Source organism: Burkholderia ubonensis (genome assembly GCF_001718695.1).
Taxonomy (GTDB): domain Bacteria; phylum Pseudomonadota; class Gammaproteobacteria; order Burkholderiales; family Burkholderiaceae; genus Burkholderia; species Burkholderia ubonensis_B.
The window spans coordinates 571,820-629,155 of the sequence record NZ_CP013420.1 but is presented as its reverse complement, the minus strand read 5'-3'; the positions used below and the strand labels follow the sequence as shown (position 1 = coordinate 629,155).

The following is a 57,336-nucleotide window of genomic DNA, read 5'->3' as shown; positions in this document are numbered from 1 at the left end:
CTCTGGCGCGTGCTCCCCGCGCTGCTCGCGGGCGAGGCGCCGCACCTGCCGAACGATCTCGCGGCCGGCAGCTACTTCGGCGGGCGCAAGCCCGAGGACGGCCGGATCGACTGGTCGAAGCCCGCCGCGCAAGTCTATAACCTGATCCGCGCGGTCGCGCCCCCGTATCCGGGCGCGTTCACCGACCTGAACGGCGCGCGCTTCGTGGTCGCGCGCGCGCGCGTCGCGGCGCCCGGCAGCCCGGCCGCCGCGGCGGCGGCGGATTTGCCGCCCGGCCTGCACGTAAGCGATAATGTGCTATTCGGCGTCTGCGGCGACAGCCGCGCCATATCCATTCTCGAGCTGTGGCAACAGCGCGACGGCAGCGAAACCGTCGTGACGCCCGCGGAATTCGCGCAGTTCATTCATTCTTCCCGTCATTCATGAAAGCAAAAAAAGTCCTGATCCTGGGTGTGAACGGCTTCATCGGCCATCACCTGTCGAAACGCATTCTTGAAACCACCGATTGGGAAGTGTTCGGCATGGACATGCAGACCGATCGGCTCGGCGATCTCGTCAACCACGAGCGGATGCATTTCTTCGAGGGCGACATCACGATCAACAAGGAGTGGGTCGAGTATCACGTGAAGAAGTGCGACGTGATCCTGCCGCTCGTCGCGATCGCGACGCCGGCGACCTACGTGCAGCAGCCGCTGCGCGTGTTCGAGCTCGACTTCGAGGCGAACCTGCCGATCGTGCGCTCGGCCGTGAAGTACGGCAAGCACCTCGTGTTCCCGTCGACCTCCGAGGTCTACGGGATGTGCACGGACGAGCAGTTCGACCCGGACAACTCCGCCCTCACCTACGGCCCGATCAACAAGCCGCGCTGGATCTACGCGTGCTCGAAGCAGCTGATGGACCGCGTGATCTGGGGCTACGGGATGGAAGGCCTGAACTTCACGCTGTTCCGCCCGTTCAACTGGATCGGCCCGGGCCTCGACTCGATCTACACGCCGAAGGAAGGCAGCTCGCGCGTCGTCACGCAATTCCTCGGCCACATCGTGCGCGGCGAGAACATCAGCCTCGTCGACGGCGGCTCGCAGAAGCGCGCGTTCACCGACATCGACGACGGCATCAGCGCGCTGATGAAGATCATCGAGAACCCGAACGGCGTCGCGTCGGGCAAGATCTACAACATCGGGAATCCAAAGAATAACTTCTCGGTGCGCGAACTCGCGCACAAGATGCTCGAGCTCGCCGCCGAGTTCCCCGAATACGCCGATTCCGCGAAGAACGTGAATCTCGTCGAGACCACGTCGGGCGCGTACTACGGCAAGGGCTACCAGGACGTGCAGAACCGCGTGCCGAAGATCGACAACACGATGCAGGAGCTCGGCTGGGCGCCGCAATCGACGTTCGACGAAGCGCTGCGCAAGATCTTCGAGGCGTATCGCGGCCACGTCGCCGACGCACGCGCGCTCGTCGAGCAGCAAGGCTGAAGCGGGACGCACGCTTGGCTCGCATCGTCCTCAAGATCGACGTCGACACGCTGCGCGGCACGCGCGAAGGCGTGCCGAACCTCGCGCGCATTTTCGACCGCTTCAGCGCGCGCGCGACCTTCCTCTTCAGCCTCGGGCCCGACCATACCGGCTGGGCGCTGCGGCGCGTGTTCCGTCCGGGGTTCCTGAAGAAGGTGTCGCGCACGTCGGTGGTCGAGCATTACGGCGTGAAGCAGCTGATGTACGGCGTGCTGCTGCCGGGCCCCGACATCGGCCGCCGCGCGATCGCCGACATGCGCGCGATCCACGAGGCCGGCTTCGAATGCGGGATCCACACGTGGGATCACGTGTACTGGCAGGACAACGTGCGCGCGCGCGACCGCGACTGGACCGCGCGTGAGATGCAGAAAAGCCACGCGCGCTTCGTCGAGATCTTCGGCGCGCCGCCCGTCACGCACGGCGCGGCGGGCTGGCAGATGAACGACGCGGCATTCGAGCAGATCGACGCGTGGGGCATGCGCTATGCGTCCGACGGCCGCGGCCATTCGCCGTACCTGCCGGTCGTCGGCGGCAGGACGCTCGCGCACGTGCAGATGCCGACGACGCTGCCGACGCTCGACGAAGTGCTCGGCATCGACGGCGTCGATACGCACAACGTCGCCGCGCATATCCTCACGTTCACCGAAACCAATCCGCACGACCAGGTCTTCACGCTGCATGCGGAGCTGGAAGGCCAGAAGCTCGCGCCGGTGTTCGAGCAGCTGCTCGCCGGCTGGCGTGCGCAAGGCCATACGTTCGCGACGATGGGCGACTATCACGCGACGCTGGACCGCGACACGCTGCCATCGTACCCTGTCACGTGGGGCGAGATTCCGGGCCGGTCGGGCGAGCTGATCGTCCAGCCCGACTGATCCATGCGGGCAGGCGACGCCATGCGCCTGCCCGTCAACGCGGCCGCCACCGCGCCCTTCCCTGCGCGGCGACGCGATCGCGCCGTCACCCACGCGCGCCGTCGCCAAGGCGCCCTCCCATAACAACAGGAGAAACACGTGTCCGTCGAAGTTGACCGTCAAGTTCCCGATTTCACCGCACCGGCCACCGGCGGCGATCTTTCGCTGTCCGACCTGCGGGGCAAGAAGCTCGTGCTGTATTTCTATCCGAAGGACAACACGCCCGGCTGCACGACCGAGGGGCTGCAGTTCCGCGATCTCTATCCGAAGTTCAAGAAGGCCGGCGCGGAAATCGTCGGCGTGTCGCGCGACAGCCTGCGTTCGCATGACAATTTCAAGGCAAAGCTCGAGCTGCCGTTCGCATTGATTTCCGATGCCGACGAAGCGCTGTGCACGCTGTTCGATGTCATCAAGATGAAGAAAATGTATGGCAAGGAAGTGCGCGGCATCGAGCGCTCGACGTTCCTGATCGACGCCGACGGCGTGCTTCGCCAGGCATGGCGCGGCATCAAGGTGCCGGGTCACGTGGACGACGTGCTAGGTGCTGTACAAGCGCTTTGAGGCGCGCTATATTGGGCCGCAATGAATGCCAGTCCGCCCCATATTTCTCGTAGCTGCGCCGGTGCTCGTAGCGATGCTTTCCGGCACCTGACGCGCATCACGACGGTATCAGCCGAGCCGCATGTCCCGGTCGACGGGGCAGCGGCTTTTTTTATGGTCTGCGCGCCGGCACTCGGTCCGGCCCTTTCACCCCGTCAAGGAGTTGACCGACACTTAGGCGAACCGGCTAAACGAAATTCATGTGCGCCACCGCGCGCAAACCGCACGCGTGTTCGTCACGCAGCAGGATGCGATCAGCGGCGCACCCCAGCGACACGATTCCTCCCGAGGGACACCATGCCTTTGCCTACCCCCCCCAGCAAGCTCGGCAGCCTGCTGCCGCCCGACGAATACAAGGCGAAAGCGCGGCCGACCAAAGCCGCAAAGAAATCCGCCGACGGGGACGTTTCCACGGCCGCCGACTACGGCCCGGCTAGCGTGGCCCAACCGATGACGCAAGCCGCCAACACCGCCGCACAGCTGCGTGCGGTCGCGTCGGCGCCTGAAGCCGCGAGCGCGCCCGCGCGCAGCCGCAAGACCAAGCAGACGGCCGCGCTGCTGCAGCCCGTGCCGACGCCCGCGGAGCCCGCCGCGCCGCTCGCGCGCGCAGAGAAACCCGCCGCCACAAAACCGGTCGCGGCCGCCGCGAGCGAAGCCGGCGCGGCCGCCAGGTCGCGCGGCCGCAAGGCCGCCGAAGCCGAGATGCAGAAGCTGTTCGTGCTCGACACGAACGTGCTGATGCACGATCCGAGCAGCCTCTTCCGTTTCGAGGAACACGACGTCTATCTGCCGATGATGACGCTCGAGGAACTCGACAATCACAAGAAGGGGATGTCGGAAGTCGCGCGCAACGCGCGCCAGGTCAGCCGCACGCTCGATGCGCTCGTCGCCGACGCGGGCCCGATCACGAACGGCATTCCGCTGGCGCGCCTCGGCAGCCGCGAGGCGCTCGGCCGCCTGTACTTCCAGACGACGCTCACCAACATTCCGCCCGTCGAGGGCCTGCCGCAAGGCAAGGCCGACAACCAGATCCTCGGCGTCGTGCGCGCGCTGCAGCGCGACCGGCCGGACCGCCAGGTCGTGCTGGTGTCGAAAGACATCAACATGCGGATCAAGGCGCACGCGCTCGGCCTGCCCGCCGAAGACTACTTCAACGACCAGGTGCTCGAGGACAAGGATCTCCTCTACACCGGCGTGCGCGAGCTGCCGCAGGATTTCTGGACCCGCCACGCGAAGGGCATGGAAAGCTGGCAGGACACGAAGACGGGCACCACGTACTACCGCGTGACCGGCCCGCTCGTCACGTCGATGCTGGTCAACGAGTTCGTCTATCTCGAACCGCAGAACGGCGAGCCGACGTTCCATGCGCTCGTGCGCGAACTGAACGGCAAGACGGCGCTCCTGCAGACGCTGCGCGACTACAGCCACCACAAGAACAACGTGTGGGGGATCACCGCGCGCAACCGCGAGCAGAACTTCGCGCTGAACCTGCTGATGAATCCGGAGATCGACTTCGTCACGCTGCTCGGCCAGGCCGGCACCGGCAAGACGCTCGTCGCGCTCGCGGCGGGCCTCGCGCAGGTGCTCGACGACAAGCGCTACAACGAGATCATCGTGACGCGCGCGACCGTGCCGGTCGGCGAGGACATCGGCTTCCTGCCCGGCACCGAGGAAGAGAAGATGCAGCCGTGGATGGGCGCATTCGACGACAACCTCGAGGTGCTGCAGAAGACCGACGACGCAGCCGGCGAATGGGGCCGCGCGGCGACGCAGGAACTGATCCGCTCGCGCCTGAAGGTCAAGAGCATGAACTTCATGCGCGGCCGCACGTTCGTCGACAAGTACCTGATCATCGACGAGGCGCAGAACCTGACGCCGAAGCAGATGAAGACGCTCGTCACGCGCGCGGGCCCCGGCACGAAGATCGTCTGCCTCGGCAACATCGCGCAGATCGATACGCCGTACCTGACGGAAGGCAGCTCGGGCCTCACCTACGTCGTCGACCGCTTCAAGGGCTGGGGACACAGCGGCCACGTGACGCTCGCGCGCGGCGAACGCTCGCGGCTCGCCGACTACGCGTCCGACATCCTGTAACGCGGCCTGCCGGCCGATTCAGGCCGGTTCGCGAAAGCACACGGCGCTCCCGAAACGGAGCGCCGTTTTTGTTTTGGGGTCGAAATCAGTGCTTGACTGTGTCACGCAACCACGATGCATTACGCGCGAAACTTCAAGTAAATTCTCAAGAATTGTTGCCTAAGCCCCGTCGGAGCGACTACCATCGGGTCTGTCTGTTGTCATACGATTGTGTCGAGCGCGCCGCGCTCGCCCGCCTGTCATGCTTCGAATCTGGCTTCCCGTCGCCGTCGTCTCGCTGCTTGCGGCCTGTTCCAGCGTGCCGCCGCAGTCGGCTTCGCGCTCGCCGGGCATGAAGATCACGACGCCCCGCGCCTTCGCCCCGCCCGCCAATTTCCCGAAATTCGTCGACCACAGCGTCGGCCAGGAAGAAATCTCGATCCAGGCGATGAGCCTCGTCGGCGTCCCGTACCGCTGGGGCGGCAATACGCCGGACAGCGGCTTCGACTGCAGCGGGCTCGTGCGCTACGTGGTCGGTCGCGTAGCGGACGTGAACCTGCCGCGCACGACCGCCGACATGAGCGGCCGCGGCATGTCGATCGACCCCGAACAGGTCGCGCCGGGCGACCTGATCTTCTTCAACACGACCGGCCGGCCGCACTCGCACGTCGGCATCTATGTCGGCAAGCTGCGCTTCGTCAACGCGCCGTCGACCGGCGGCACCGTGCGGCTCGACTACCTGACGAACCCGTACTGGGCGAAGCGCTTCGACGGGATTCGCCGCGTCGCGCCGCCGCGCGGCACGCCGACGCCGTTCGATGCCCCGATCTACGATGCACGGCGCGATGCGCCGGCTGCGGCCACCGCGCCGGTCGTCGCGGCCGCGGCAGTACGGCGGCCTGCCTATGCTTCGTCGCCGGCCCGTGCGACGGCGCAGGCTGCTGTGCCGGCCGTATCGACGACGACGGCCGTGACGACGGCCGCCGCAGCCGCTGCGTCCCCCGCTCCGTACGAACCGGCGCCGCGCATGTCGGCGCCGGTCTCCTCCGCGGGCGGCGACACGATGGCCATGACGCCGGTTTTGCCGCCGGCCGGCCCATCCGAAGAAGTCGGCACGCAGATCCCGACGACGGCACTGACGGCCGCCGAGGCCGCCGCATTCGATGCGGAACCGCCGTCCGCGATGCCTGCCCCGAGCTCGCCGGGCAGCGCCGAGCCGGTGCAGGTGCTGCGCGCATCGACGCAATCGGCGCCGGTCAGCCCGCGCACCAGCACCGCCGACGATCCGATCGCCCGCTTCGCGAACGGCAGCTACTGAGTCATTGCGGCGCAGCGCCGCATTCCGTACACCGCAAAAGAAAATGCGCCGCAACCTTACGGTTAGCGGCGCATGGTTCTGATGCGACCCGGGCGGCGTCGCGATCAGAAGATCCGATGGCCGAGCCACCAGCCGCCCGCCGCGAACAGCGCGGACGCCGGCAGCGTCAGTACCCACGCCCACACGATGTTGCCGGCGACGCCCCAGCGCACGGCCGACAGCTTCTGCGTCGCGCCGACGCCGACGATCGCGCCGGTGATCGTATGGGTCGTCGACACCGGGATGCCGAGGAACGACGCGATGAACAGCGTCATTGCGCCGCCCGTCTCCGCGCAGAACCCGCCGACCGGCTTCAGCTTGGTGATCTTCTGGCCCATCGTGCGCACGATCCGCCAGCCGCCGAACAGCGTGCCGAGGCCCATCGACAGGTAGCACGCGCCGATCACCCATGCCGGGGGCGCGTCGGAGCCCGCCGACGCGTAGCCGGTCGCGATCAGCAGCATCCAGATGATGCCGATCGTCTTCTGCGCGTCGTTGCCGCCGTGGCCGAGGCTGTACAGCCCGGCCGACAGCAGTTGCAGGCGGCGGAACCGCCGGTCGACCTTGCTCGGCGCGGTGCGGAAGTACAGCCACGACACGCCGAGCATGAACAGCGAACCGAGGATGAAGCCGAGCAGCGGCGAGATGAAGATGAACGCGATCGTCTTCATCAGCCCGTCGATGTTCAGCGATCCCCAGCCCGACTTCGCGAGCGCCGAGCCGACGAGGCCGCCGATCAGCGCGTGCGACGAGCTCGACGGAATCCCGTAGTACCAGGTGATCACGTTCCAGGCGATCGCGCCGACGAGCGCGCCGAACACGACATAGTGGTCGACGATCCCGGGATCGATCGTGCCTTTGCCGACGGTCTGCGCGACCTTCAGGTGGAAGATGAAATACGCGATGACGTTGAACGCGGCGGCAAATGCCACCGCCTGCTGCGGCTTCAGCACCCCGGTGGACACGACGGTGGCGATCGAGTTCGCCGCGTCGTGGAAGCCGTTCATGAAGTCGAATACGAGCGCGACGAGCACCAGCGCCGCGACCATCCATAGGGCAAGTTGTATCGAATGCATCGTGTTCCGCTCAGGCGTTTTCCAGCACGATGCCTTCGATGATGTTCGCGACGTCCTCGCATTTGTCGGTGATCTCTTCGAGCAGCTCGTAGATCGCCTTCAGCTTGATGAGGTTCTTCACGTCGTTCTCTTCGCGGAACAGCTTCGACATCGCCGCGCGCAGCACGCGGTCCGCCTCCGATTCCCAGCGGTCGATCTCTTCGCACGCCTTGAGGATCTGCGCGGACTGCTTCATGTCCGACAGCAGCGCGACGGCCTGCTGCACGTGCTGCGCCGACTGCGTGACGATATGCGCGAGCTGGCTCGCCTCGGACGTCACCGCCTGCACGTCGTACAGCGACACGGCGGTCGCGACGTCCTCCATCAGGTCGAGGATGTCGTCCATCGTCGTGATCAGCTTGTGGATCTCGTCGCGGTCGAGCGGCGTGATGAACGTCTTGTGGAGCAGATCGATCGCTTCGTGCGTCAGCTTGTCAGCGGCCTTCTCGGCCAGCTGCACGTTCTGCTTGTGAATCTCGGCGTCGGCGAGATTGTCGATCAGCAGTTCGAGTTCGCGGCCACCGGAAACGATGTACTTCGCGTGCGCGTTGAAGATTTCGAAGAACTTGCCCTCGGTGGGCATGAATCGACCGAACATGGAATTCCTGAAAGATGGTCAAACGGCTGTCACAAAAATCGGCGACATTGTACCGTTTCCCGTCCGGCGCGCACATGAAGCGTGCGCGCGCACCGAGACGGGATACAACGTTTCGTGAAATAGGGGTTTACAACCGGCGTTACTCGCCGTAGAAGTTCTGTGCACCTGCAAAGTTGTCGAACTTCGTGTATTGCCCCAGGAACGTGAGTCGAACGGGCCCGATCGGGCCGTTACGCTGCTTGCCGATGATGATTTCGGCAGTGCCCTTGTCCGGGCTGTCCGGATTGTAGACTTCGTCCCGGTAGATGAACAGGATCACGTCCGCGTCCTGTTCGATTGCGCCCGATTCCCGCAGGTCCGACATCACCGGACGCTTGTTCGGACGCTGTTCGAGGCCGCGGTTGAGCTGCGACAGCGCGATCACCGGCACGTCCAGCTCCTTCGCGAGGCTCTTCAGCGAGCGGGAGATTTCCGAGATTTCGGTCGCGCGGTTCTCGCCCTGCGACGAGCCCGTCATCAGCTGCAGGTAGTCGACGATGATGAGGCCGAGCTTGCCGCACTGGCGCGCGAGCCGGCGCGCCCGCGAACGCAATTCCATCGGGTTCAGGCCGCCCGTCTCGTCGATGAAGAGCTGTGCCTCGCTCATCTTCTGCACCGCGTGGGTCAGCTTCGGCCAATCCTCGTCGGTCAGCCGCCCGGTCCGCATCCGGTGCTGGTCGAGCCGCCCGACCGAACCGAGCATACGCATCACGAGCTGCGTGCCCGGCATTTCCATCGAGAACACCGCGACCGGCAGCCCGTACTCGACCGCGACGTATTCGCCGATGTTCATCGAGAAGGCCGTTTTACCCATCGACGGGCGGCCGGCGACGATGATCAGCTCGCCGCCGTGCATCCCCGACGTCATCCGGTCGAGGTCGACGAAGCCCGTCGGCGTGCCGGTGACGTCGCTCGGATTCGCGGTGTGATACAGCGTGTCGATGCGCTCGACGACTTGCGTGAGCAGCGGCCCGATCTCGAGGAAGCCCTGGTTGCCGCGCGCGCCCTCTTCGGCGATCGAGAACACCTTCGCTTCCGCCGCGTCGAGCAGCTGGCGAACTTCCTTGCCCTGCGGATTGAATGCATCGGCGGAAATCTCGTCGGCCACCGACACGAGCCGGCGCAGCACCGCGCGGTCGCGCACGATTTCCGCATAGCGGCGGATGTTCGCGGCGCTCGGCGTATTCTGCGCAAGCGCGTTCAGGTACGCGAGCCCGCCGACGTCGTCCGCCTTGCCCGACGTGGTCAGCGCTTCGTACACGGTCACCACGTCGGCCGGACGCGTCGACGCAATCAGCCTGCCGATGTGCTCGAAGATGATCCGGTGGTCGTAGCGGTAGAAATCGCCCTGCGACAGATAGTCGGCGATCCGGTCCCACGCCGCATTGTCGAGCAACAGGCCGCCCAGCACCGACTGCTCGGCTTCGACCGAGTGCGGCGGGACTTTCAGCGATTCGATTTGAGGATCTTGCGGCGCGTTCATGGGTTGGGATTATCGCGAATTGGGCGCGGAGATGCCAGCGCGGCCGCCGGCTGCCGGACAACAAAAAAGGCAGGCCCCGGTTGCCCGGGCGCCTGCCCTTCATCCGGGCGGCGGGAGCCGCCCGGCGAGACTGCCTGTCGCTTACGCGTGGTCGCCGATCACGTTGATCGTGACGTCGACGACGACGTCCGTGTGCAGCGCGACCTGAACGCCGTGCTCGCCGATCATCTTCAGCGGGCCTTCCGGCATGCGAACCTGCGCCTTCTCGACGTCGTAGCCTGCCTTCTTCAGCAGTTCGGCAACGTCGCCGTTCGTGACCGAGCCGAACAGACGGCCGTCGACGCCCGACTTCTGCGTGATTTCGAACGACTGGCCTGCCAGCTTCTCGCCGACTGCCTGCGAAGCTGCCAGCTTTTCAGCGGCGACCTTCTCGAGCTCTGCGCGACGCACTTCGAATTCAGCGATCGCTTCCTTCGTTGCACGGCGAGCCTTGCGGTTCGGGATCAGGAAGTTGCGAGCGTAACCGTCCTTGACCTTGACGATATCGCCGAGGTTGCCCAGATTGGCGACTTTTTCCAACAGAATGATTTGCATTCGAATTCTCCTTATTGCGTCGCCTGATTACGCCTTGTGCTGATCGGTGTACGGCAGCAGCGCGAGGAAACGCGCGCGCTTGATTGCCGTGTCCAGCTGACGCTGATAGTGCGCCTTCGTGCCCGTCAGGCGAGCCGGCGTGATCTTGCCGTTTTCGCCGATGAAGTCCTTCAGCGTTTCCGTGTCCTTGTAGTCGATCTGCTCGACGCCGGCCGCGGTGAAGCGGCAGAACTTCTTGCGCTTGAAGAGCGGGTTTTGTTGCTGACGACGCTTGTCGAATTTCTTACCAGTGGGGCGGGCCATGTTCAGTCCTTTCCAAGGTCCTGCAATGCTGTGATGTGAAACACCAAGGTGCGCGCGTTGCGGCTCTTCTTCGCCAGGAAACCTGTGAACAGCGTCTCGACGCCCATTTCACAGCCTTCCAGCCTGCCGCTCGCCTCGCCGGCCGCCACCGCCTCGATCGTCATCTCGACCTGACGGCGAATGCCTGCCTCGACGACTTCCGTGCGGTGCTGCAACGTCGCGCTTGCGATCGGAACGCCGGCGGGCGTGTACCGCACCGCTGCGCGCTCGACGACGCTCGCCGTCAATTGCAACCTGTTCACGTGAGTCGCGTGCTCCTTGATGGCTTAAAGGTTACGAGCTTAAGCCTGCGCTTCGGTCGGCTGAGCTGCAGCCGCCTTCTTGGCTTCTTCGCGCTGAACTTCCTTCATCATCGGCGACGGGCCGGTCTCGGCCTTCTTCATCTTGACGATGAGGTGACGCAGCACGGCGTCGTTGAACTTGAACGCGTGTTCGAGTTCGTCGAGCGTCGTCTGGTCGCACTCGATGTTCATGCAGACGTAGTGAGCCTTCGCGAGTTTCTCGATCATGTAGGCCAGCTGGCGACGGCCCCAGTCTTCGACACGGTGGATCTGGCCGCCGTGCGACGTGATCGTGGTCTTGTAACGCTCGATCATCGCGGGCACTTGCTCGCTCTGATCGGGGTGCACGATGAAGACGATTTCGTAATGACGCATTACACACTCCTTGTGGATTGAAGCCACCCGGGCGTCTGAACCGGTGTGGCAAGTGAGAAGCTGAAGATTTTAACCCGGATACGGGCCGCATGCAACACCGACCCAGCTTTTCCCGGCAGATTCGGCCGTGTTTTCAACGACTTGAATCGCCCGAACCGTCGGCGCGGGCCTTCGCGCACTCCCGAGACGACGGCGCGGCGGCGCTCACGGCGGGCTGCTCCAGTAGCCGGCGCGCGCGTACGCGTCGCGCAGGTAGTCGATGAAATAGCGCACGCGCGCCGGCACGTAGCGCTGCTGCGGATAGACGGCGAGGATGTCATAGTCGGGCAGTGCATAGTCGTCGAGGACGGTCTCGAGCTCGCCCGTCTCGAGCTGCGCGGCGATCTCCCAGGTCGAGCGCCAGCCGAGCCCGAGCCCTTCCGACGCCCAGCGGTGCAGCAGTTCGCCGTCGTTGCAGTCGAGGTTGCCCGTCACGCGCATCGTGACGATCTTGCCGTTACGCTGAAAATACCAGCCGCGGTTCTGGCCGCCTTGCAGGTTGAACGCGAGGCAGTTGTGCTTCAGCAGGTCGTCGAGCGTCTTCGGGCGGCCGTGCCGGCGGAAATAATCCGGCGTGCCGCAGACGACGCGCCGGTTCGACGCGAGCTTCACCGCGACGAAGTTCGGATCGACCGCGCCGCCGATCCGGATCGACAGGTCGTAGCCTTCGCGCACGAGGTCGACGACCCGGTCGGTCAGGTTGAACGACAACTGCATGTCCGGCTTGTCGGCGAGAAAGCCCGGCGCGTGCGGCGCGACGTGCTTGCGGCCGAATGCGGCCGGCGCGGACACGATCAGGTGGCCGCTCACCGCGCGCCGCCCGGCGGCCAGCTCGTTCTCGGCCTGGTCCCATTCCGCGAGCAGGCCGCGGCAGCGCTCGAGGAATGCCGCGCCTTCCTCGCTGACGACGAGCCGCCGCGTCGAGCGGTACATCAGCTTCACGCCGAGACGCTTCTCCAGCGCGTCGATGCGCCGTCCGAGCACGACCGGCGACACGCCCTCCTCGAGCGCCGCGGCCGCGAGGCTGCCCGCGTCCGCGACCCGCACGAACGTCTCGATCTGCTTGAAGCGGTCCATCCCGTGTCTCCTGCATGACGGTGACGGCCGGCCAACGCCCGACCTGCCGTCATTCGATACTTTTAGTTTCGAAAAAAGCGACTCCGGCTGATCTTATCAAACCTTTGATGCATCCCTAAAGTGTCTCCAACAGACCGATTCGCAAGATCCGCAAAAACATTCAAGGAGACATTCATGGCCAAGATGAGAGCCGTCGACGCCGCCGTGCTCGTGCTCGAGAAGGAAGGCATCCAGACCGCGTTCGGCGTGCCGGGCGCCGCGATCAACCCGTTCTATTCCGCGATGCGCAAATCGGGCGGCATCAGCCACGTGCTGGCCCGCCACGTCGAGGGCGCGTCGCACATGGCCGAAGGCTATACGCGCGCCGCTCCAGGCAACATCGGCGTGTGCATCGGCACGTCGGGCCCCGCCGGCACCGACATGATCACGGGCCTCTACTCGGCGTCGGCCGACTCGATTCCGATCCTCGCGATCACCGGCCAGGCGCCGCGCGCGCGCCTCTACAAGGAAGACTTCCAGGCGGTCGACATCGAGTCGATCGCGAAGCCGGTCACCAAGTGGGCCGTCACCGTGCGCGAGCCGGCGCTCGTGCCGCGCGTGTTCCAGCAGGCGTTCCACCTGATGCGCTCGGGCCGCCCGGGCCCGGTGCTGGTCGACCTGCCGATCGACGTGCAGCTCGCCGAGATCGAATTCGACATCGACACCTACGAGCCGCTGCCCGTCTACAAGCCCGCGGCGACCCGCGCGCAGGTCGAGAAGGCGCTCGCGATGCTCAACGACGCGGACAAGCCGCTGATCGTGTCGGGCGGCGGCGTGCTCAACGCGGCGGCCGAGGACCTGCTCGTCGCGTTCGCGGAAACCGTCGGCGTGCCGGTGATCCCGACGCTGATGTCGTGGGGCGCGATACCCGACGACCATCCGCTGATGGCCGGCATGGTCGGCCTGCAGACGTCGCACCGCTACGGCAACGCGACGCTGCTCGCGTCCGACTTCGTGCTCGGCATCGGCAACCGCTGGGCGAACCGCCACACGGGCAGCATCGACGTCTACACGAAGGGCCGCACGTTCGTCCACGTCGACATCGAGCCGACCCAGATCGGCCGCGTGTTCGGCCCGGATCTGGGGATCGTGTCCGACGCGAAGGCCGCGCTCGAGCTGTTCGTTGCCGTCGCGCAGGAATGGAAGGCCGCCGGCAAGCTGAAGGACCGCGGCGCGTGGGTGGCCGAATGCCAGCAGCGCAAGCGCACGCTGCAGCGCAAGACGCACTTCGACGACGTGCCTGTCAAGCCGCAGCGCGTGTACGAGGAGATGAACAAGGTGTTCGGCCGCGACACGTGCTACGTGAGCACGATCGGCCTGTCGCAGATCGCCGCCGCGCAGTTCCTGCACGTGTTCAAGGCGCGCAACTGGATCAACTGCGGCCAGGCCGGCCCGCTCGGCTGGACGATCCCCGCCGCGCTCGGCGTGCGCGCGGCCGATCCGCAACGGCCGATCGTCGCGCTGTCGGGCGACTACGACTTCCAGTTCATGATCGAGGAGCTCGCCGCCGGCGCGCAGTTCAAGCTGCCGTACGTGCACGTCGTCGTGAACAACTCGTACCTCGGGCTGATCCGCCAGGCGCAGCGCGCGTTCGACATGGACTACTGCGTGCAGCTCGCGTTCGACAACGTCAACGCGCCGGAGTTGAACGGCTACGGCGTCGATCACGTCGCGGTGGCCGAAGGCCTCGGCTGCAAGGCGCTGCGCGTGTCCAGGCCGGAAGAGATCGAGCCGGCGCTGAAGCAGGCGCAGGCGCTCGCGGAAGAGTTCAGCGTGCCGGTGATCGTCGAAGTGATCCTCGAGCGCGTGACCAACATCTCGATGGGCGCCGAGATCGACGCGATCAACGAGTTCGAGGATCTCGCCGACAAAGCCGAACACGCGCCGACCGCGATCTCGCTGCTCGACTGACCCGCCCCATTCCTACTGACCGACCGAAGAGGCTTAGCTCATGCCGAAGTTTGCAGCCAACCTGACCATGCTGTTCAACGAAGTGCCGTTCCTCGACCGCTTCAAGGCGGCCGCCGACGCGGGCTTCGACGCCGTCGAGTTCCTGTTCCCGTATCCGTACGCGAAAGAGGAACTCGCCGAGCGGCTCGAGACGCACCGCCTGCGCCTCGTGCTGCACAACCTGCCCGCCGGCAACTGGGACCAGGGCGAGCGCGGCATCGCGTGCCTGCCCGATCGTGTCGGCGAGTTCCAGGAAGGCGTCGGCCGCGCGATCGAGTATGCGAAGGCGCTGAAGGTGCCGCAGCTGAACTGCCTGGTCGGGATTCCGTCGGCGAGCACGGCGCGCGACACGACCTTCGTCACGATCGTCGACAACCTGCGCTTCGCGGCCGATGCGCTGAAGCGCGAAGGCATCCGCCTGCTCGTCGAGCCGTGCAATTCGTTCGACATCCCGGGCTTCGCGCTGAACCGCTCGGCCGAAGGGCTCGACGTGATCCGCGCGGTCGGCTCGGACAACCTGTTCCTGCAGTACGACATCTATCACATGCAGCGCATGGAAGGCGAACTGGCCGCGACGATCGAACGCAACCTCGCGTCGATCGGCCACGTGCAGCTCGCGGACAACCCGGGCCGCAACGAGCCGGGCACGGGCGAGATCAACTACGCGTTCCTGTTCGCGCTGCTCGACCGGCTCGGCTATGCCGGCTACGTCGGCTGCGAATACAAGCCGCGCACCACCACGACCGAAGGGCTCGGCTGGCTGCAACGCGTCGCCGGCTGCGCACCGGGGTCGGCGCGCCGCGCCGCCTGAGCCTCGCCCTTTCCGTCATCGCCCCTACAAGGAGACACTCATATGGCAACCATCGGTTTCATCGGCCTCGGCATCATGGGCGCGCACATGGCGCGCAACCTGCTCAAGGGCGATCATCAGCTCGTCGTGAACGGCGCGTTTCCGGTGCCGGACGACCTGCGGGCGAGCGCGAAGGTCGTCGCGAACTCGACCGAAGTCGCGAAGCACGCGGACATCATCATCTCGATGGTTCCGGACACGCCCGACGTGCGCAACGTGCTGTTCGCCGACGACGGCGTCGCGAAGGGCCTCACCGCCGGCAAGCTCGTGATCGACATGAGCTCGATCTCGCCGCTCGACACGCAGGCATTCGCGAAGGACATCAACGCGCTCGGCTGCGACTACCTCGACGCGCCGGTGTCCGGCGGCGAAGTCGGCGCGCGCGAGGCGACGCTGACGATCATGGTCGGCGGCCCGGAGCAGGCCTTCGAACGCGCGAAGCCGCTGTTCGAGCGGATGGGCAGGAACATCACGCTCGTCGGCGACAACGGCGCGGGCCAGACCTGCAAGGTCGCGAACCAGATCATCGTCGCGCTGAACATCGAGGCCGTCGGCGAAGCGCTGCTGTTCGCCGCACGCTCGGGCGCCGATCCGGAGCGCGTGCGCCAGGCGCTGATGGGCGGCTTCGCCGCGTCGCGGATCCTCGAAGTGCACGGCGCGCGGATGACGAAGCGCACGTTCGATCCGGGCTTCCGCATCGAGCTGCACCAGAAGGACCTGAACCTCGCGCTCGACGGCGCGCGCAAGCTCGGCCTCGCGCTGCCGCATACCGCGAGCGCGCAGCAATTGTTCAGCGTCTGCGCATCGCACGGCGGCAAGGCCTGGGATCACTCGGCGCTCGTGCGCGCGCTCGAGATCATGTCGAACTTCGAGATCGCGCAGCCGCACGCGCAAGCCAAGGTCGCCTGACGCAATCGCGCCCATCCGCGGTCATCGCGGACACGCGCACACGCCACACTTGCGGTTCCGCGTGCCGGACCGCATCGATGCGCGCATCATCGCGCATCTCCGTGGGGCGCCCCGCCACGCATCGCAGCTCGCGTGCGACGGGGCGAAAAACGCCGCTCTGGGCTGAGAGCGGCGAGGTGGGGTCCGCAGCGGCACCCGGCGACGCCGGGGAAGCCTTGGTCGGTCAGACGTCGTCGTCGGGTGTCCGTCTGTCGGATTTCACGTCTTACACTTCTTTACGTTCACGCGTGCAATAAGTCATGCAATCGTCGCCGTGAACGCCTACACTTTCGCCACGCCTTTCGAGAAAACCGCCGCGCGCGCATTCGTGCCAGCGCGGTGTTTTTTTCGCCACTTCACGGCGCGTTTTCTTTTCAACCCACCTAGGGAGTGCAGCGATGGGTCTTCTTTCGTTTATCAAAGAGGCGGGTGAAAAACTGCTGGGTCACGCCGACGCGCAAGCGGCGGAAGATCCGAATGCGGCAAACCAGACCGCGGCCGATGCGATCAAGCACTACATCGACACGCAGGGCCTCGACACGTCGAACCTGAGCGTCGCGTTCGACGGCGCGTCGCGCACCGTGACGCTGTCGGGCAGCGTCGCCGATCTCGACACGAAGGCCAAGGTCAAGGTCGCGGCCGGCAACGTGCAGGGCGTCGCGGGCGTCAACGACGACGACCTCCAGCCGGACGATCCGGAAGTCCAGTACCACGACGTGAAGCCGGGCGATACGCTGTCCGCGATCGCGAAGGAAGTGTACGGCGACGCGAACAAGTACCCGGTGATCTTCGAAGCGAACAAGCCGATGCTGTCGAGCCCCGACCGCATCTATCCGGGCCAGAAGCTCGTGATCCCGCCGCAGTCCTGAGCGTCCGGCGCGACACCGACATAAAAAACGCAGGCCGTCGGCCTGCGTTTTTCATTGCACGCGACACGCGCCGCCCTATCAGCGGCCGGCCGTCACAGCGTATCGAACACGCGCTGCAATGCGTCGCGCGCGCCGATCCCGTTCGCGAGCGCGAGCATCAGCAGCACGCGCGCCTTGAACGGGTTCAGCGAGCCCGCGCTCACGAAGCCGAGCGCGTCGTCGCAGGCCGCGCCGTTCTTCATCACGTGCCCCGAGCCGGCCCGCGACGCGCGGACCACGACGACGCCCTGCTTCACCGCATCGGCGAGCGCCGCCTGCAGCGTCGCATGGATCGAGCCGTTGCCGGTGCCCGCGACGACGAGCCCGCGCACGCCGGCCGCGACGAGCGCATCGACGGCGGTGCGCGTGACCCCTGAATAGCTGGCGACAACCTCGACCGCCGGCCATGCATTACGCATCACCAGTTGCGAATCGTGCGGACGCGTCACGCGCCGCGCGAATTCGACGCGGCCGTCCTGCACCCAGCCGAGCGCGCCGAGTTCCGGCGACTGGAACGCATCGACCGCATACGTGCTCGACTTCACGACGTCGCGCGCGCCATGGATCCGGTTGTTGAATGCGACCAGCACGCCCTGCCCGCGCGCGGCCGGGTGAGCCGCGACCGTCACCGCGTTGAGCAGGTTGAGCGGGCCGTCGGACGACAGCGCGGTCGCCGGGCGCATCGCCGCGGTCAGCACGACCGGCTTGTCGCCCCGCACGGTCAGGTGCAGCGCGTAGGCGGTTTCCTCGAGCGTATCGGTGCCATGCGTGATCACGATGCCGTCGACGGCGTCGTCGGCCATCAGCGCATCGATGCGCGCGGCCAGCGTGTTCCACAGCGGCAGCGCGAGATCCTTGCTGTCGATGCTGGCGACCTGTTCGGCGTCGATGCGCGCGACAGACGCGAGCGCCGGCACTGCGTCGAGCAGGAAGTTGACGCCGAGCGCGCCGGCCTGGTAGCCGGCTGTGCTGGCGGCGTCGGGCGCGGCCCCGGCGATGGTGCCGCCGGTGGCGAGGACGGCGATGCGCGGCAACGCCGGCGCGGACGAAGGAGATGCAATGTTCGAAGTGTTCATGGCCGCGATTGTAATGGCTTGCGGCCGGCCCGCCGCCAAGTTCGGCGCGCGCACCCTCGACGCGGCCGCCGCGCGTCATGGTTTGTCCCGATGATCGGCGCACGCGTGCCGTCAACGATCGAGTCGGCCGCCGCGTTATAGGAAAGCCGTTTTGGTGTTTTCACATTGATTCGCCATAATCGGAGCGCGCGGCGCGATGCGTCCCCGCTATGTGTCCCGCTTCGCGATGGCGTCAATAAAACGCAGTTCACCCCATGGGAGTGTCAAATGAAAATCCAATCGCTCGCAGCCGCACTGCTCGTCGGCGGCATGCTCGCTTCCCCCGCATTCGCGGCGAACAGCCAGCAGGACAAGATGAAGGCCTGTAACACCCAGGCAGCCGGCAAGACGGGCGACGAACGCAAGGCATTCATGAAGGACTGCCTGTCGGCGAAGCCGGCGAAGGCGATGTCGCAGCAGGACAAGATGAAGGCCTGCAACAAGGACGCCGCCGGCAAGAAGGGCGACGAGCGCAAGGCGTTCATGAAGAGCTGCCTGAGCAATCAGCCGGCCAACTGAGTCCCGGCGCTCCCGCGCGAATGCCGCGCACCGCTTCGGCGGGCGCGGCATTTTTCATTTTCGGTGCGTTTCGTTGCGCGTGCATCGACCGGCGCGATCGCGCAGCCTGCCTCGACGCGCCGGCCCGCACACCGGCCCCGTTGTGTCCGGTGCGCCTCCCTGCGCTGCCGCGTCGCCTGGGCCGCATCGCGCCGTTCGAACGCCGCCACATGGTGCGGCAATTCGCCGCGTTTTCTTCTATGATGGCTGCAATGCGGCCCATCCAAGCATAAGAAGCGCCATCGGGCCGCCCTCGACACGGACGCGTACGCCGCGTCAAACGGAGGCTTGGATGGCATGGAGACAACATCGCTGGTTCCGCCGCTGGGTGATCGTGATCGTGTTCTGGGCCGTCCCCGTCGCGATCGTCGCCGTGCGCGAGATCCGCGAGGAAATGGCCTACAACAAGGCGGACCTGCAGCTCGCGCTGACCACCTGGCAGCTCACCGATGCGCAGCGCGCCGCCGGCGCCGCCGCGCGCTGTCACGGCGACCCTGACGAAGCGCGTGCGGCCGGCTGCCCCGCCGACGTGCTCGCCGCCAATGCCCCCCGCCAGCAGGCCGCGCGCGACGAGTACGTGGTGCGCCGCAACACGCTCGCGAGCTATCTGTGGCATGCGTTCGTCGGCTACTGGGTCGTGCCGGCCGCGTTCCTGTTCGCATGCGGCGTCGTCATCGCGCTGATCCGTCGCGCGCTGCGACGGCCGCCGATCAAGCCGCCGGTGCCGCACTGACGCGCATCGCCGCACCGCGCCCGCCCTCCCCTTGGCCTGCAAGCCGCCGGCGCATGCGCCGCGCCGCCGCGCGCGTGCGCGCAGTTCGTCGGCGGATAGCGACACAACTTGACGATTTGACGCTTTTTCACTTCCCAATGAAAAGCCTCCCGTAATCCGCTGTGATATAACTGCCGACGTGATCCGCCCCTTGAACGGCGCGACTCACCCTGTACATCACCCGATGGAGAAGAACGATGCAAAAACGGAATCTCGCACTGAAAGCCGCCGCCGCGCTCATCGTCGGCAGCCTCGCGCTCGCCGGTTGCACCACGACCCCCGACAAGCCCGACACCGCCGCGACCAATGCGTCGAAGCGCCAGGCGATCGATTCGAGCGTCGACGCGACGCTGTCGCGCCTGTATTCCACGGTCAAGGGCTCGCGTGAGCTCGTCGCGAAATCGCGCGGCGTGCTGGTGTTCCCCGAAGTGCTCCAGGCCGGCTTCATCGTCGGCGGCCAGACCGGCAACGGCGCGCTGCGCGTCGGCGGCAGCACGGTCGGCTACTACAACACGTCGTCGCTGTCGGTCGGCCTGCAGGCGGGCGCGCAATCGAAGGCGATCGTGTTCCTGTTCATGACGCAGGAATCGCTCAACGAATTCCGCGGCTCGGACGGCTGGGCCGCCGGCGCGGGCGCGTCGGTCGCGCTGGTGAAGGTGGGCGCGAACGGCGCGGTCGACACCAATACGGCCACCGCGCCGGTGCAGGTGTTCGTGCTGACGAACGCCGGCCTGATGGGCGACGTGTCGATCAACGGCACGAAGGTCACCAAGCTGAAGATCTGACGCACGCTGCCCGCGCCCCGCGCGGGCAGTCCATATGCAAACGGCGATGCCCTCACGGGCATCGCCGTTTTTTTTTCGCCTGCGCGCCACGCGTCAGGTCGTCGAATCGATCACCTTGAAACGCGCGCGCTTCTGCGCGCGGATCAGCGACTGATAGACGTCGACGTACTGCTGCGCCATCCGGCGCGACGTGAAGCGCTCCTCGAAGCGCTGCCGCACGCGTGCGCGCGGCAGCAGGTGCAGCCGGTTGACGGCCGCGACCGCGCTGATCTCGTCCTCGACGATGAAGCCCGACACGCCCTCGTCCAGCACCTCCGGCACCGAGCCGCGATTGAACGCGATCACCGGCGTGCCGCACGCCATCGCCTCGACCATCACGAGGCCGAACGGCTCCGGCCAGTCGATCGGGAACAGCAGCGCATGCGCGCCCGACAGGAATTCCGCTTTCTGGTGATCGGCGATCTCGCCGATGTATTCGACGTGCGGCAGCGCGAACAGCGGCTTGATCTCGCGTTCGAAATACTCCTGGTCGGCCGCGTCGATCTTCGCGGCGACCTTGATCGGCAGCCCGCACTGCTGCGCGATGCGGATCGCCGTGTCGACGCGCTTTTCCGGCGAGATGCGGCCGAGGAACGCGAGATAGCGCGGCTCGACCGGCTGCGGCGTGTAGAGCGTCTCCGGCAGCCCGTGATAGACCGTCGTCAGCCATTTCGCCTGCGGCAGCGGCTGGCGCTGCGCGTTCGAGATCGAGATCACCGGCGCCGTGTTGAACGTGTCGAACACCGGCTGCTGCTCGGGCAGGTCGAGCCGGCCGTGCAGCGTCGTCACGTACGGCACTTCCTGGCGGTTGAAGACCGAGAACGAGTAATAGTCCATGTGGAAATGCAGGACGTCGAAGTCCTTCGCGCGGCGCGCGACCGTTTCCATCAGCAGCATGTGCGGCGCGATCCGGTCGCGGATCGACGAGTCGAGCCGCAGCGCGCGCGGCCACACCGGCTCGAGCTTCGCGCGCGTCGTCGAATCGCCGCTCGCGAACAGCGTCACGTCGTGACCGAGGTCGACGAGCGCCTCGGTGATGTACGACACGACGCGCTCCGTGCCGCCGTACAGCTTCGGCGGCACCGACTCGGTCAGCGGGGCGATCTGGGCAATTCTCATGATCCACGTCTCCAAAGGGTCGGCGCAGCACCGCCCGAATATCTCATTATTGGCGATCCGGCCGGGACGCACCGGGGGTCTTGCATTTTATGGGTGTTGTTACAGACCGGATACACTCGCCCCCCCTGCCGATACAGGGGTCGGAGCCCCGGCGGACGACGCGCCGCGCGTCAGCGCGACGGCCATTTCCACGGCGGCAAATCCCGCGTGTCGGCATCGACGAGCGCGGTCGCGCCGAGCCGCTTGTCGAGCACGAGCGACTCGCAGCCGGCCTCGCGCTCGAGCGTCGCGATCAGCCGCGCCGCATGCGACACGACGATCACCTGCGAATGCCGCGCCGCCTGCGCGATCAGGCGGCCGAGCGCCGGCAGCAGGTCCGGATGCAGGCTCGTCTCCGGTTCGTTCAGCACCATCAGCGCGGGCGGCCGCGGCGTCAGGAGCGCCGCCGCGAGCAGCAGGTAGCGCAGCGTGCCGTCCGACAGCTCGGCGGCCGCCAGCGGACGCAGCAGCCCCGGCTGGCGCATCAGCACCTCGAAGCGGCCGCGGGCGCCCGGATTGTCGATCTCGACCGACGCGCCCGGAAACGCGTCGTCGATCGCCGCGTCGAGCGCCGCGCCGTCGCCGATCTCGCGAATCGTCCGCAGCGCGGCGGCAAGGTCGGCGCCGTCGTCCGCGAGCACGGGGGTGTGGGTGCCGACGTGCGACTGCCGCGCAGGCGCCTGCGCGTCGGTGCGGAAATGATCGTAGAAGCGCCACGAGCGGATCCGCTCGCGCACCGCGATCATCTCCGGCGCGCCGCGCGGGTCGGCGAACTCCGTCATCATGCTGTCGAAGCTCGCGACCGGCTGCGGGACGGTCGACCAGTCGCCCGATGCGTCGCGCGCGCGAATCTGCGCGCCCTGCCGGTCGACCAGCAGCGTCGACGGCCGCAACGTCGGCCCGCTCCAGATGCATTCGCGCTTGACGACCGGATCGAGCCCGAACATCGAGTCGTCGTTCTTCACCGGCAGGCCGAGGTCGATCGCATAGCCGAAATCGTCGCTCGCGAAGCCGAGCTTCAGGCTCACCGGCCCCGAGCGCACCGTGCCCGTCACGGGCGCATCGCCCGCCAGCATCGACCGCGAGAACCGCTCGGGGCCGGCCCACAGCGTCGACGGCAGCCCGCCTTCGCGGGCCAGCGACGGGATCACGCGGCCCTGCGCGGTGTCGGCGAGCAGCCGCAGCGCGCGGTACACGCTCGACTTGCCGCTGCCATTCGGCCCCGTCACGACGTTCAGCGCCGCGAGCGGCACGATCAGTTCGCGCAGCGAGCGGTAGTTGGCAATGGCGAGCGTATGGAGTGCCGTCATGATCGGGGGCGGGTCAGCGTCCGTCGACGGCCTGCGGATCGGCCGCGGTATTCGCCGCCGTGCTGGCGGCAGGCGCGCGTTCGCGCGGGCGTGCGGGATTCGGCGCGTCCGGCGCCGAGGCGTGCGGAAACAGTTCGGTGCGGCTGCGCGGCAGGCACTGCGGGTAATGCGACTGGATGTACGCGATCAGCCCCTCGCGCACGCGGCAGCGCAGGTCGAAGCACAGCGACGAATCCGCCGCGCTGACGAGCGCGCGCAACTGCATCGTGCGCTCGGTCGCGTCGGTCACCTGCAGCACCTGCACGCGGCCGTCCCATTCGGGCGCGCCCTGGACGAGCCGCGCGAGCTCCTCGCGCAGCGGCGCGAGCGGCGTCCGGTAGTCGACGGACAGGAACACCGTGCCGATGATTTCGGCACTGTTGCGCGTCCAGTTCGCGAACGGATTCTCGATGAACCATTGCAGCGGCACGACGAGCCGCCGCTGGTCCCACAGTCGCACCGACACGTAGGTGCCGGTGATTTCCTCGATGCGCCCCCACTCGCCCTGGATCACGACGACGTCGTCGAGCCGGATCGGCTGCGTCAGCGCGATCTGCAGGCCTGCGATCAGGTTGCCGAGCACCGGGCGCGCGGCGATGCCGGCGACGAGGCCCGCGACCCCGGCCGACGCGAGCAGGCTCGCGCCGACCTGGCGCACGTTCGGGAACGTCATCAGCGCGGCGCCGGTGCCGACGATCACGATCAGCACCATCACGGTCCGCGACAGCACGCGCGCCTGCGTATGGATGCGACGCGCCTGCAGGTTGTCCGCCGTGTCCAGCGGATGGGCCTGGATGATCGCCTCGCAGACCGCGGCCGCGAGCCGCACGAGCAGCCAGGTCAGCGCCACGATCGTGCCGACGGCCGCCGCGGCGCGCATGCCGCGCACGAACGGCACGCCGTCGTCGGCCTGCAGCCATACGAATTCGAGCGCGAGCAGCGCGAGCGTGACGAGCGACGGCTTGTCGATGTAGCGCAGTTCCACGCTCAGCATCGGATAGGGGCTCGCGATGCGCTTGACGATGCGCGCGCCGATCCGGTGCGCGGCCGCGCCGACCAGCAGGATGACGGCCGACACGATCAGCGTGCCGAGCCACGAATGCAATGGCGCATCGGCGATGCGCCGCAGTTCCTCGAGTGAAATCATCGACGCCTGAGCCTCTTCGGTTCAGGAGGCGCATCATGCGCCTCGTCCTGGATGCATCGGCGACGCCCGGGCGCAGCCCGCGCCCGGACACGGCTTCAGTTCAGTTGCCGCCCCTGCAGGGAAACGCCTTGCCGAGACCGAGCGACACCGCGGTGCTCGCGTTGTAGTCGGCCAGCTTCGGATTCTCCGCGATGTACTTGCGCACCGCGTCGGTCATCTGCTGCGCCTTGATGTCGGGCGGCAGGCAGAAATACTGGCCGACCCGCGGCCCGGTGGTGCCGCCGATCGCATCGATCGTGTTGTAGACGCCGTCGGCGGCGCCTTCGATGTAGGCCGCGCACGACGCCCGCGACTTCACGTCCGTCTTCGCGCACAGCCGATCGAGATCCGCGCCCGTGAAAGCCGCCGCCGACAACGGCACGGCGAACGCCGCGGCACAAAACATAGCCCGCAACATGGTGTTCCTTATGTCAAAGCGATCCGAGGCGCCGCCGGCCGCACCTAGCTGCCGCGCCCAAAACCGCTATTTTGCACTCTTTTGGGCATTGCCCGGCGTCGCCGCCCCGATGCGCTCGGTGCGCTTGCTCAGGATGTCGATCGCATCCGGCGCCTTGTAATGCTTCGCGAACTCCAGCGCGGTGATGCCGAGCTGGTTCTTCACCTGCGGATCGGCGCCCTGGTCGAGCAGCAGATTCACCGTCGACGCATGGTTGCCGCGCGCCGCCATCATCAGCGGCGTCGTGCCGTTCGGCGATGCCGTGTCGATGTACGCGTCATGGTCGAGCAGCACCTTGACGACCGCATCCTGGCCGTTGGTGGCCGCGTAGTGCAGCGGCGCCCAGCCCTTCTTGCTGACCTCCGCGCCCTTGTCGATCAGGAGCTTCACGAGACCGACGTCGCCGTTCAGCGACGCGAGCATCAGCGCGTTCTCGCCCGCCTTGTCTTCCTTCTCGAGGTCGACGTTCGGCGCCGCGGCGAGCGCCGCCGCCACCTTGTCGGACTTCTCGCGCGCGGCGATCACGATGAGCGGATCGCCGTTCGGCGCGAGCGTGTTCGGATCAAGGCCGTTCTTCAACTGCTTGCCGATGTCGGCAATGTCGTCGAACTTGACCGCCTTGACGATCGCTTCGAGCGACTCCGCGTGCGCGCCGGCGGCCGCGAACAGCCCGCCCGCGACCAGCGCGGCGGCGAGCGCACGTTTCGGCAGATGTTTGATCGGCTTGGTCATTGTTGTGGGCTCCTTCCCCTGGGTTGTCGGCTGCGTCGCACCGCCGTCAGCGGGCGATCTTGAACAGCCGGAAAAAGTTCTGCGTCGTCGCATCGGCCAGCGCCTCGACGGCGATGCCGCGCTCGGATGCGATAAAGCGTCCGACATGGCTGACGTACGCAGGTTCATTCGGCTTGCCGCGATACGGCACCGGCGCGAGATACGGCGAATCGGTCTCGATCAGCAGCCGGTCGAGCGGCACGCGGCGCGCGACGTCCTGCACGTCGGTCGCGTTCTTGAACGTGACGATCCCCGACAGCGAGATGTGGAAGTTCTGCGCGAGCGCCTGCTCGGCGACCGGCCACGGCTCGGTGAAGCAGTGCATCACGCCGCCCGGCACCTCCGCGCGCTCCTCGGCCATGATCCGCAGCGTGTCCTCCGACGACGACCGCGTGTGGATGATCAACGGCTTCAGCGTCGCGTGCGCGGCGCGAATGTGCGTGCGGAAGCGCTCGCGCTGCCATTCCATGTCGGCGATCGAGCGGCCTTCGAGGCGGTAGTAGTCGAGGCCCGTCTCGCCGATCGCGACGACCTTCGGGTGCGCGGCCAGCTCGATCAGCTCGGCGAGCGTCGGCTCCTGTGCGTCCTCGTGGTCGGGGTGCACGCCGACCGACGCATAGACGTTGTCGTGCGCCTGCGCGATCGCGAGCACCTCGGGCAAGGTCTCGAAATCGACGGACACGCACAGCGCGTGCGTGACGTCGTGCTCGCGCATGTTCTCGAGCACCGCCGGCAGGCGGTCCGCGAGACCCTTGAAATTGATGTGGCAGTGAGAATCGACGAACATCGTGTTTCCTGAATGCGGGTGACGGGCGGCCGCTCGGGCCCGCGCCGCCGGTTATGCGCCCTGTGCGCGGTCGAGCCGCTTGCCGGCGCTCACTCGAACATTTCACGATATCCGAGAAACAGTTCCTCGAATACCAGCCGCGCATTGAGCGGATGGTTCTCGACCATCCGCTGGCGCGTCACGGTCTTCATGAAGCGCGCGAACGCATTCGCGTCGAGCGCGTCCGCGCAGCGCGCGAGCGCGGCGGCATGGACCGGGAAATAGCGCGGCGCGCCCGCCATCCGCTGCGCGAGCAGGTCGTACAGCCAGCGCTGCAGCCAGCCGAGCACGAGCGGCACCGGCAGCTTCTGCAGCGCCTCGCCGCACGCGAACGGGTCGCACCCCGCGCCGGCCGCGAGCTGGCCGAGCGTGAAGTCGCGCAGCGGCCGGTTCTCGTCGCTCGCCAGCGCCAGCGCCGCGAGCGGCGCGCCGCCCGCCTCGGCCAGCAGCGCCGGCGCGTCCGCGACGCCCTGCGCGGCCAGCCACGCGGCGGCCTCGTCCGGCGCCGGCACCGTCATCGGCCATTGCCGGCAGCGGCTGATGATGGTCGGCAGCAGGCGGTCGATGCGCGCCGACACGAGCAGGAACACGACGCCCGCCGGCGGCTCCTCCAGCGTCTTCAGCAGCGCGTTCGACGCGGCGACGTTCAGCGCCTCGGCCGGATACAGCACGACGACGCGCGCCCCGCCGCGGTGCGAGCCGACGCCGCAGAAATCCAGCAGCGCGCGCACCTGCTCGATCTTGATTTCCTTGCTCGGCGCGCGGGTCTTCTTGCCGCCGTCGTCGGCGTCCGCCGGCTTGGCGTCATCCGCCGCGCCCGGCGCTTCGCCGGCGAGCGCTTCCGGCAGCACGATCCGGTAGTCGGGATGGTTGCCCTGCACGAACCACGTGCAGGCCGCGCACGCGCCGCACGGCTCGCCGTTCGTTTGCGGGGTTTCGCACAGGAAGCCCTGCGCGAGATGCTGCGCGAACTGCAGCTTGCCGATCCCGGCCTGGCCGTGCAGCAGCAGCGCATGCGGCCATTGCGCGCGCAGTTGCTGCAGGCGGTTCCAGTCGTCGGTCTGCCACGGATAGATCATGTGTGTTCCAAAGGTAAGCGAAGCGGCCGTCCGGAGTTACAGCGCGGCGAGCACGCCTTCGAGCTGCCTGCGGATCTCGGGGATCGACTGCGTCGCATCGACGATCGCGAAGCGCTGCGGCGCCTCGGCCGCGCGCCGCAGGTATTCGCCGCGCGTGCGCGCGAAAAACGCGTCGGATTCGCTCTCGAACTTGTCGGGCATCCGCGCCGCGCCGCGCCGCTCGCTCGCGACCTGCGGCGCGACGTCGAACAGCACGGTCAGGTCCGGCTGGAAGCCGCCCTGCACCCAGCGCTCGAGCGCCTCGAGCTTGTCGCGCGGCAGCCCGCGGCCGCCGCCCTGGTACGCGAACGTCGCGTCGGTGAAGCGGTCGGACACGACCCAGTCGCCGCGCGCGAGCGCGGGCTCGATCACGAGCGCGAGGTGCTCGCGCCGTGCGGCGAACATCAGCAGCGCCTCGGTCTCGAGGTCCATCGGCTGGTTCAGCAGGATCTCGCGCAGCTTCTCGCCGAGCTGCGTGCCGCCCGGCTCGCGCGTGACGACGACCTGCCGGCCGGCGCCGGCCAGCTTGTCCTGGAGCCGTTCGCAAAACCATTCGAGGTGGGTGGTCTTCCCCGCCCCGTCGATGCCTTCGAACGTGATGAATCTACCGCGCGCCATTATTGACCTCGTATGTATTTGTCCACGGCCTTGTTGTGGTCGTTGAGCGAGTCGGAAAACACGCTCGTGCCGTCGCCCTTCGCGACGAAGTAGAGCGCGCTCGTCGCCGCCGGATTGATCGCCGCCTGCAGTGCCGCGACGCCGGGCAGTGCGATCGGCGTCGGCGGCAGCCCGCGCCGGGTGTACGTATTGTAGGGAGTGTCGGCCTGCAGGTCGCGCTTGCGCAGGCGGCCGTCGTACGCGTCGCCGAGCCCGTAGATCACCGACGGATCGGTCTGCAGCGGCATGCCGATGCGCAGCCGGTTCGCGAACACCGCCGCGACGAACGCGCGGTCCGCCGCATGCCCGGTTTCCTTCTCGACGATCGACGCGACTGTCAGCGCTTCGTAAGGCGTCTTGTACGGCAGGCCCGGCGCGCGCGCCGCCCATGCCTCGTCGAGACGCGTCTGCATCAGGCGGTACGCGCGCCGGTAGATGTTCAGGTCGACCGTGCCCTTGTCGAACAGGTAGGTATCGGGAAAGAACAGCCCTTCGCCGCTGCCCCGCCTGACCGCGCTGTCCGGCGCGCCGATCGCGCGCAGCAGGTCGGCGTCGCTCATGCCGGCGGTCGTGTGCACGAGATCCGGATTCCCGTCGAGTTCCGCGCGCATCCGCTTGAAGGTCCAGCCTTCGATCACGGTCGCGACGTGTTCGTTGACGTCGCCGCGCGCGATCTTCTGCAGCACGTCGTAAGGCGTGATGCCGCTCTTGAATTCGTAGTTGCCGGATTTGAGCTGGCTGGACAGGCCGAGCACGCGCGTCATCGCGACGAACGCGAACGGCTCGACGGGCACGCCGCCGCGCTTGAGCTGCTGCGCGACGCTCTTCACGCTGCTGCGCGGCTTGATCGTGACGTCGAGCGGCGCGGCGCCGAGCAGCAGCGGGCGGGTTGCCCAGTAATACGCGCCGCCCGCGCCGGCGGCGACCACAACGACGGCCAGCGCCGCGACCGTTGCGGCGCATTTCTTCAGTAGGGACATGGAAACGTGACTCAGGTAAGACCCATATAATACTTGCTCGCCTCCGTCAAAGTCAGGGTTGACTGTTCCCTCATTCCATGAGCACACCGTTCGCTTCACCGGCTGCCCAGGCCGCACCCGCCCCGCTTCCCGTGTTCCCCCGTCCGCCGGCCGCCGATTTCGACGCGGCGGGCGCATACATGCCGCTGCCGCAGTTCGGCGTGATCGACGTCGCCGGCGACGATGCCGCGACGTTCCTGCACACCCAGCTGACCAACGACATCGAACACCTCGACGCCGCGAGCGCGCGGCTCGCCGGCTACTGCTCGCCGAAGGGGCGCCTGCTCGCATCGTTCGTCGCCTGGCGGTCCGGCCATGACGTGCGCCTGCTGGTCTCGAAGGACGTGCAGGCCGCGGTGCAGAAGCGGCTGTCGATGTTCGTGCTGCGCGCGAAGGCGAAGCTCGCGGACGCCAGCGACGCGCTTGCCGTGGTCGGCTTCGCCGGCGACGTGCGCGCCGCGCTGTCGGGCATCTTCGACGCGCTGCCGGACGGCGTGCACGTGAAGGTCGACGGCCCCGCCGGCGCGCTGATCCGCATGCCGGACGCCGCCGGCAAGCGGCGCTACCTGTGGATCGGGCCGCGCGCGGAAGTCGACGCGCGGCTCGCCGCGCTCGACGGCAAGCTGCCCGCCGTGTCGCCGGCCGTGTGGGACTGGCTCGACATCCGCGCGGGCGAGCCGCGCGTCACGCAGCCGGCCGTCGAGCAGTTCGTGCCGCAGATGATCAATTTCGACGTGATCGGCGCGGTGAATTTCCGCAAGGGCTGCTATCCGGGCCAGGAAATCGTCGCCCGCAGCCAGTATCGCGGCACGATCAAGCGCCGCACCGCGCTCGCGCACGCCGCGGGCGACACCGATGCGGTGCGCGCCGGCATCGAGCTGTTCCACAGCGACGACCCCAGCCAGCCGTGCGGGATGGTCGTGAACGCGGCGGCCGCACCGGCCGGCGGCGTCGACGCACTCGTCGAGATCAAGCTCGCTGCGCTGGAAAGCGGCAGCGTGCATCTCGGCGCGGCTGACGGCCCGGCGCTCGCGTTCGAGCCGCTGCCCTACGCATGGCCGACGGAGGCTTGACCGGCCATCCCAATGTTCAGGCGCCGGCCCGCGCGGTGCGGCCGGCGGCCGAGGTTCGAAGCGAGAGATTTGCCCGATGTGTCTGATTGCCTTCGACTGGCAGCCCGATGCCGCCGCCGGTCCCGTGTTCACCCTGGTCGCCAACCGCGACGAGTTCTTCCGTCGCACCAGTGCGCCGCTGTCATGGTGGGAGGATGTGCCCGGCCTGCTGGCCGGCCGCGATCTCGAAGCCGGCGGCACGTGGCTCGGCGTGTCGCGCGACGGCCGCTTCGCGGCGCTCACGAACTATCGCGCGCCGTTCGACATCCGCGCGGGCGCGCCGACCCGCGGCAAGCTCGTGTCCGATTACCTCGGCGGGCAAGCGGTCGCGCCGCTCGACTACCTCGCACGGCTCGCCGAGCATGCCGCGGTGTACAACGGCTTCAACCTGCTGGTCGGCGACTGGAAGCGGCGTGAGCTCGCGTGGTTCTGCAACCGCGCGGCGGAGGACGCGGCCGGCGTCGACGCGCCCGTGCTCGTGCCGGCCGGCGTGCATGCGCTGTCGAATGGGCGGCTCGACACGCCCTGGCCGAAAGTGGTGCGCAAGCGCGCCGAACTCGGCACGCTGCTGACCGACGACCCGACACCCCCGCTCGACGACCTGATCGCGCTGATGCGCGACCCGCACATCGCCGCGGACGACGCGCTGCCGCACACGGGCATCCCGCTCGAGCGCGAGCGCGCGCTGTCCGCCGCGTTCATCGAGACGCCCGAATACGGCACGCGCGGCACCACCGCGCTGCGGGTCACGATGAAGGAAGGCGTGCGGCTGACGGTGGAAATCAAGGAACGCTGCGACGACGACGGCTCGCACCGCATCGTCCGTCCCGGCGCATTCGAGCGCGCGTTCACGTTCGACATCGACGCGACGCAGGCGCGTTGACGCGCGCGACGGTCGTCGCATCGGCTGACGCCGCCGCGACGCTCACGGCGCGCGCGTCATCTCGACGTGCCGCACGCCGGCCTCGACGAACCATTCGCCGATCGTCGAGAAGCCATGCCGCACATAGAACGGCACGGCCGTCTCTCCTGCGCATAGAGCCGCACGGCAGGCTCGCCGCGGCGTCGCGCCTCGTCCAGCAGCGCCTGCAGCACCGCCGAGCCGGCGCCCTGCCCGCGCGCGTCGGCCAGCACCGAGACCCGCCCGATCGTGCCCGACGGCAGCAGCCGCCCGGTCGCGATCGCGCGGCGCGCGCCCGTCGCCGCGTCGATCCGGTACGCGACGGCATGGCGCGACAGCGGATCGTCGTCGTCGAGCTCCCACTCCGGGGGAATGCGCTGCTCGCGCACGAACACCGCGTCGCGAATGCGCGCGGCATCCGCGCCGAGCACCGCCCAGTCGCCCGTCTGCGTTTCCGTTTCGACCCAGCCGTCCGTCATCGCTTCCTCCGCGCGACGCCGGGCGCCGCCGCCGTCAAACGCCGTCGAACCTTCGTCAAACGCCGTCGAAGGCGGCCCGCAGCGCCGCCGTCGCGTCGGCATGCGCGACGCGCACCTCGGGTATGTAGCCGCCCATCTTGAAGAATTCGTGAATCATCCCCGCGTAGCAGGTCAGCGTGACCGCATTGCCGGCCGCACGCAGCTTGTCCGCATACGCGACGCCCTCGTCGCTCAACGGATCGTATTCGGCGGTCGCGATCCACGCCGGCGCGACGCCCGCGAACGACGGCGCGCCGCGCGTGCCGTCGAGCGGCGCGAAACGCCAGTCGTCGCGATCGGACGAATCGCGGACATATTGCGAGAAGAACCACTGGATCGTGTCCTGCGACAGCAGATAGCCGTTCGCGAGCCGCGCATGCGAATCGGTCTGCTGGTGGCCGGTCACGCCGGGATAGATCAGCAGCTGCAGCGCGAGCCGGATGCCCGCGTCGCGCGCGAGCACCGCACAGACGGTCGCGAGCGTGCCGCCCGCGCTGTCGCCGCCGACCGCGAGCCGCGCCGCGTCGATGCCGAACGCGCCCGCCTCGCGATGCAGCCAGCGCAGCGCGTCGTCCGCGTCGTTCGCCGCGGTCGGAAACTTGTGCTCCGGCGCGAGCCGGTAGCCGACCGACAGCACCGCGCATTGCGCGTCGCGCGCGAACATCCGGCACAGCGCGTCATGCGTGTCGATGCTGCCGACCGTGAAGCCGCCGCCGTGGTAGTACACGAGCGCCGGCAGCGGCTCCGCGAGGCTCGGCGCGACCGGCAGGTACAGGCGCGCGCCGATCGAACGGCCGTCGCGCGTCGGCACGACGCAGTCCTCGACCGAGTGCATCGGCGCCGGTGCGACGTCGAGGATCGGCGCGCTCTTCTCGTACGCCGCGCGCGCCTGCTGCGGCGTCTGATGATGATAGGACGGACGTCTGGCCCGCTCGACCATGTCGAGTATCTGGGCGATCTTCGGATTCAGCGGCATCGGTGAGGACGGCGCGCGCGGCGCCGTGAACGGACAAGCGTCACATGATGCCATGCGCCGAGCCGTTGGGCGGCGGCGGCACTGCGGAGGGTGTGGCGAAGGCTGCGGCCGAGGTGTGCGTGAGGCAACGATGGCTTCGTTTGCCGCGCACTGCCGAGCCGGCGGCGCGCCGGACGCGCCGCGCAAAATGAAACGGCCCTGCCGTGATCGGCAGGGCCGTGCGTGCGGACGCTTACGCGTCGCTCGGGCCGGGATGCGCGTCCGGCGCGGTGCGGTTGCGTTGCCGGCGGATGTCGCGGCCTACCGCGAGCCGCTTCATGTACTTGAACGTGCCGAGCGCCTTCGCGACGAAGTGCCCTTCGCTGTCGCGCACCTCGCCTTCGCAGTACGCCATCGTCGTCGAGCGGTGCATCACGCGCCCGTATGCGCGCAACTCGCCGCGCCCCGGCTGCATGAAGTTCACCTTCATCTCGACCGTGACGACGCCGACGCCGTCGTCGGTCAGGCTGCGCGCGGCCATCGCGAGCGCGACGTCCGCGAGCGTCATCGTCACGCCGCCGTGCGCGATGCTCCACGTGTTCATGTGCCGTTCGTCGAGCGGCAGCAGGATCTCGCTGTTGCCGTCCTTCGCGGACACGAGCTGCACGCCGAGCATGTCGACGAACGGGCTCTCGATCTACGGGCCGTCCGTCGGAGATGCCGCGTCGCTCATCGTGCTGCGTTGTCGCACAGATAGTCGATGCACTGGCGCGCTTCGCGCACCGCGCCGACGAATTTCTTCACTTCCTCGTGCACCGGATGCACCTGGTACGCATCGAGCGCCGCCTGGTCGACGAAGTCGGACACCAGCACGACGTCGTAGGTCGCTTCGAGGCCCGGCGTCGCGAGACCGACTTCGAGATGAAGGACGCCCGGCACGATGTCGCGGCACGCTTCGAGCTTCTCCTTCAGCCTGAGCGCGTTCTGCGCGCGCGTCGCGCCTTCCGCGGTTTCCTTCAGTTTCCACATGACGATATGTCGGATCACTTCGGTTGCTCCTGTTCGTGTTGGTTCGGGAATTTGCCGCAAACCCTTGTCAGTCGGTCGCTTTGCGCCCTTCCACTGTTCGCTTACGTTCGTCGGAAATCGTGTCCATCCGAGAAAAAAGGGGGTATAAAAGGGGGTATCATTTCGATAATCCAGAGTCGATACCCCCTTTTTCACTATGCCACTTACCGACGTCAAAATCCGACAAGCGAAAGCAGACAACAAGCCTACCAAACTTACCGACGGCAATGGACTGTATCTGTTGGTGAAGCCGTCCGGCTCCAAGCTCTGGCGATATAAGTACCGAATTGGCGGGAAGGAGAATCTCTTCGCGATCGGTGAATACCCAACGGTCAGCCTCCAGGCCGCTCGCGCAGCGCGTGACGATGCCCGCCAACTCGTAAAGAAGGGACTGCATCCGTCGCACGCGCGACAGGAAGTGCTGTCGGCGCGTATCAACGAAGGCAAAACAACATTTCGAGCCGTCAGCGACGAGTGGCTGGAGAAGAAGCGGAAGACATGGACCGAACGACATTTTGGCGAGATTCTGCGCATGCTAGAAACCGATGCGTACCCGTTCATCGGAAACCGCCCCATGCGCTCCATTACCGCCCACGATGTCCTTGCTTTGATGCGCCGAGTCGAAGAGCGGGGCTCGCCTTCCGTAGCAATTAAGCTCCGTCAGTACGTATCGAACGTGTTCCAATACGCGGTGATCACACTTCGGGCAGATACGGACCCCGCATCAGTGCTGCGTGGCTCGGTCCTGAAGCCACCGACTGAGAATGCCCGGCCGTTGAGCCGCGAAGAACTAAAGCGGCTCTTCCGACAGCTTCCGGCCTACAAGAGCAGACGAACCGCGATTGCGATTCGATTGCTGATGATGCTGTTTCCGCGAACAATCGAACTTTGCCGGGCTCGATGGGACGAAATCGACCTGGGAACCGCTGAATGGAAAGTACCCCCGGAAAAAATAAAATCACGGCGCCTCCACATCGTTCCCCTTCCCCAGCAAGCGCTTGGACTTCTGCGCGAGCTGCAGGAGATGTATGGAAATCGCGGGTATATCCTGCCTATTCTGCATAGCAATCGAGAACGTCCGCACATGAGTCGCGCAACGATCAATCGGGCTATCAACTACATGGTTCCGGATAATCCGGAACCGATAACGGGTCATGACTTTCGAGCAACTGCGTCGACCAACCTCCATGAAATGGGGTGGAAGGACGAAGTGGTCGAAATGCAGTTGTCGCACAAAGATAAGGACAGGACTCGCTCGACATACAACCATGCCAAGTATTTGCCGGAGCGCCGGGAGATGATGCAAGCATGGGCTAACTGGCTGGACGACGTCGAGGAAGAGGCATGCCAAGATCGGGGCACCGCAAGCGCCCCCATCAGTAACCGATGATGCAGCAGCACCTGCATCTTTCCTGACGGGGCGTCCTGTGCAAACCTACGCCAAGACCTACGCTTGTGCATCTGAGGACAGGCCGCTATCGATCCGTTTGGGACACCCGCATAAGGTCGCTGACTGCCTCCTTCCCCGCCGATATGAGGCCAAGATAATTGAGGCGTCCGTCAATTGCGCCCCCAGTTCGAGCGGTTTCTGTCTGGCCGATTTGGCTGACAACCCTGGGTATCGAAGGTGCCGATTTAAGATCGGGGCTGCGCTTGCCGATATTGCAGAGATCACGCCGTCACCAGTGAAAAAACTATGACCGATACATACATTGCGAGATTGCGTGCCGCGTATGACTTCACCGAAGGTCTCGGCGCTTCATTCACGCGGCTTCCTGTAACTAAAACCGAGTTATTCACAGCTAAGCTAGGCGAGCGCTTGCATGCGAGAATCTCAAATTTGGGCATTGATTCATTCGTCGGCGCTGTCGGGCAATGCGTGAAGTGGAGTCATGCCCTCCGACCTCACGCGGAGGAAGTATTTGGCGAGCCAATCCTGCTTACCTTTGGACAAGTCTTGAGCTCAAGCAGACCCTTTTTCGATCCGAGTTGGGCCGATCTTCGGACTTGGTATCGGCAAGGGTTGCGGGCATCGGACTTCGTAGGACGGTCCGGCATCAACTTGCACGCGTGGTGGACGTTACCATCCGGCGAGGTGATCGACGTTACCCTATGGTCCACGTTGTCAGCCGTATGGAATCGGCCAGACCTCCTCGGGGCCGTAACTGGCGGCTGGCCTGACGAAATTGCGCCCAATCCTACGTATATTCCTATGGCCGTCGGCGACGACTATATCCAGACAGTAGAGAGGCAGACGTTATCTGGCCGCTTCTTGGCGAGCGAATGCACATTCGCGGAACTGAACGCGCGCCCAGTAATGGCAGTTAGAACATAAGGGCATTGGGTTAGGTGATGGCGTTCGCGTCAGCGGCGCGGGTCCGGCCCTCCGCGGCGAGCGGATAAGCAGCCGTTGTGACGCAGAACGCGGCCATTCGCATGGTCACCGAAAAGTTCTGCTTTTGGCCGCTAGCTGCCTCTCGCCATCGCCGCCGATGACTGGCCGATGGCGCGCTTCGACCGACCCCGTGCGGGCCGCTGGTAAACCCGGGCAGCAGAGGCAACTTTTCCCGCTCACATGAGCACGCACCCCACCGCAGCACCTGCAACCGTCACACCAAGGATGCAGCAGTAACCAAGCGCCGAATGCTCTGCCACCGCCGCACGGTGCACGGTGCACGGTGCACGGTGCACGGTCAGCTTGCCAGCCTTGACCGTCGCAGTCGCACCGTACTGCCGAAAAGTGCCGAAGGCAGCGAAGCTGCAACACAGCTTCGCTGCCTTCGGCACGTGTGAGTCTCCAGTAGACTCGTCCGCCTGGGTCAGCTGATCCAGCTAGCCATAATGCTGGTGCCAGTGACCGCCCCCAAGAACAGTCCGACGCATTGCGGACCGATCGCCCAGCACATCCTCGTCCAGATCGCATCGGAGATTCCGCCGCTCGTCACGATGATGTCCGGTCGGAAAATTCTCCGCACGCCGTCACCCAGCCTCACACCGATGTAGCCAAGCCACGCACCACCGAACCAGAGAAAGAGAAATTTGAGAGCCGCGTGGCTTGGATGTTGAGGCATGTACACACCCGTCGCCAAGAGGGCGACAAATAGCGCGACGATAATCCAAGCCGCTGTTCCCAACGCGCTTCTTCGAATCGGGGAGGCGGTTTTGGCTTGAGTCGTCGTGGCGCTGCCCGTCTGGTCTCCAGAAGTATTCATTGAAAGCCCCTTTGCAGTTTTGGATTGGTGCCTGCTGTCAACGCGACGCAGGGCGACTGTTTCGTGAAGTTCCGCTTCGTCCATGCCGGTCTACCGCCGTCCAGCGGCCCGAAGTGTATCGTAAACATGTTGCTTATAAGATTCTTTTAATAGAGGTTTGTAAGACGTGGTTCTAAAGGCGTCAGAAAAGCATGCTGTACGCCATGAGTACCAAACCGAGAACCCGTGATCGGCGCAACGCCGTGGCAACCGCTATCGGCAAGCGAGTGAAGGCGTGCCGGATCGAGGCCGAGAAGTCTCAAGAAGAGTTGGCCTACGAAGCTCGTCTAGACCGAACCCGCGTCAGCGCGATCGAACGGGGCATCGGTAATCCCACGGTGGAGACGTTGGCGACTATCTGCTACGTGCTTGGGATCACGCTCGCGGACCTATTCGAGCCGCTGAAAATGGCACTCAAGCCAACAGGTGAACACCGAGGCGAAGCACCGCAGCCGAGACGCCGTCCTCTGCGGTAGCTGCATCCCTGTGCAAACACCGTCATTGCATGCAGTCGGAGTCGTCACGTTCGGCTGCGATTACGGTAATGCGAACCGTCTCGCCGAGCCGATCGTCGTAGTGCGCAGCGAGCACGGAACCTGCGTCACCCGTGGTCGCTTCGCAAATGGCGTAGACCGCCGCCGCAACCTCCCGGAGCCTGAGGGTTTCCGCACCCGAAACCATCACGAGTAAGCCGCCAGCCGCCGTGAGCCGAGCGGAACCCACATCGAGAATCGCCTGTCGGGCTGCTTCCTTGATACGCTCAGGGCCGCGTCCTTCGCCGACACCAATCACCGCTCCAGTCGTCCCGGTGAACGCCTCTCGCACATCAAGGAAATCACTTCCGGTCGGCATCTTCCATTCCGACAAATCCGGCTGCGTCCCCCGCATTGCCGTCACGTAGACGCCGACCAGGCAGTGCAGCACGGAAGGGTGGGGATATTCGGGAGCGAACACGACCGCGTCAGCGTTGCGTGATAGGTCGATCGCGACTGTCCGAACCAGCGGCCCCGGTGGAAGCGGCGCTTGAGCCAACAATGCAACAACTCGCGCGCCGGTACTCCGTGCTACAGCGCTGACGATCGCCGAAACCCGCAGCGCATCCGGCTCGCCGGCGGCCGCAATCACGATCACTGCTTTCGCCCCTGCGAACGGCACGTGATCCTCGATTAGCGATGCGTCGCCCGACAATGCAGCGTCCGTTGCCGAGGCATGCTGGAACGCGATGCCGTCATCGACGCCGAGTCGGTAGTACAGGCCGGCAGCCAGTCCACCGCCCGTTTCTCCTACCCCGACGATCTGGACAGCCGGATGATCATGCCCGTGACCAATCGAACGCCGCACGGGCCATCTCTCGAGTTGAATCCCGTCTGCTGTAGTGGTCTTCTGGATAGTAGGTGTCGACATTTTTCTGAATCCCCGGATGGTTGTGGGTGTTTGCCCTTGATGATGTTGTACGGTTAACATAACAAAATATGTACGGTTTGTGCGATGGCAATTGTTGCGTTGAGGCGGCATTCTCTCGGACATGAAAACACCCGTCCCGCCCACCGAACAACGCAACCCCATTACCGTCGCCGTTGGAAAACGGCTCAAGGAAGTCCGTCGCAAAGCCGGCAAGAGTCAGGAAGACCTTGCTCATGAGGCGTCGGTCGGTCGAGCCGCGATCAGTTCGATCGAGTCGGGAGTGACAAACCCGACGGTGCTGACGCTGGCGGCGTTGTGCGGGCCGCTCGGCATTTCGCTCGCGGAGCTTTTCGCGCCGCTGACGATGACGGTGAACGACAAGGACGCACGTCGAGTCAATGCCGCCAAGCCGCCCAAGATCGAACGCTCACGGTTGCGCTGATGCACTACGGCGGCCGCGCTTTCCGGTCTGCTGGCGTTGCAGATAACCGGATTGACATTGCGCCGGTTAGCACGACTTTTCGCTGATCGAGCCCGGTGACGTACTGGGCGTGTCCGCCCAACTTGCCGCGGTCGGCTGCTGTCCGTGTCAACCGCGCGTTGTAGGCCGCGAGCACCGGTTCCGCTTCGGCAGAGTCGACTACCAGCAACGTGTGTCCGTCGAAGGTCCGGCCGATCCGTCTTCCTTCGATGCCGACGGCCAACACGGCATGCAGGGTCGCGCGGCGTGACTGTCGAAATGTCAGGATCACCGGCCGACCGCGCATCACTTCTCGTTTGCTGAACCGGAAAACATCTGTGTGCGTTCCCTCGAAGCAGGCTGGGCGTAATCCCCAGTCGAGTTCCCGAATCAGCGCTTGCAGTTCTTCGAGCGACACGCCCGAGAGATAAAACGGCTGCGCGCGACGCCAGAATTCCGCTTCCGGGGAGCTACGACGCGACGACACATGCAAGGGATCGGACAAGAACCCAAGCATGGCAAGCGCCATTGCTGTCGCATGCCACGCGCAGCCGCCGTCCCAGCAACCCTGAAACGAAAATGCTGGAGCATTCGAATTCGCGAGGGTGAGGCGTCGGCCGGACTGAAGAGTCGGATGAAGTTGCTGCACGGTGGCCTCCATCGGATCAGTATTCGAACGGCAACAAGAGGGTTGTCGCCAAGCGATCGGCTTCCGTGATGACCCACAGCCGTTCGCGACGATCGCCCAGCTCGTACGCAGACAGCAGACGCGTTCCATGCGTCACCGCGAGATCGTTCGAGCGAGCATCGGCCGCGCAGACGACACCCCAATCACCTCTGCCGTGCCGCCGAAGCAGGCCATTGGCGTTGGTGCCGGTTCGGTCGAGAAGATCGAGCGCGCCCGGTGTGGCAACAATCAAGCCAAGAGGGAACAAAAGCTCACGACGATGCGCATCCATAGATAGGTGTCCAGAATAATTAAGGCGAGTGAAGGCGCCGAACTGAGGTTCGGAAACAATCTCAAGGATGGAAAAGACTGAAACGCGAGGCGATACAGGGGCGTTTCAGGAAGGCGAGGTGCGATAAGCGGATCGCGGGGGCCGTTGAAGGCGCGATGCCCAGGCCGAGCCGGAAAACGTGCAGGCAACCGCGAGGCAAAGAGGCAAAACTAGGGATTTTTGCTAAAAATCGACCGAAAACACGCTAGAGCGACTCTTCGGCAGGGGAAATGTAGCACAACCCGACCAAAATCGATAAAGGGGACCGATCAAACGCCCTCGAATCGGCAATTTTTACTTTTCGGTGTCGTCCGGCCGGGTCTCGAATGCTTAGCTGATGCCAGAAATGGCCCTCAAACCCATTTTCCGCCCCGTCAGGGGCCCCGATTCACCCCGAATAGGGGTTGTGGCATGGGGCAACCATGCAGCGGGGCTATGGGCCGAATTTTTGCATCGAAAGTATTTTGTAATGTTTGCGTGATGCGGCACGCGCTGGATGGGACCGTTGCGGGGGTGAAAAATGGGCGCCGGCGCTCATTTTTTGAGCAAAACAGGCTGCCTTGGATACTTGGCAGCCCGAAATATAGGCTGACGCCTTTATTACCTACTCAAATCAGGCGCTGGAATGCCAAAACGAGGCTCGACATCGCTTTCCAGTCCCATCAGATTCATTCATGCGACGCCGAATCAAGGTTCCGACGACTTAACTGCCTCATAACGACGCTTTCGCCTCGTTTTTTCCAGGGTGATCTGCGACAGGTACTGACATTGAGCGCACCAGTTGCCCGCTGACGAAACCTGCCGGGGTCTCGCCCACCATCGATGACCGCGCGCGCACTCCCATTCGAGCTTCGTGTTGTTGTCGACATAGTGCTCCGATACGCAGATGCCGCCCCGGTCCGCAGCAATCAATCGCATCAATTCGATACCCTGCCGCTGCCTGTCTTCGGTACGACATGTCGGACACCAGTGCCCCTTCAAGATTTCCGTACCCCACGCCATCCACTCGTGTCCCCGCTCACACTGAAATGGGTAACGAGCTTGGATACGTTGATACCGGGATGCGAGACATCTGCCGCCGTGCTCGGCCGCCTTCTCTTGTAGCTTCGCAAGTCCGTCCGGCATTCGCTTACGGTCGGAAGAGCATTCTTGGCACCACGCCTTGCGCAAGACGTCGTAGCCCGCGGCCTCCCATTCGTGTCCCGAACAGCATCTGAATCTATATTTCGCCATTCGGCCATCGTAGACGGTCGACAAGCACTCGCCACCACGCTCTTGCGCACGATCCTGTATCGGTTTCAGCCCGCCTTGATATCGACGACGCTCAGCCCGCCGTTCGGTTGAGCACTTTGCACACCAATGGTCGGCCAAGACTGAAGCGGCAGTGGCTTCAAACTTATGGCCGGCAGCACAGACGAAGCGGTAGCGCGCGCTTTTTCCACGATATCGCTTACTCAGGCATTGGCCTCCAGCCGAGCCAGCAGTCTCATGGATTCGAGTCATCGTCTGCTCAACCCAACATTGACGACACCGTAGCGGCCCGCGCGTCCCAGAGATGAGACGCCAAAGACTTGCTCCTGACTGAGAGGAGACGTGATTGTTCTTACAGCGGAACCGGTACCGATTAAGCGCACCCTGCCACGCACGAGTCGACAGCGTGAATCCTGCAGCTGCAAGGTACTCGCGAATATTTAAGATACGATCGTTTCCGGCTTCCATTCATCGATCATGAAGCATTGCATGCACCAGGATGATCTACTACGGGATCAACGTGAAGCACTTAACGGTAATCAAAAATACGGTAGCATGCCTCGCGCCATGTCATTCAAGGCTTGAAATTAAACGACAACCACATGTGCCAAGATGGCCTTGCCGTGCAATCGGAACACCGTGATCCTTGATATTCGGATCACCCTCTTCGATCACATTCGGGTTAACATCTGGGTGAATTGGACACTTTATTTTATCCCCTTTTCTCGCAACCCCTCGCCCATTTATCCTCATAATCGGTGACGCCTCAACAACCTCACCACCGTGATCAGTCGAATCGCCCATTCGAATAGCGTTCAGCATACCATCACACCTCGACCAAAAAACATCACAATTGAGGCAATCAAAAAATATCCATAACACAGCCTTATCTCAATGAAATTATCCAGAACGGCCAGTCAATCCCGAACAATTCTTGGTCGGCGAAATTTTCCCAACGTGCCCTTCATATACTATACACAGTGGCTTCTTTGCACTGGCCTTTAATCTCCTGCCGCCACACGCAGAATCTGCACCTACGATCCCGCCCCTATCAACACACACGCTCCCAGATTGCATAAGCTGAATTTCTCTATACAAAATTATTTTCCCATCAACCACCTCATAAACCCTTCTCCACGATCCGTCGACCTGATCGAAATCATAGAAGTACTCTGCCTTCCCAACATAATCTGCTCCGACGGGCAAATATCCCGCAAATGTCGCCTTACCGCCCTGCAGCGCGTATACATTCATCTGCACATTGGTTCCCGACCTTCCAGGATTTATCATAACCAGCGTGACATCAGATTCAGCCAGTTGATTTACGACCCATTCCGCCCCAACACAATTGTCCGAGTCGTCCAACTTCTGATCAATCAATACACTTGCCTCCCCGCCGATCTTATCACCTGCAAACACCTTAATTTCAGGCTGACCGACTTCGCAAACAAATGTGAAAGACTCACTACCCGACTTAGCCAAAATAGTAACATCAGATGGACTTGCAGCCCAAACCCCGCGCAATCCCGCAAAAAAAAGAATAGCGAAAATCCAAAATTTCGATCTCAAGATAAAATCCCCTTAATTCTTCCCGCCTCCGACAATCGCTGAGGGAAATGAGCATCGGCGGGAAAATCCGCCGCCGAAGAAGCATGATCCCCTCTGATCTTATTTGTCAAATTTATTGCATCATCTCTATCAGCAATACCAAGCAGCAAATTCTTCGCCCAGAAAAAACCCGCCGTATCAATAGACACATAGGCATCATCTGACACAATATCAGGATTCGAAATAACTGGCGGCCTCAAGGTCGAAATGAGCTGAGCAACAGTTGTTGAATTTTGAATCGGCGTCAAATCCTTATGCTGGGCCGAATGATAGGGAGGAGTAAAACCCCACCAGCGCGCATCGTTCCACCATACCTCTGCGAAGGAAGATTTTTGCAACCAACCTCGATAGACAAAATATTTAGAATAATTTGCTCTTCCAGTTAGCTGCTTGAAACCTCTACCTCGGAATTTGCCGCCGTCATTCCACTCTACGTTCCCAAGCCATCCTGCATAGTTCTTAGCTTTCTCATACTTTCTAAAATATTCGTATGGATCACCATTGTAAAGCTCGGCCATCCAGCGAAGTTGACCCGACTCGACGGAGGCTTGACCAAAAAAGTGCGACAGCCTGAGGGTTGTGGTCAAGCAATATTTATTCACAGTCTTGTTGATGCTTGTTCGATATTTCTGGACCGAACTCGCAGAAGCAGATGGATAAATTTGCTTAAACTCATCCTCACTAAACCACTTACACTTCATAAAGTGTCGAATAAATGCTGTAGGCGGCCAATGCCAGCAATCATCAGCCGCTGGCTTCTCGCCTTGAATTTTTTCCCAAAATGCCAAAGCCTGCACATGCCCTTCAAACAACTTGAAATCATCATCAGAGAGCGGAGCGCTTAACGCCTCATGTTCAGTCTTTAACCAACCATAGAGCTCATCCAAATTGCTAGCAGACCATTCTGTAGAAAATCGGCACGCCACCTGTCCAAGACGTTTTCTGAGAGCTGCGTTCTGCAGTGCGCCTACCATTCCAGCATGATCAATTTGCGTCTCACCAGAAGCATCCAGTAGCCATTTCTTTAATGTTGGCGAGTCACAGAGATTAGTTTTCGTCGAATCGTCTTGAATAAAATTCCATCCCGCCCATTCTGGAAAATCAGCGTCACTATATGCCTGAACGCCCTGACCAGATAGGTTGATCCATCCCTGACCGGCAGGAGTATTCACCTTTCGCCAATGGTTAAAATTCTCGCTAGCTTGTTCATTGATACATCGCCCGAAACGTAAAACCTCGAAGATCACGCTGGTTGACGGAGGTGTTCCTTGAGAGTATTTTCCATTCAACTGCAGCGCTCGATTATAAAGATCATATTCGGCATCCTGTTCTGGCGGCATATCAGCGCAAACTTCCCAACTGCCATCGGCGGTGCATTGATATGTCGTCAGGGTACATCCCCTGTCATAATGCATCCGTACGGCAAGCGGACTTGCCGTCTGCGAAATTGCGGCCTGGGGTGGTGCTCCGTCTACTGAAACGCTACCATCGCTCTTAGCAGGATGTGGCTCGTTCGAATATAAATTCGCTCCGACTGGAACAAAAAACCAAATATCTCCATAGATCGCGTCGGTACGGCCTGCACTCCCCATTGGCCCCGGGGCACGTCCGAGTAACTTCGTCATGTTTTGACTGTCGCAAACAATTTCGAAGTGGATACGCCCCGGCCGACCATATACAATCCCCGGCAAGCCTAGCTTGTCCTTGCGGTGTACTTTTTTTCCTGCCGTCAGTGGTTCCACACTTTGCAGATGCATATACACGGAAAAGAAGGTAACCTTTGATTGCTCACCATCCCCGATCTCCGTGTCATGCCGAATGACTACACAGCCGTCGTCAGTTCGTACGCCGGCATAGTTCAATTCAGGTTTGTTCTTCGTATCCGTGGCACGAACGAAAACAATCGTCCCGTCTGCAATCGCTCTAACCGGAAGTAGGTGCCCCTGACTGTCGACCGGAGCTTCCAAATGCGCTCCACCGTGCCATCCGAGATTAAAACTGATGGGAAATGCCCCGTTTCCAGGACCACACTCCAGCATAGGGAACGAATCCCGCGCAGGATCGACGTTCGGATCGCTATCAGGCTGAGCTGAATTCACAAAAGGCGGACTAATAATCATGGCGACTCTGTCAGATAAAATTACAGGGAATGGAGATATGTGTTTGCAACTTCGCCCGAAGAAAACGACGGCATAGGTACCTGTTTTGAATCAGCGGCTTCAACGTCCCAGGATGAGCAACGCTCCCTGATCTGCCCTACCGTACCGTTCTCGATACCCGACGAAGTGATGCGAATATACGAGCCACCCACATAGAGTCCAATTTCCTGTGCCGCCGCAATTACAACCTTACCTCCCACACTCTTGATTGAGAGGTCCTTCTGCGACGCCATGTCCAACTCGGCCCCCTGTGCCTGAATTTCCACCCTCCCTTTGGCTGCAAACAGTTTCATCCCAGCGTTCTGCACAAACAGACTTATCTTCTCCGCAACGCTAGCCACCAGCGACTTTCGACTGGCGATAAATGTACTCTGCCCGCTGACGATATTGGTTTGCTGATCGCTCGCGATATGCACCGATTGCGGCGTCGATAACGCAATTCCCGATGGGCTTGCGAGTAACATGACGGGGGCCTTGAACGCGTTCGCGCTGCCCTTGCCACCGTCTCCGGTCCTGCCACCTGATTGCGAGCCCTGTACAGTGCCCTGAGTCGCGTTGGTAAATGTCTTCAACGCCTCGCGGCCAGCACCGAGACTTTCCGCTTGGTGTTGCTGGCTTACCTGCGACATAGCCTCAATGGCGCTCTCAGCCCCAGTGAGTTGTTGCTGCGCCTCACTCACATCGAGCTGCTGGCTATTTGCCTGTTTCTGATACGTAGTGACGTACAGCCCCTGCGCGGCACGTACGGCACCAGACAAGTCCGTCTTCAAGTCAAAGCCTGAACCAAGAATTGCACCGCGTGTGTTGCCGTTTTGCTCGATCAGATATCCGAGGTGAAGCAAGCTGTTCCCTGTGCTGCTAAACAGTCTGGCTCGATTCTGTCCTGTCGCATCGTCGAGGACCATTTCGTTATAGCCGTCTCCCGAATACTCCTTCGACCGGAAGCCCGAGAAGATGCCGTTGGTATGCCACTGCGGCTGAACGCTCCCGTTATAGACCCGATGCAGGACTATAGGCCTATCGCAATCTCCGCCTATGTAGCCCACTAGGACTTCCTCACCGACTCTTGGAATGTGCACGCTTCCGTAGCCGCCGCCCGTGTCTGACTGCGCGACTCTCACCCAGCACGAAGCATTTGCGTTACCTGAGTTCTGCCGGTCCCAGACGAACATGACCTTCACCCGGTTCAGTGCGTCCGTGTACACCTCCTCGCCCTGCGGCCCGACTACGATCGCCGTCTCCAGATGCATCTCCGGTCTCTTGTGCTCGAACGGGCTACGGTACGGGACGGTCACGCGCTGCGCCTCGACCTCGACCAGATAGAAACCCGCCGAACCGTCTTCGTGAGTGACGACCTCTCCCGTTTGTTCGAACTTCGCCTGTGCTAGTTCGCTCTGCAAGCTATACGGAAAGTTCGCTTCGTGATTCGATAACGGCAGGTTGTTCTCAATGTACCGACGCACTTTGATCGCAGCGAATTCTCGCTGCCCGGCTTGATCATGATCGTGCTCAGGATGGCCCGTCAGTATGAATCGACGGCCGGCATCGATAGTCCGAACACCTCCGATACCAAGGAATCGCTTCGCTCTCGACTCCCATTCCTCCAGGTGAATCTTCGAGAGATGCTCACCGCGATTCCGGTCCAAATACGTATAGGCGCCGGTGTACTCGTAGACTTCTGCCTGCTCCGGCAAATTTCCTTGACCGGACATCGTCGGTAACCTGGTGCCCTTGGGATTGACGGGGGACGATGGTGCCTTGTAGTCGAACGTGCGCGTCGTATGCACTGTGCTCTGCAATGTCCGCGAACCCGCCCACTGCGTAAAAGCGTCCGTTTCGTTACTTGTGCCCGACCTCGAGAATCCGACCTGTTTGGGCGAGACCTCATCAAGCGAGTAAATGTCGTCGGTCACGACAAACCTATGCGACGTCCCGTCCTTGTCCTGTCGCCAGAAACCGAACAAGCCTTCTTCTTCCATCAATCGATGGACAAAATTCCAGTCCGTCTCACTCTGACGGCAGTACGAGCGCAGAGGCAGCGGCTTCAGCAAGGCGAACTCAAACTGGCCCCAGGCCTGCGGATGCGCATTTAAGACGTCCGCAATGATGGCGTCGACACTCTTGTCCTGCCAATACCGCATATCACTTCGGAATTTCAGGAAATGCATCCATGAGGCAAACACTAATTGATAGCTTGAAAGGCTACCGTCAGCACCCAGTCTGCGAGCTGTGTGGATGTACCCGTTGATCGGCAGATACGATTTGTTCGCCTGCTGAATCCAAAGCGTTATCGGTTGGGCGATCAGCGTTTTGAGTTCAATGTCGCCTGCCGTGGATACCATGTCGAGCGTGACACTGAAGTCACGACCGATTTCGGAATAGGTTACGGCCCGTCGTGGCACGAGCGCGTTCTCTGGCAACGACGGGATACTTGTCTTGAGCAGTCGGTCTTGCTGGATCAGACCACCCCGGATCGCCTGAGCCACTTCGGTCATGTTCATTCGTTGTCCACTTCTTGTTTTTTGCAAGCCCGCAGCGGCCCACGCTCTCTTGGGAACGGCTCCCCGTTATGTCTTCGCAATTCTAGCGGCATCGCCAAGTCATGAGAATGTACTTTGGTCGTGAAAACAACAATATGGTCTGACAAAAATTCATACCCCCATCTCTCAGGCGGGCGGGTTTGACGCGGCCAGGACCATCGGGAATTTTGCTTCCCAACAAAGTCCTTTCAGTTTTACCGGGCGACTGGAAGCACAGTCAGCAAATGTTTCTTCTCATCCCTACGCCGCCGTGCGCTTGTCAAACTCTCCGATCCAATCGATCATAAGCTTGAGATCGTCACCCAGTTCGTCGACTCCGGGAAGGTTGGCGTCTAACGCCCTCTCACTAGCCCGAGACGAAGGCAGGCGGCTCAGCGGCGCGCGGATGGCGGGTGTCGACCTCGTGCTACATAAATGGCCGCACCGAATGTGCCTCGGCAATTCGGCGAGCCCCATTGCGCGATTGGCGACCGCGTGACTCGACCGTAGATTCTGCATGCAGAATATCAGCGCGACGGGACGAAAATTGGTAGCTGTGGTCGACGACATGCTACTCAAAACGTCCACTAAGCGCCCGACCTTCTTCGGTCTCTCGCTGGCGCTCCATTTGGATTCTTTTCTCCAATTCCCCCTTCGCCTTGCTAAGCGGAGCAGCCAGCGCAGGAACCGCACTGGAATCAAGCCGATTGAGGAGCGTAAGGCGGGACTCCAGTTTAGTTGCGAGTGATCCGCTATAGCTCGAGGAATGTAGGCGACTAACAATTTCGTTGAGTACCGCCTCTGGATCGGGAGCCCTAAGGAGAAGCTGGCGGGTCAAATTTGTCCATTCATGCGGCTCCTTCTCATTTGGCCGCTTGAACAAGAGCGCGACAGCCGCCACCAATGGGTAGCGGGCTTCTGGGTCCATATCGCACCATCCGAGCACGACGTCGTCCGGCACTACATTCATCGGGTTCTTATGAAAACGCGGAAGGTCACGCAACAGTCGGATGCTGCTGGTTTTCGACTTATCATCGCCTGAGAAAAACTCGTCAAGCACGTCTACTGGGCGTACCTGAAAGAGAGCACTCACCAATTCGCTATGCTCGTGGATATCTGTTTCATAGCTCGCGATTGCAGCCAATAAATCGCGGCACAATTTCCGCGCAATCGACTTTCCTTTGTCGTCGATAAGTGCCTCCCGCACAACGACGGCCAGTTCGTGATCCTCCATTGTTGCACGGCCGTTCCCACGATGAAACCGGTAGGCTGCCAACAGCTCCCTGCCTGCTTCAGCAACTTCCGGCACAGACGTTTTCCTTTCGCTATGGTCGGAATGCAGACGCATGGATAGAATTTCTACGGCAACAGCGGTGCCACCCGGCCTCTCTCCGATTGCAAGCACAAGGTGTTTCAATGCCGGCCCCGGGATTACATCGCAAGTGCGTCCGTACGCTAGGCTAAAAAACCGTTCGATCGGTGCCTTACCATATTGGAGCGCGCGGTGCAGTCGTCCCAGCGCTTTATCGTCGATAATGGCACTGGCTTGAACAACAGGGAACCACTCAGCGAGCCGCGGATCATCCAGTGCCTCGTCAAGAATGGCGTCCGCCTCCGCACGATCACGGCGCTGAACAGCGTCAAGAAAGCCGGACAGGAGACCTACGCTGGGTTTCTCCGTAATTGCCACTTGGTCGGCCATGGCGCTCCATACCTCGCTCGGCTTGTCCGCAGCAAGCGCTAGGCCGCGACCGAAACCAGCGACGTTGTGACTATTCTTCCCAATCAAGTCAGGCAGGAGTGTCCGGAACGCTTCCACATCCGCAGCAACATCCCGTCCAAGATGTTCGACCGCGGCTGCTGCGCGTGCCGCCGCCTCCGCATACCGGTCACTCTCAAAATCGTTTGGATCGTCAAGATCGACGCTGTCGCCGTTAGAGCCCAATACGACGCCACGAACCTTATCGATCAAATCCTTCGGCCGGAGGAACTCCTCCAATGCGGTCAGCCGCGTGCGTATCTCCGCTGGCAGCCCAGCACCGTCGTAGATGCGCGTACGGCGCACAGCGATCCAGCCTTCGCGCCAAAACCGATGTGCGGCAATTGCGCGGGAGAGCCTATCGAGCTCATCCACCACTGTCGCCTCGGCCCACAATCCACGAAATTCCGCCGCGATGGCTTCGCGCACCCGTTCGCCAAGACTGGTCTCCAACAGCGCAAACGGCTCGGCTAAACTCAATGCTGCCGAAAACCAGTCGTGCACGTCCTGGCCTGTTCTCGGATGATATCCATAGTCGCGCGAGCGTGCGCCAAATTCAAAGCCGTACGTAGACGAAAAATGCCCCGTCTTAAGCATCGCTCGCAGCGCGTTAACGCCGATGTCCTGTTCGGCGGCATCGATTGACCGCAGAAGCCCATCGACGACTTTCAGGCGCAATTCAAGCGGCGCGTGAGTGCCGGACAAGACTATATGAAAGAGTGATTCAACAACATTCGCCGCATCTCCGTCCGACTGCTTCTTGCCTGGAAGGCGAGCAAACTTCACGAGAAGCGAAACGGCTCGCTCAAAGTACGCCTCATCGTAGGCAAGCGAACGCAGCAGACGAATGAAATGATTGCACTTCGCGAGTACATCCTCGCTCCCCGCAGTGAGAGCATTCTCCAGCGCAAAGAGCACCCCTTCTGGCATGACAGGCGCTATGTTGTCCAGCATTGCTCGGCCGAGCGCGTTGAGGTTAGGGATATCGGCCAGCAACCCATCGGAGGCAAGCCAGCTCTGAACGATGGCCCGCGCCTCCTTGCTACCATCGAGATAGCCGAGCCGCCGCGAGAATGACCGGAGGACTCGCGGCGATGCATTTTCAACAAGTCTCGACAACAACTTCGAGCGGGGAATATTTTGAAGCGCCGTGACAGCTAGTCGGTTCGCAATAGCATGCGGAAGAACCGCTCGCCATGGGCCGCGCTCCTGTAGCAGATCGCGCCGCTTCAATTCCGCAACGCCTCCGAACACTTCTTCACCCGACTTCCCAATAAGGTCTCCGAGTATTGATAACTCGGCACCTTCCCCGGAGAGCTTTTCACCCTCGAACGAGTACAAGAGCGAGCATGCTTGCGCAATCGACAGTAGCGAGGCATCGTGATCGTGGCGCTGATGAAAGAGTCGCTGAAATAGCTCCGCATCGCTTAGGCCTGCGACTGCATCGTTCTTCTGGACGGTGCCAGCGAGCGCCAAGGCAATGCGCGCATTACCGCCCGAAAACTCAGCAATCGTTCGTGCATCAATCTGCGAAAGGTTGCTAAATCGATTCGAAACGAGCTTTTCAATCAGTGTCAGCGATGACGTATCCAACACGAACACGTCCGTGCCTTCCGGCTGGTCTTCCCGAATGTCGTATTCGATCGTGACGACACTTACAGTTGAATCAGCCGAGCGGGCAATGTCCGACAACTGCCGATGCACGTCCGGCGCACAATTGTCGATGACTAAGATCGCGCGTGCTCGCGCCGCAATCAAATCAGAAGCTAGGCCAGCAGGTTGCGGATCAGGTCCTGCAGCGACATTGGTGTAGATTGCGAGTGCCGGATCGAGACTGTTCACGCCGACCTCCGGATCAAAGAGCGCCTCGACAAGCCGCGTCTTGCCGACGCCCGATAGTCCGACAAGGCGTACCACATGGCCCGGCGTCCGAAGCACATCTCGAATCCTGTTAATTCCGTCCGTTACCGAAAGTCCGTCTTCTTCATTCTTGGCGCCTGTTTTGATGCGTGCTGCATCATCGACAAGATAGGCTCGATCCGCGTCTTCGGGTGGATGGGACCAAGCGCCATAGGAGAACCAGCCCGGAATCGACCTACCGATCCTTGAGCGGACCCACGGGATTAAGGCTGTGTGATCGCGCACCCACGTTGCAACGCGATTGCGGTCGTAGAAATCCAAGGTAATATTCGCAGCGTCGGAAATATCCCGCACCGCTTCTGCCATCCCCTTTTTCCTGCTCGTGAGCGCAGAGTCCGACGTCGAGCCGGTCGCACTTACGATAATGTAGGCGCCCGATGCCTTAGCCAATTCTATGATTACAGGGCGCAGTACACCGCTTGGCTTCGGCCTCATCTCATCGATGATCGCTGCGCGCGGCATATCAGGTTTCTTGACCTGAAAACCCGTGGCTGTCTTGGGAATGAAGCCGTCGATTGCCGTTCCAAGTGGAAGCGCCACCCGAACGTCAAGACCACCATCCTTCGCGGTTTGATTGCCACCCCATGTCACCGCCGACGGAGACAAGTTCCGTCGGCGCAGTTCCGCTTCACAAAGACGGCCCACCAGCGTGCGCAAGTCTTCGTCGTTCAGCGCAGCAATGTCGTCACCCGTGATCTCAAACATGGTCGATTAGGCAAGCTTCGTATCATTGAATAGCCACGCAATCTACACCAGGCTTCATCGAAGGTCTATGTCGAAGCAACCGTGTTCTGGACTCGCCGCTGTTCGCGCAGAAGTCCTGTGTGATGCCAACACTTTGATTGACATGTCCACTCCGGTTGAGGGCGATATCAAATGGGGCGGCACGAAATTCCACGATGGCCGACGACTTGCTCGGCCGAGTATGTACATGAACGCCCGATGTTCGGTTGTGGCCTACCCTCAAAGGCTCGCGCAAAAATCGTGGACCAACGTCGGTAGTTGCGAATTCGGCCCGCCAATTTATGTCACACGTCCCAAGCGATTGCTTGGTACTCGGACGGTGAACGCTGACCCATGCGGCGACCGCCATTGCGACTATGCATTGGATCACACGGGTACACCGTATTGAGCCAGCGACTCGGGGGCGGACGCTTGGATCAACAGGATCAACCGCCAAATTGAGCCATGTTATAATTGATCTATATACTCTAATGATCCACACAGATTATGCGCAAGCTCTACTACGGCCGGATTTCGACCACCGACGGCCAGTCCTCAGCAAGCCAGTACGAGGACGCCACGTCGCACGGCGTGCAGGACAAAGATGTTTTCATTGACGAGGGCGTGAGCGGGTATCACGTCGCCCCGGACGAGCGGGAGCAGTGGCGCAAAGCAGAGCACGATCTGCGCCATGGTGGCGTTCTCATCGTGCGCTGGCTAGACCGGATCAGCCGCCGCTATGACGAGCTGCACAGGACGATGCGTCGCTTAATGGAGCTCGGCGTTCGCGTCGAATGTACGCTCAACGGGATGGTCTTCGATGGGAAAGCCCAGGACCCTATCGAGAAAGCGACACGAGATGCCGTGTTGGCATTCATGGCTGCGCAGGGCGAGGCAGACTATCGCAACCGGACAGAGATGCAGCGTCGTGGCGTCGCGATCGCGAAGGCGGAAGGGAAATATAAGGGGCGCGCTCGATCCCACGACTACGCGGCCATCAAGGCATGGCGTGCCGAACGGGGCGCAAGCATTCGGGAAACCGCCGAACATTTCTGCGTCGGAACAGCGACCGTAAAGCGAGCATGCGCGGAGCGCATACCATCCTGACAGATCGCTAATCGTGAAAATCAATATGACGGCGCTCGTCTTGGTTGATAGCTCTGCTGACCCGCTGGAGATATCCGCTCTGTATCTTTGGCCGATGTGACGCTACTATCGTGACAATTCCTCTCCTCGGATATACCTATGGATTGGCTCACATTCATAGCTTCACTGTTCAAAAGCATCGCCGAACTAGCCGCCGCTTGGTCTTGGCCTTTGGCTGTTGGATTCTGCGCTTACATATTCAAGGCAGAGATTCGCGCAAAACTAAAGGACATTCGCTCCTTTAAGGCCCCCGGTGGATTCGAAGCAAGCTTCACCGAAGAACTTGCGGAAGTTGAAGCGTCATTTGATTCTGACGTTCAAATCCAGCTTGAAGGCGTAGCTGCTCAAGGCCGCGCCGGCAATCTAGGGCTCGTGCTTGATAGCGACGCAGCCCACGCGAACCCCGCTGGAGTAATCATGGTGGCGTGGCGTGATATCGAACTGGAACTTCGACGTCTAGTTTATGAGTCAGCAACGTCCGGCCCGTCCGGTGCAAAGAGTTGGCGCGCTATCAGCGCCATTTTGAACGAATTGCGTCAAAATCGCGTGCTAGATGAGAACCAAGTCGAAATCCTAAAACATCTACAGCGCCTTAGGAACAAGGCGGCACACGAACCGGACGCTGCCTTGTCGAAGGAAGCGGTCGACAGATATACTGTACTCGCTCGACGAATGCTTTTCGAGTTGGAAAATAAGACACCGCCGCCCGTGGGACATTAGCCTTCGTCGATGTATTGACGAGTAGCTCGAACGATGAACCGCTCACACCAATATCTCGGCATCCTACTACCGACGTGTGAAGCATCTTCCAACGACCAACACGAAGGCCAATGTGAACTCAAACAACAGAATTAAGCACGCCTTATACGATCCAAATTGGATCTACGACGGAGCGAATCGAGTACGACCTAAAGAAGCTGAGACGGTCCTTCCAGGGGAATACACGAACGACATGGCTGAGAGCCTCTATTGTCCAGAATGTTTCACACCTATATCTCGGTCACCCAAAGACAAAGACCGATTTTCGAACGGTCGCGCGTGCTGTTTCATGCACCGCCAAGCTTACCGCAAAATACCCTGCTCACTTCGCACACCACTTGCGGACGGCATGAGATATTTGACGGAAGAGGACGCTAAGCAAGCCATCGCGAGTGATCAGCTTGCAATTATAGATTCCTTTATGCATGACCGACCAAGCAAGCCTGATGGGGATGCTGAGCCATACGGACAAAGTGCCGTCGAGGATGAAGATGGCCCGATCGCAGCAATTCCCATCGGAAGACATCGCGGCGAAAAATTTGCTCTCCCGAGTAAGATAACCACAGTCTGGGGCTTGTGCCGACGATTCGATGTCAATCTTTACAAATACTTCGTGCTTCCCAATGCCGATGTTGCACGAAAACTAACCGACATCCTTATCGACGTTGCCACTGTTACGGACGAGTGTGAGGTGCCGCGCCTATATTACGGAACCATCCTTCGTTCGTGGAATGCCGGTCAGCATCCGAAGCCCACCAACATCCGAATGACCAGACTGCAGCCACATCCGGACGTCGCGGACTTCACAATCAAAGTGCAAGCATGGAAACAGGAAGAAAAAGGTATCACAGACGAATCAACAGGCCGCGTCGTGCTCTTTTGGGGGAAAATCACGGCCAACGGAATCGGATTAGCAACCTCCGGTTTGCAATGGGGCGAATTCGCTTTACTCCCGGAGAAACATCAAAAGCTGCTAATCGATGACTGAACGCCGCATGAATCGATTGACGATGCATTCGAACGAGCACGCATCAAGCATGAAAGCAATTCGTGCCACCGTTTCAACACGGTGGCACATCGCATAACCCTATCACTTTGCTATACAACGCTTAGTTTCGCTTTGCTCTTACCGCGAGTAGCCCCGCCGCCCTCGATACTATGGTAGTTGGTGAGACGAAACACCAAGTTATCGACTTCCATCACCGGCAGCGCAAGCGCACTTGCGATCGAATGCTTTGTCATGCCGTCGGTACGCAACATCTGCAGTACCTTGTCCCACACCACCGACGTTTCACGCTCAACCGAAAGTGGCTCGGATTGCCGATAAAGTTGCGATATCTGGATCGAAAAATTTCGATACTGCCAGTCGGTGGTAATCCTTAAGCGATGCAAGCGGTAGTTCAACGCAGCAACCGACACCCGCCACCTCTTCTTGGCTTCCACAATCTGATTTACCGCATTGACCCGAGGAAGTCGCGCCTTCACATCTCCTTCCGGCATCAGAAACGCTGAGGCAAACTGGTTCGCCTCGTCTTCGACAATCCTACCGCCTTGCGGACCACCATGCTTGTGCAGGACAAGGTGCCCAAGCTCGTGCGCTGCATCGAATCTGCTACGTTCTGGTGTCTTAAACGTATTCAGAAAAACATAAGGAGTTTCCCGTCTCCACATCGAAAACGCGTCGACCGTCTTCGTGTTTTCCGCTAGCGAAAAAACCCGCACGCCCTTGGCCTCGAGTAAATGCACCATGTTCGTTATAGGGCGGTCACCAAGCCCCCATTTCTCGCGTAAAACTCGTGCCGCAGCCTCGGGATCGGGGCTATCCTTACAGTCGACAAGATCATGCGAAGGCAAATGAAACCGCGCATCCACCCAATCGCTGAGGATGAACGAAAAAGCGCCAGCAGCGAGAGCCGCATCTCGCTCGCGAGCAGACATTGTGCTCATTGACCGAAAGCTCGCCGCTTCCGGTTGTGGCTCATCGATGTCGTTGCCCAAGAAGAAAGCGACCGGAAAATTTAATGCTTTCGAGAGAGCATTCAAACTATCTTCGGGCGGCTCTGCTTCGCCGCTTTCGTACCGAATGATTGTCTTCTGATCGCAACCTAGTGTCTCTGCAAGAGCCTTTTTCGTGAACTTGCGTCGACGCCTAGCGAGACTTAGTCGGCTTGGATTAAACATGCTTACTTACGGGTCACTTCGATAGGGAATGCGTCGAGATCGTCATCATCGTCGCTGCTATTCTGATCACGGATCGGCGTGTTCCACTCGCCGGGGGCCACGAGGATGATCTTCTCAAGACACTCGGAGGCGTAGCCGCCGTCGAAATCTCCGAGCAACGACAACTCAGCTTGAACGTTGTCGCCCTTGATGAAGACACAGACGTGCCACGTCGCGTACTCGCTGAGGTTGGCGACCAACACCTCATCTTCAGGCACCGGCCATTCTTCCGCGTTCAACAGCGGAAGTTGGTGAACCTGTTTGTTGTTGAACGCGGCCCGCTCGGAGTTCGGGCCTTTCTTCGATCGATTCTGCGGAACGCGATCGGGAATTCCCGCCCCATCGTCGGCATTCATGATGGCCAGGCGGACCTTCTTCTCGCGGTTGAGGCAGGTCGCATAGCCGCCGGTATTGTCTTTGAGCCAGCCGAGAGGCCGCAGCAGTTCGCGGCTTCGACGGACGCCGTACCGCCACGAAGAATAGCCCGGCGCACCCGGCGGATCGTTGTCGGTACAGCCAGCGTATCCCGCCACACACGCCTGCACGATCTCAATCATGATGTCGCGGGTAAGACCGAGCTGCGAGAGCCGCGATTCGACTTCTTCGAGCTTCTGATGCACGACTGCCGACATACGAGGACTCCATGTCCGTTTTTGGAGCCTCAATTGTAGTGGAGAAAATGGACATTGTGTAGGTCTCGACGGCGATATCCGAACACTTAGCTAGTCACCCATCTCGCCCGCGCACGGTCACCACTCATCCTGACTGTTCATCATTGGCAACGGCATCTCCGCGTGCCCTAACTCTCACGTCGGCCCCGCCGTTTGTTACCAATCCAGCCACCTGCAACATCGCTGTAGCGGCCGTTTCCATCGAGTTCCGAACTGGCTCAAGCCAGATACGCGCGTAGATCGCTGTCGTCTGCGTCGACTTATGATTCAACGACCGACCGGTAACCGACAGATTCGCACCGGTTCCGGCCTGCCACGACCCCATCGGGCGACGCAGGTCATGCAACCGAAGATCGGCGATGCCAGCCTTATCGAGGATGATCCTCCATGCCTTCTTTGGCGGAACGAGATGGCCCGCCTCACCAGAACCCGGAATCACTAAGGGAGAACAACGCGCTCCCTTATCCTACGTTTGAAGGATCGTCATCGTTCGTCTAGTTGCTATGCCTGTTACAGCGGTGACTCAGCATGACCCATAGCTTCGTCGAATTACCGCCCCGCTTGAACGAGCCATAGGAGATGAGCCACTCTTTCACGTACGGGCTACAGGCATGTGCACGTGGGGCGATAATCACTACTTCTCTCAACCTTGCCTGCAGATAGCCATGCCTCGACAAAAGAACGATTCGCTTCCACCACCTCCACTCGATCTGAACCGCCCCGAGTTTTGTGGAGGCTCCAACTCTTGAGAGAATGGAGCCATGAACAAGAAGCCAAGCAAGTTTTCCCCGGAAGTCCGAGAGCGCGCAGTGCGCCTCGTACGCGAGCAGCGTAGCGAGCACCCGTCGATGTGGGCGGCAGTCGAATCGATTGCGCCGATGATCGGCTGCACGCCGCAGACGTTGTTGGATTGGGTTAAGCGCGACGAGGTCGACCGTGGAGAGCGCGATGGCGTGAGTACGGCCGAGCGTGAACGCATCAAGGCCTTGGAGCGCGAGGTCAAGGAA

Annotated in this window: 53 protein-coding genes and 2 pseudogenes (2 of these 55 only partly in view); 22 read left to right on the top strand and 33 right to left on the bottom strand. The window is 62.6% G+C overall.

Annotated elements, in window-relative coordinates; all coding sequences use genetic code 11:
* From WJ35_RS02880 to WJ35_RS02855, 6 genes are all read left to right on the top strand, one after another.
* Positions 1-426, top strand: partial view of a formyltransferase gene (locus WJ35_RS02880; RefSeq protein WP_060234943.1) — the end only. 522 nt of this gene lie to the left of the window's left edge; only the last 426 of its 948 coding nucleotides appear in the window; its start codon lies off the left edge, out of view; it ends in the stop codon at positions 424-426.
* On the top strand, positions 423-1,478 hold the full coding sequence (locus WJ35_RS02875; RefSeq protein ID WP_059527577.1) for a bifunctional UDP-4-keto-pentose/UDP-xylose synthase: 1,056 nt from the start codon (positions 423-425) through the stop codon (positions 1,476-1,478). Before WJ35_RS02880 ends, WJ35_RS02875 begins: the two co-directional genes overlap by 4 nt.
* 14 nt (positions 1,479-1,492) lie before the next feature.
* Positions 1,493-2,389: a polysaccharide deacetylase family protein gene (locus WJ35_RS02870; protein WP_060234944.1), complete on the top strand. Its 897-nt coding sequence runs from the start codon at positions 1,493-1,495 to the stop codon at positions 2,387-2,389.
* Positions 2,390-2,527: 138 nt separating this feature from the next.
* Entirely contained in the window at positions 2,528-2,989 is a 462-nt protein-coding gene (locus tag WJ35_RS02865) for a peroxiredoxin (protein ID WP_010092200.1), read from the top strand.
* A gap of 336 nt (positions 2,990-3,325) precedes the next feature.
* Complete coding sequence (locus WJ35_RS02860) at positions 3,326-5,122, top strand: PhoH family protein (RefSeq protein WP_060234945.1); 1,797 nt, start codon at positions 3,326-3,328, stop codon at positions 5,120-5,122.
* A 241-nt stretch (positions 5,123-5,363) separates the two neighbouring features.
* The gene (locus tag WJ35_RS02855; protein WP_069238701.1) at positions 5,364-6,419 is read left to right on the top strand and encodes a C40 family peptidase; all 1,056 of its coding nucleotides are present in this window, start codon (positions 5,364-5,366) and stop codon (positions 6,417-6,419) included.
* A gap of 104 nt (positions 6,420-6,523) precedes the next feature.
* Here the strand turns inward: WJ35_RS02855 and WJ35_RS02850 are convergent, their stop codons facing one another.
* The 8 genes from WJ35_RS02850 to WJ35_RS02815 all read right to left on the bottom strand — a co-directional run bounded on the left by WJ35_RS02850 (position 6,524) and on the right by WJ35_RS02815 (position 12,422).
* Positions 6,524-7,534, bottom strand: coding sequence for an inorganic phosphate transporter (locus WJ35_RS02850; protein ID WP_029226519.1), 1,011 nt, complete (start codon positions 7,532-7,534; stop codon positions 6,524-6,526).
* A gap of 10 nt (positions 7,535-7,544) precedes the next feature.
* Positions 7,545-8,171, bottom strand: a complete 627-nt coding sequence (locus WJ35_RS02845) for a DUF47 domain-containing protein (RefSeq protein WP_010092194.1) — start codon at positions 8,169-8,171, stop codon at positions 7,545-7,547.
* A gap of 139 nt (positions 8,172-8,310) precedes the next feature.
* On the bottom strand, positions 8,311-9,693 hold the full coding sequence (locus WJ35_RS02840; RefSeq protein WP_010092193.1) for a replicative DNA helicase: 1,383 nt from the start codon (positions 9,691-9,693) through the stop codon (positions 8,311-8,313).
* Positions 9,694-9,834: 141 nt separating this feature from the next.
* Positions 9,835-10,287 carry a 50S ribosomal protein L9 gene (rplI, locus tag WJ35_RS02835; protein ID WP_010092192.1) on the bottom strand — a complete coding sequence of 151 codons (453 nt, stop codon included), beginning with the start codon at positions 10,285-10,287 and terminating at the stop codon, positions 9,835-9,837.
* 27 nt (positions 10,288-10,314) lie between these two features.
* Positions 10,315-10,590: a 30S ribosomal protein S18 gene (rpsR, locus tag WJ35_RS02830; RefSeq protein WP_004193360.1), complete on the bottom strand. Its 276-nt coding sequence runs from the start codon at positions 10,588-10,590 to the stop codon at positions 10,315-10,317.
* A gap of 2 nt (positions 10,591-10,592) precedes the next feature.
* Entirely contained in the window at positions 10,593-10,892 is a 300-nt protein-coding gene (priB, locus tag WJ35_RS02825) for a primosomal replication protein N (protein ID WP_060234947.1), read from the bottom strand.
* Between the two features lie 39 nt (positions 10,893-10,931).
* Positions 10,932-11,306, bottom strand: coding sequence for a 30S ribosomal protein S6 (gene rpsF / locus WJ35_RS02820; RefSeq protein ID WP_006402295.1), 375 nt, complete (start codon positions 11,304-11,306; stop codon positions 10,932-10,934).
* A gap of 204 nt (positions 11,307-11,510) precedes the next feature.
* Positions 11,511-12,422, bottom strand: a complete 912-nt coding sequence (locus WJ35_RS02815; RefSeq protein WP_069238700.1) for a LysR family transcriptional regulator — start codon at positions 12,420-12,422, stop codon at positions 11,511-11,513.
* 174 nt (positions 12,423-12,596) lie between these two features.
* On the opposite strand from WJ35_RS02815, the gene gcl reads away from it, so the two are divergent.
* From gcl to lysM, 4 genes are all read left to right on the top strand, one after another.
* On the top strand, positions 12,597-14,372 hold the full coding sequence (gcl, locus tag WJ35_RS02810; RefSeq protein ID WP_060234950.1) for a glyoxylate carboligase: 1,776 nt from the start codon (positions 12,597-12,599) through the stop codon (positions 14,370-14,372).
* 40 nt (positions 14,373-14,412) lie between these two features.
* Positions 14,413-15,222, top strand: a complete 810-nt coding sequence (gene hyi / locus WJ35_RS02805) for a hydroxypyruvate isomerase (RefSeq protein WP_010092186.1) — start codon at positions 14,413-14,415, stop codon at positions 15,220-15,222.
* Between the two features lie 42 nt (positions 15,223-15,264).
* Positions 15,265-16,170: a 2-hydroxy-3-oxopropionate reductase gene (locus WJ35_RS02800; RefSeq protein ID WP_059527600.1), complete on the top strand. Its 906-nt coding sequence runs from the start codon at positions 15,265-15,267 to the stop codon at positions 16,168-16,170.
* Between the two features lie 437 nt (positions 16,171-16,607).
* The gene (lysM, locus tag WJ35_RS02795; RefSeq protein ID WP_069238699.1) at positions 16,608-17,078 is read left to right on the top strand and encodes a peptidoglycan-binding protein LysM; all 471 of its coding nucleotides are present in this window, start codon (positions 16,608-16,610) and stop codon (positions 17,076-17,078) included.
* 92 nt (positions 17,079-17,170) lie between these two features.
* Here the strand turns inward: lysM and WJ35_RS02790 are convergent, their stop codons facing one another.
* The gene (locus tag WJ35_RS02790; RefSeq protein WP_069238698.1) at positions 17,171-18,193 is read right to left on the bottom strand and encodes an asparaginase; all 1,023 of its coding nucleotides are present in this window, start codon (positions 18,191-18,193) and stop codon (positions 17,171-17,173) included.
* A 267-nt stretch (positions 18,194-18,460) separates the two neighbouring features.
* On the opposite strand from WJ35_RS02790, the gene WJ35_RS02785 reads away from it, so the two are divergent.
* From WJ35_RS02785 to WJ35_RS02775, 3 genes are all read left to right on the top strand, one after another.
* Positions 18,461-18,751 (top strand): PsiF family protein, encoded by a 291-nt coding sequence (locus tag WJ35_RS02785; RefSeq protein WP_069238697.1) that lies wholly within the window; start codon positions 18,461-18,463, stop codon positions 18,749-18,751.
* Positions 18,752-19,082: 331 nt separating this feature from the next.
* Complete coding sequence (locus tag WJ35_RS02780; protein WP_059655738.1) at positions 19,083-19,523, top strand: hypothetical protein; 441 nt, start codon at positions 19,083-19,085, stop codon at positions 19,521-19,523.
* Positions 19,524-19,759: 236 nt separating this feature from the next.
* Positions 19,760-20,347 (top strand): YSC84-related protein, encoded by a 588-nt coding sequence (locus tag WJ35_RS02775; RefSeq protein WP_010092180.1) that lies wholly within the window; start codon positions 19,760-19,762, stop codon positions 20,345-20,347.
* A gap of 93 nt (positions 20,348-20,440) precedes the next feature.
* Here the strand turns inward: WJ35_RS02775 and WJ35_RS02770 are convergent, their stop codons facing one another.
* The 9 genes from WJ35_RS02770 to mltG form a co-directional block, all read right to left on the bottom strand.
* Positions 20,441-21,505 (bottom strand): glycosyltransferase family 4 protein, encoded by a 1,065-nt coding sequence (locus tag WJ35_RS02770; RefSeq protein WP_010092179.1) that lies wholly within the window; start codon positions 21,503-21,505, stop codon positions 20,441-20,443.
* A 170-nt stretch (positions 21,506-21,675) separates the two neighbouring features.
* The gene (locus WJ35_RS02765; RefSeq protein WP_060234954.1) at positions 21,676-22,854 is read right to left on the bottom strand and encodes an AAA family ATPase; all 1,179 of its coding nucleotides are present in this window, start codon (positions 22,852-22,854) and stop codon (positions 21,676-21,678) included.
* Between the two features lie 13 nt (positions 22,855-22,867).
* On the bottom strand, positions 22,868-24,040 hold the full coding sequence (locus WJ35_RS02760) for a mechanosensitive ion channel family protein (protein WP_060234955.1): 1,173 nt from the start codon (positions 24,038-24,040) through the stop codon (positions 22,868-22,870).
* 100 nt (positions 24,041-24,140) lie between these two features.
* Complete coding sequence (locus WJ35_RS02755; RefSeq protein WP_029226518.1) at positions 24,141-24,497, bottom strand: Rap1a/Tai family immunity protein; 357 nt, start codon at positions 24,495-24,497, stop codon at positions 24,141-24,143.
* Between the two features lie 66 nt (positions 24,498-24,563).
* Positions 24,564-25,268 (bottom strand): ankyrin repeat domain-containing protein, encoded by a 705-nt coding sequence (locus WJ35_RS02750; RefSeq protein ID WP_059479095.1) that lies wholly within the window; start codon positions 25,266-25,268, stop codon positions 24,564-24,566.
* A 46-nt stretch (positions 25,269-25,314) separates the two neighbouring features.
* Complete coding sequence (locus WJ35_RS02745; protein WP_060234956.1) at positions 25,315-26,094, bottom strand: TatD family hydrolase; 780 nt, start codon at positions 26,092-26,094, stop codon at positions 25,315-25,317.
* An 89-nt stretch (positions 26,095-26,183) separates the two neighbouring features.
* The gene (locus tag WJ35_RS02740; RefSeq protein WP_060234957.1) at positions 26,184-27,212 is read right to left on the bottom strand and encodes a DNA polymerase III subunit delta'; all 1,029 of its coding nucleotides are present in this window, start codon (positions 27,210-27,212) and stop codon (positions 26,184-26,186) included.
* 36 nt (positions 27,213-27,248) lie between these two features.
* Entirely contained in the window at positions 27,249-27,869 is a 621-nt protein-coding gene (gene tmk / locus WJ35_RS02735) for a dTMP kinase (RefSeq protein ID WP_060234958.1), read from the bottom strand.
* Entirely contained in the window at positions 27,869-28,888 is a 1,020-nt protein-coding gene (gene mltG / locus WJ35_RS02730) for an endolytic transglycosylase MltG (protein WP_060234959.1), read from the bottom strand. Before mltG ends, tmk begins: the two co-directional genes overlap by 1 nt.
* A 77-nt stretch (positions 28,889-28,965) precedes the next feature.
* On the opposite strand from mltG, the gene WJ35_RS02725 reads away from it, so the two are divergent.
* Entirely contained in the window at positions 28,966-30,000 is a 1,035-nt protein-coding gene (locus WJ35_RS02725; RefSeq protein ID WP_060234960.1) for a YgfZ/GcvT domain-containing protein, read from the top strand.
* 76 nt (positions 30,001-30,076) lie between these two features.
* Positions 30,077-30,922, top strand: a complete 846-nt coding sequence (locus tag WJ35_RS02720) for an NRDE family protein (RefSeq protein WP_060234961.1) — start codon at positions 30,077-30,079, stop codon at positions 30,920-30,922.
* Positions 30,923-30,964: 42 nt separating this feature from the next.
* Here WJ35_RS02720 and WJ35_RS02715 read toward each other — a convergent pair.
* The 4 genes and pseudogenes from WJ35_RS02715 to WJ35_RS02700 form a co-directional block, all read right to left on the bottom strand.
* Positions 30,965-31,419, bottom strand: a pseudogene (locus tag WJ35_RS02715) (GNAT family N-acetyltransferase).
* A gap of 55 nt (positions 31,420-31,474) precedes the next feature.
* The gene (locus WJ35_RS02710) at positions 31,475-32,434 is read right to left on the bottom strand and encodes an alpha/beta hydrolase (RefSeq protein WP_069238696.1); all 960 of its coding nucleotides are present in this window, start codon (positions 32,432-32,434) and stop codon (positions 31,475-31,477) included.
* 232 nt (positions 32,435-32,666) lie between these two features.
* Entirely contained in the window at positions 32,667-33,089 is a 423-nt protein-coding gene (locus tag WJ35_RS02705; RefSeq protein ID WP_155121853.1) for a PaaI family thioesterase, read from the bottom strand.
* A 53-nt stretch (positions 33,090-33,142) separates the two neighbouring features.
* Positions 33,143-33,460, bottom strand: a complete 318-nt coding sequence (locus tag WJ35_RS02700; protein ID WP_069238695.1) for a Dabb family protein — start codon at positions 33,458-33,460, stop codon at positions 33,143-33,145.
* A 178-nt stretch (positions 33,461-33,638) separates the two neighbouring features.
* Between WJ35_RS02700 and WJ35_RS02695 the strand changes: the two genes are divergently transcribed.
* The gene (locus WJ35_RS02695; RefSeq protein WP_060042743.1) at positions 33,639-34,871 is read left to right on the top strand and encodes a tyrosine-type recombinase/integrase; all 1,233 of its coding nucleotides are present in this window, start codon (positions 33,639-33,641) and stop codon (positions 34,869-34,871) included.
* A gap of 1,429 nt (positions 34,872-36,300) precedes the next feature.
* On the opposite strand, the gene WJ35_RS02690 is transcribed toward WJ35_RS02695, so the two are convergent.
* Positions 36,301-36,777, bottom strand: coding sequence for a hypothetical protein (locus tag WJ35_RS02690; protein WP_155121852.1), 477 nt, complete (start codon positions 36,775-36,777; stop codon positions 36,301-36,303).
* A 107-nt stretch (positions 36,778-36,884) separates the two neighbouring features.
* On the opposite strand from WJ35_RS02690, the gene WJ35_RS02685 reads away from it, so the two are divergent.
* Positions 36,885-37,208 carry a helix-turn-helix transcriptional regulator gene (locus tag WJ35_RS02685; RefSeq protein WP_060042739.1) on the top strand — a complete coding sequence of 108 codons (324 nt, stop codon included), beginning with the start codon at positions 36,885-36,887 and terminating at the stop codon, positions 37,206-37,208.
* A 22-nt stretch (positions 37,209-37,230) separates the two neighbouring features.
* Here the strand turns inward: WJ35_RS02685 and WJ35_RS02680 are convergent, their stop codons facing one another.
* On the bottom strand, positions 37,231-38,073 hold the full coding sequence (locus tag WJ35_RS02680) for a hypothetical protein (protein WP_060042737.1): 843 nt from the start codon (positions 38,071-38,073) through the stop codon (positions 37,231-37,233).
* A 184-nt stretch (positions 38,074-38,257) separates the two neighbouring features.
* Here WJ35_RS02680 and WJ35_RS02675 point away from each other — a divergent pair, with 184 nt between their 5' ends.
* Entirely contained in the window at positions 38,258-38,578 is a 321-nt protein-coding gene (locus WJ35_RS02675) for a helix-turn-helix domain-containing protein (protein ID WP_060042735.1), read from the top strand.
* Between the two features lie 4 nt (positions 38,579-38,582).
* Here WJ35_RS02675 and WJ35_RS29450 read toward each other — a convergent pair whose 3' ends face one another.
* The 7 genes from WJ35_RS29450 to WJ35_RS02645 form a co-directional block, all read right to left on the bottom strand.
* Entirely contained in the window at positions 38,583-39,245 is a 663-nt protein-coding gene (locus tag WJ35_RS29450) for a hypothetical protein (protein WP_224020070.1), read from the bottom strand.
* A 16-nt stretch (positions 39,246-39,261) separates the two neighbouring features.
* On the bottom strand, positions 39,262-39,555 hold the full coding sequence (locus WJ35_RS29445; protein WP_060042733.1) for a hypothetical protein: 294 nt from the start codon (positions 39,553-39,555) through the stop codon (positions 39,262-39,264).
* A gap of 1,860 nt (positions 39,556-41,415) precedes the next feature.
* Entirely contained in the window at positions 41,416-41,667 is a 252-nt protein-coding gene (locus tag WJ35_RS02660) for a PAAR domain-containing protein (RefSeq protein WP_060042731.1), read from the bottom strand.
* 78 nt (positions 41,668-41,745) lie between these two features.
* Positions 41,746-42,414: a hypothetical protein gene (locus tag WJ35_RS30985; RefSeq protein WP_155121850.1), complete on the bottom strand. Its 669-nt coding sequence runs from the start codon at positions 42,412-42,414 to the stop codon at positions 41,746-41,748.
* Positions 42,411-44,573 carry a M23 family metallopeptidase gene (locus tag WJ35_RS30980; protein ID WP_155121849.1) on the bottom strand — a complete coding sequence of 721 codons (2,163 nt, stop codon included), beginning with the start codon at positions 44,571-44,573 and terminating at the stop codon, positions 42,411-42,413. The genes WJ35_RS30985 and WJ35_RS30980 overlap by 4 nt, the downstream gene beginning before the upstream one ends.
* A 20-nt stretch (positions 44,574-44,593) precedes the next feature.
* Positions 44,594-47,113 (bottom strand): type VI secretion system Vgr family protein, encoded by a 2,520-nt coding sequence (locus tag WJ35_RS02655; protein ID WP_080484210.1) that lies wholly within the window; start codon positions 47,111-47,113, stop codon positions 44,594-44,596.
* A 589-nt stretch (positions 47,114-47,702) separates the two neighbouring features.
* Complete coding sequence (locus WJ35_RS02645) at positions 47,703-51,515, bottom strand: hypothetical protein (RefSeq protein WP_080484209.1); 3,813 nt, start codon at positions 51,513-51,515, stop codon at positions 47,703-47,705.
* Positions 51,516-52,040: 525 nt separating this feature from the next.
* Between WJ35_RS02645 and WJ35_RS02640 the strand changes: the two genes are divergently transcribed.
* The 3 genes from WJ35_RS02640 to WJ35_RS29440 all read left to right on the top strand — a co-directional run bounded on the left by WJ35_RS02640 (position 52,041) and on the right by WJ35_RS29440 (position 54,426).
* Positions 52,041-52,640, top strand: coding sequence for a recombinase family protein (locus WJ35_RS02640; protein WP_060042725.1), 600 nt, complete (start codon positions 52,041-52,043; stop codon positions 52,638-52,640).
* A gap of 138 nt (positions 52,641-52,778) precedes the next feature.
* Positions 52,779-53,399 (top strand): hypothetical protein, encoded by a 621-nt coding sequence (locus WJ35_RS30975; RefSeq protein WP_155121848.1) that lies wholly within the window; start codon positions 52,779-52,781, stop codon positions 53,397-53,399.
* Positions 53,400-53,787: 388 nt separating this feature from the next.
* Complete coding sequence (locus WJ35_RS29440; RefSeq protein WP_224020069.1) at positions 53,788-54,426, top strand: hypothetical protein; 639 nt, start codon at positions 53,788-53,790, stop codon at positions 54,424-54,426.
* 110 nt (positions 54,427-54,536) lie between these two features.
* Here the strand turns inward: WJ35_RS29440 and WJ35_RS02630 are convergent, their stop codons facing one another.
* Together WJ35_RS02630 and WJ35_RS31990 are read right to left on the bottom strand one after the other, a co-directional pair.
* Positions 54,537-55,619: a helix-turn-helix domain-containing protein gene (locus WJ35_RS02630; RefSeq protein WP_069238692.1), complete on the bottom strand. Its 1,083-nt coding sequence runs from the start codon at positions 55,617-55,619 to the stop codon at positions 54,537-54,539.
* 2 nt (positions 55,620-55,621) lie between these two features.
* On the bottom strand, positions 55,622-56,290 hold the full coding sequence (locus WJ35_RS31990; protein WP_224020068.1) for a hypothetical protein: 669 nt from the start codon (positions 56,288-56,290) through the stop codon (positions 55,622-55,624).
* A gap of 800 nt (positions 56,291-57,090) precedes the next feature.
* Between WJ35_RS31990 and WJ35_RS02615 the strand changes: the two are divergent.
* Positions 57,091-57,336, top strand: a pseudogene (locus WJ35_RS02615) (IS3 family transposase); it runs 988 nt beyond the window's last position.

Bases quoted from the DNA above. Each gene is read 5' to 3' on its own strand.
- WJ35_RS02875 (WP_059527577.1), top strand. From the start codon at position 423: ATGAAAGCAAAAAAAGTCCTGATCCTGGGTGTGAACGGCTTCATCGGC.
- WJ35_RS02860 (WP_060234945.1), top strand. From the start codon at position 3,326: ATGCCTTTGCCTACCCCCCCCAGCAAGCTCGGCAGCCTGCTGCCGCCC.
- WJ35_RS02855 (WP_069238701.1), top strand. From the start codon at position 5,364: ATGCTTCGAATCTGGCTTCCCGTCGCCGTCGTCTCGCTGCTTGCGGCC.
- WJ35_RS02850 (WP_029226519.1), bottom strand. From the start codon at position 7,534: ATGCATTCGATACAACTTGCCCTATGGATGGTCGCGGCGCTGGTGCTC.
- WJ35_RS02845 (WP_010092194.1), bottom strand. From the start codon at position 8,171: ATGTTCGGTCGATTCATGCCCACCGAGGGCAAGTTCTTCGAAATCTTC.
- WJ35_RS02840 (WP_010092193.1), bottom strand. From the start codon at position 9,693: ATGAACGCGCCGCAAGATCCTCAAATCGAATCGCTGAAAGTCCCGCCG.
- rplI (WP_010092192.1), bottom strand. From the start codon at position 10,287: ATGCAAATCATTCTGTTGGAAAAAGTCGCCAATCTGGGCAACCTCGGC.
- rpsR (WP_004193360.1), bottom strand. From the start codon at position 10,590: ATGGCCCGCCCCACTGGTAAGAAATTCGACAAGCGTCGTCAGCAACAA.
- rpsF (WP_006402295.1), bottom strand. From the start codon at position 11,306: ATGCGTCATTACGAAATCGTCTTCATCGTGCACCCCGATCAGAGCGAG.
- WJ35_RS02815 (WP_069238700.1), bottom strand. From the start codon at position 12,422: ATGGACCGCTTCAAGCAGATCGAGACGTTCGTGCGGGTCGCGGACGCG.
- gcl (WP_060234950.1), top strand. From the start codon at position 12,597: ATGGCCAAGATGAGAGCCGTCGACGCCGCCGTGCTCGTGCTCGAGAAG.
- hyi (WP_010092186.1), top strand. From the start codon at position 14,413: ATGCCGAAGTTTGCAGCCAACCTGACCATGCTGTTCAACGAAGTGCCG.
- WJ35_RS02800 (WP_059527600.1), top strand. From the start codon at position 15,265: ATGGCAACCATCGGTTTCATCGGCCTCGGCATCATGGGCGCGCACATG.
- lysM (WP_069238699.1), top strand. From the start codon at position 16,608: ATGGGTCTTCTTTCGTTTATCAAAGAGGCGGGTGAAAAACTGCTGGGT.
- WJ35_RS02790 (WP_069238698.1), bottom strand. From the start codon at position 18,193: ATGAACACTTCGAACATTGCATCTCCTTCGTCCGCGCCGGCGTTGCCG.
- WJ35_RS02785 (WP_069238697.1), top strand. From the start codon at position 18,461: ATGAAAATCCAATCGCTCGCAGCCGCACTGCTCGTCGGCGGCATGCTC.
- WJ35_RS02780 (WP_059655738.1), top strand. From the start codon at position 19,083: ATGGCATGGAGACAACATCGCTGGTTCCGCCGCTGGGTGATCGTGATC.
- WJ35_RS02775 (WP_010092180.1), top strand. From the start codon at position 19,760: ATGCAAAAACGGAATCTCGCACTGAAAGCCGCCGCCGCGCTCATCGTC.
- WJ35_RS02770 (WP_010092179.1), bottom strand. From the start codon at position 21,505: ATGAGAATTGCCCAGATCGCCCCGCTGACCGAGTCGGTGCCGCCGAAG.
- WJ35_RS02765 (WP_060234954.1), bottom strand. From the start codon at position 22,854: ATGACGGCACTCCATACGCTCGCCATTGCCAACTACCGCTCGCTGCGC.
- WJ35_RS02760 (WP_060234955.1), bottom strand. From the start codon at position 24,040: ATGATTTCACTCGAGGAACTGCGGCGCATCGCCGATGCGCCATTGCAT.
- WJ35_RS02755 (WP_029226518.1), bottom strand. From the start codon at position 24,497: ATGTTGCGGGCTATGTTTTGTGCCGCGGCGTTCGCCGTGCCGTTGTCG.
- WJ35_RS02750 (WP_059479095.1), bottom strand. From the start codon at position 25,268: ATGACCAAGCCGATCAAACATCTGCCGAAACGTGCGCTCGCCGCCGCG.
- WJ35_RS02745 (WP_060234956.1), bottom strand. From the start codon at position 26,094: ATGTTCGTCGATTCTCACTGCCACATCAATTTCAAGGGTCTCGCGGAC.
- WJ35_RS02740 (WP_060234957.1), bottom strand. From the start codon at position 27,212: ATGATCTATCCGTGGCAGACCGACGACTGGAACCGCCTGCAGCAACTG.
- tmk (WP_060234958.1), bottom strand. From the start codon at position 27,869: ATGGCGCGCGGTAGATTCATCACGTTCGAAGGCATCGACGGGGCGGGG.
- mltG (WP_060234959.1), bottom strand. From the start codon at position 28,888: ATGTCCCTACTGAAGAAATGCGCCGCAACGGTCGCGGCGCTGGCCGTC.
- WJ35_RS02725 (WP_060234960.1), top strand. From the start codon at position 28,966: ATGAGCACACCGTTCGCTTCACCGGCTGCCCAGGCCGCACCCGCCCCG.
- WJ35_RS02720 (WP_060234961.1), top strand. From the start codon at position 30,077: ATGTGTCTGATTGCCTTCGACTGGCAGCCCGATGCCGCCGCCGGTCCC.
- WJ35_RS02710 (WP_069238696.1), bottom strand. From the start codon at position 32,434: ATGCCGCTGAATCCGAAGATCGCCCAGATACTCGACATGGTCGAGCGG.
- WJ35_RS02705 (WP_155121853.1), bottom strand. From the start codon at position 33,089: ATGCTCGGCGTGCAGCTCGTGTCCGCGAAGGACGGCAACAGCGAGATC.
- WJ35_RS02695 (WP_060042743.1), top strand. From the start codon at position 33,639: ATGCCACTTACCGACGTCAAAATCCGACAAGCGAAAGCAGACAACAAG.
- WJ35_RS02690 (WP_155121852.1), bottom strand. From the start codon at position 36,777: ATGGACGAAGCGGAACTTCACGAAACAGTCGCCCTGCGTCGCGTTGAC.
- WJ35_RS02685 (WP_060042739.1), top strand. From the start codon at position 36,885: ATGCTGTACGCCATGAGTACCAAACCGAGAACCCGTGATCGGCGCAAC.
- WJ35_RS02675 (WP_060042735.1), top strand. From the start codon at position 38,258: ATGAAAACACCCGTCCCGCCCACCGAACAACGCAACCCCATTACCGTC.
- WJ35_RS29445 (WP_060042733.1), bottom strand. From the start codon at position 39,555: ATGGATGCGCATCGTCGTGAGCTTTTGTTCCCTCTTGGCTTGATTGTT.
- WJ35_RS02660 (WP_060042731.1), bottom strand. From the start codon at position 41,667: ATGCTGAACGCTATTCGAATGGGCGATTCGACTGATCACGGTGGTGAG.
- WJ35_RS30980 (WP_155121849.1), bottom strand. From the start codon at position 44,573: ATGATTATTAGTCCGCCTTTTGTGAATTCAGCTCAGCCTGATAGCGAT.
- WJ35_RS02655 (WP_080484210.1), bottom strand. From the start codon at position 47,113: ATGAACATGACCGAAGTGGCTCAGGCGATCCGGGGTGGTCTGATCCAG.
- WJ35_RS02645 (WP_080484209.1), bottom strand. From the start codon at position 51,515: ATGTTTGAGATCACGGGTGACGACATTGCTGCGCTGAACGACGAAGAC.
- WJ35_RS02640 (WP_060042725.1), top strand. From the start codon at position 52,041: ATGCGCAAGCTCTACTACGGCCGGATTTCGACCACCGACGGCCAGTCC.
- WJ35_RS30975 (WP_155121848.1), top strand. From the start codon at position 52,779: ATGGATTGGCTCACATTCATAGCTTCACTGTTCAAAAGCATCGCCGAA.
- WJ35_RS29440 (WP_224020069.1), top strand. From the start codon at position 53,788: ATGAGATATTTGACGGAAGAGGACGCTAAGCAAGCCATCGCGAGTGAT.
- WJ35_RS02630 (WP_069238692.1), bottom strand. From the start codon at position 55,619: ATGTTTAATCCAAGCCGACTAAGTCTCGCTAGGCGTCGACGCAAGTTC.
- WJ35_RS31990 (WP_224020068.1), bottom strand. From the start codon at position 56,290: ATGTCGGCAGTCGTGCATCAGAAGCTCGAAGAAGTCGAATCGCGGCTC.